The organism is Klebsiella sp. MISC125 (genome assembly GCF_051131775.1).
GTDB lineage: Bacteria > Pseudomonadota > Gammaproteobacteria > Enterobacterales > Enterobacteriaceae > Klebsiella.
In genome coordinates this window covers 1830266-1887936 of record NZ_CP180448.1, presented here as the reverse complement: position 1 = coordinate 1887936, position 57671 = coordinate 1830266, and the positions used below count along the sequence as shown (strand labels likewise).

Below are 57671 nucleotides of genomic sequence, written 5' to 3'. Positions count from 1 at the left end.
CGACAGCGTTCATCTTTCCGATGGCGTGCAGTTTATCGTGGTAGTGATTGGTCTCTTTTCGGTCTCAGAAATTTTGCTGATGCTGGAAAGCACCAGCGGCGGGCAGAAACTGGTACGGAAAACCGGGCGCATGCTGTTTAACGCCAAAGAAGCGGGCCAGTGCGTGGGCGCGACGCTGCGCTCATCGGTGGTCGGTTTCTTTGTTGGTATCCTGCCGGGCGCGGGAGCGACCATTGCCAGCGCCATCACCTATATGACTGAGAAAAAGCTCAGTGGTAACAGCGACTCCTTTGGTAAAGGCGATATTCGCGGGGTGGCGGCGCCGGAAGCGGCAAATAATGCCTCCGCCTGCGGGTCGTTTATTCCGATGCTCACTCTCGGCGTTCCTGGTTCCGGGACCACTGCGGTGATGATGGGCGCGCTGACCTTATACAACATCACCCCAGGACCGGCGATGTTTACCGAGCAACCGGACATTGTTTGGGGCCTGATCGCCGCGCTGTTGATCGCTAACGTGATGCTGCTGATTATGAACATTCCGCTAATCGGTCTCTTTACCCGCATGCTCACCATTCCACTGTGGTTTCTGGTTCCGGCGATTGCCGCCGTATCTGCGGTTGGCGTTTACGCAGTACACAGCACCACTTTCGACCTGCTGTTGATGGTTGGGCTGGGCGTACTTGGCTACATCTTGCGCAAAATGCACTTCCCGATGTCGCCGCTGATCTTAGGCTTCGTGCTGGGCGAGATGCTGGAGCAGAATCTGCGCCGCGCGCTGTCGATTAGCAACGGCAACATGGCGATTCTGTGGCAAAGCGGGGTGACTAAAACGCTCCTGCTGCTGGCGGTACTGGTCATCGTGGTTCCGCCGCTGGTGAAGTACTGGCGCAAGCGCCAGTTGATGACGAAAGGAGATCTTCCGGGAAGCTGACAGAATGCGCCTCCAGGTACGTCATTGCAGCATCCACTATCTTCCCGGTCATACACTGCGCTGACCGGGCTACGGGTCCGGTCTGGTAGCCCGGTCAGATGCGCAGCATCGCCTCCTGGAAACAGCGTGCATCGAGGCTTCCGCTGTTCTCTGTTGGCCGGGGCTACGGGTTCACCGCGCTCAGCACTCTGGCGCGCGCATCGTCCCACTCGCGCCGTTCCTGCTCGCTGAGCTGGGCGGTCGCGCTACAGCGCATCGCATTCCATCCGGGATACTCATCGATCTGCGGCGGGTTATTCTGGCGCTGATTATCGTAAAAAGACCAGTGGCTGCCGCGAGACAGGTCTGAACTGACAAGATGCCCCTCTTTTAGCTGCAGATAGATCTGGTTATTGACCACCATCATCGCCATATCCTCCTGCGGGCGTTCATCCGCTAATCGCGGCAGGCGAATTGGGGTAAACATCCAGGTTTTACCATGGTCGGCGGAAACGTTGAAACCATACAGGCGAAAATGGAACTGCCCGTCGGCCATTTTTTGCGGCAAGCCGGTTCTGGGCACCACGACATACTGTTGCGCCGCGTGGAAATAGCGAAACGATGCCGGTGCGACCTGTCCGTAAGGCACGCTGCCTGAACGCTCCGTCTCTGGGGTCGTCCATTCATTTAGCTTTAGATCGCCAATCCGCGAGACAATATCCCGTTGCGTATCCAGATACCACATCACCCCCGAACAATAGCGCGGTGCCCGCCCGTGTCGTCCCAGCTTACCTCTGTCGAGCACGATATAACGCCAGGCGTCAAAACGGTAAATCACCTGCGGCCAAATTTTCTGCCCGCGCCAGTGACGATCGTCCTCGCGAATATGGCTGGAAAAAGGGTCGTCAACGCTCCAGACGTTGAAAGGCTGCGCCAACAAAAAGCAGAAAAAGGCGAGAATACGGAACCTGTTTTTCATTACCGTGCATCCCTGTCGGTTAGTCAAAGCTCTCTTTATGCAGCGCCGGTTCTGGCTATAACCATGCTCCTTGTTCGGGGCTAAAAGCTGCGTCCCTTCCCGGAAGACAACTCAGGAGAACCGTGCCGCTAACGTTCAATATTGTATTTTCCCGGTATCCATCTGATAGTAACGTCTTTAAACTTCTGGCGATATATTATGACCACCACGGTTTCCGGCTCGTTAATCAAATTCGCGGCCCTGGCGCTTCTACTTATCCTTGTTTATACCGGCATCAGCGCGGGAGATAAGCTCACCTGGCTGATGGAAGTTACGCCAGTCATCATCCTCGTTCCTTTGCTGCTGGCGACGCACTCACGCTATCCGCTAACGCCGCTGCTCTACATACTGATCTTCTTCCATGCCATTATTTTAATGGTTGGCGGAATGTACACCTACGCCAAAGTGCCCATCGGCTTTGATGTTCAGGCCTGGCTTGATTTGAGCCGCAATCCCTACGACAAGCTGGGACACTTTTTCCAGGGACTGGTCCCGGCGCTGGCGGCGCGGGAAATTTTGCTGCGCGGCGGCTACGTTCACGGACGCAAAATGCTCGCGTTCGTGGTTTGCTGTATTGCGCTGGCGATCAGCGCCGTCTATGAGCTGATTGAATGGTGGGCAGCGCTGGGTCTGGGACAAGGCGCGGATGAGTTTCTTGGCACTCAGGGCGATCCCTGGGATACCCAGTCGGATATGTTCTGCGCCCTGCTCGGCGCGCTGACCACCGTTTTAGTTCTGGGCCGCTGGCACACGAAGCAGCTACTGAGCATCCAGCAGTCCTGAACTACGGCATTACCTGCTGGTTAACCCACTCACGTAGCGCCCGGCGGGAAATTTTAATGCCGCCAGTTTTTAGCGTTTCGGGCAGTGGCAACCAGCGTACCGGCTGCTGGAAACGCGCCAGCTTATCGGCGCACCAGCTTGCTAAGGTTGCCGGGGCGCAATGCTCGCTGCACTCCACCACCGCCACCGGCCGCTGGCCAAATTCGGCGTCATCCAGCGGTACAATAAAGACCTGCTGAATCTGCGGATGAGCGCCAATGACCCGTTCCACCTCTTCCGGCTGAATGCCCTCTCCGCCGCTGAAAAAGAGATTATCCATTCTTCCGAGAATGGTCAGATTACCGTTATCAAGCCTGCCGCGATCGCGGGTAGCAAACCAGCCATGTTCATTCACCAGTGGAACTATTTTCTCATCGCGCCAGTAGCCTTCAGCCATACTGTCGGCCCGCAGCCAGACTTCACCGTCGACAATCCGCAGTTCGCGTCCCGGCAGCGGCTGCCCGACGTCCGCCAGACCATCGGCCTCTTTGGCGCACACTGTGGAAGCAAACTCGGTCAGTCCGTAGCCACACCAGCAGCGGATACCGCGCGCCTTCGCCTGCTCGGTCAGCGCCACCGGGATCGCCGCGCCGCCCAGCAACACTGCTTTTAACGAAATGTCGCCATCATCGTTGAGCAGACGCCAGAGCTGAGTCGGCACCAGCGAGGCATGAGTACAGCCCTGCAATGCCTGCTCCAGCGGCTGTTTGTCACGCACCGTCAGGACAGCGCCCGCATGCAGCCAGCGCCAGAGAATGCCCTGGCCGGAAACGTGAAACAGTGGCAGCGACAGCAGCCAGTCATCTTCCGGCGCAAGCGGGATCATCGCCAGCACGCCTTCGGCGCTGGCGAGATGGGCGCGAAAAGTATGTACCGCCGCTTTCGGTAAACCTGTCGACCCCGAAGTCAGCGTCATTGAGGCCAGGCGATCTTCGCGCCAGATAACCGCGTGCTCGCCTGACGCAAATTGCAGGGCCAGTGGGTTGTACATCAGCGCAAGAGCGTCGCCGTTTAGCACCAGCGCATGGCGCAGGCTTAGCGACGGTAGCAGTTCCGCTAACAAAGCGGATGGCAATTGCGGGTTCAGCGGCAGGACGCGCGCACCGCACTGCAATAGTGCCAGCCACGCCAGTAAGGCCTCCGGCTGATTGTAAGCACGAAGCAGCACGCCATCGCCTTCGCTGACGCCCTGGGCGTGAAATCCCGCCGCCAGCGCATCAATTTGCGCGCACAGTTCTCGCCAACTCAGGCGCTGCTCGTTCAGACGCAGCGCCTGCGCCTCTCCCCGCAGCTGACGCCAGTGACGCCAGGGCCAGTCGCTAAATGTCACAGCAACGGCTCCAGCTCATCAACGGTCAGGCACGGCAGGTCGCTTTCCGGCCAGCGACGAACCAGCTGACCGCGCATCAGGCTCAGCGTATCCAGACCGGGAATAGTGTGCGGCGTCAGCCAGGCGGCAATCCGCGCCAACTGCGTCAGGCCCAGGCTCGACTCAATGGATGAGCTGATAACCGCCGTCAGCCCCAGAGCATGAGCGGTTGCCACCTGCTGCTGGACTTTTTGCAGGCTGCCGGTCAACGTCGGTTTAATCACCACGGCCCGCAACCCCGGCTCGGCGGCAAACTCAAAATCCGCCTCGCGCAGGCTCTCATCCCAGGCAATTGCGATACCCGTTTCCTGGGCAAAAGCACGCGAGTCGTCTCGAGTTTTGCAGGGTTCTTCAAGGAAAGCGATACGCTCACGATATTGCGGATCGACGTATTTGGCGAACTGCTGGGCTTTCAGCGGCGTCCAGGCACGGTTGGCGTCAAGACGCAACGTCAAATCAGGGATCGCTTCCAGCAGCAGGTTCACTACCATGCCGTCGCGCACCGCCTCATACAGGCCAACTTTGACCTTCGCCACCTTCTCGCCAGGCATCAGCGAAAGCTTCGCAAACAGCTCGTCCGGGTCGCCGGAACACAGCGGCGCGGCGCGATAATCCGCCGCCTGCGGCAACTCACCGCACAGTTCCGCCAGCGCGCAGCTCACGCCGAAAGCCGCTGAAGGCGGCACTGGCTGCGCAGCGTCTTCGCCATCACGCCAGGCTTGCGCCCAGGTAAGCAGCGCCGCCTGCGCTTCGTCCAGCGTTTCAAGGCTGAATCCCGGCAGGGGAGAAATCTCCCCCCAGCCTTCGCGCTCGCCGTCACGCAAGCGCAGAAGCAAGCCATCGCGGGTTTTTAACCGCCGTTCACGCAGCACCACCCCCGCGTCCATCGGTAGCTGCCAGCGGTAAACCTGCGCCTGTCGCATTATGGATTCCGTTTAAATTTGCTGAAGTCCGGCTGGCGCTTCTGGTTGAACGCGTTGCGCCCTTCCTGACCCTCTTCGGTCATATAGAACAGCATAGTGGCATTGCCCGCCAGCTCCTGCAGCCCCGCCTGACCGTCGCAGTCAGCGTTCAGCGCCGCCTTCAGGCAGCGCAGCGCCATCGGGCTGTTTTGCAGCATTTCACGACACCAGCGCACGGTCTCTTTTTCCAGGTCCGCCAGCGGAACCACGGTGTTGACCAGGCCCATATCCAGCGCGGCTTTCGCGTCGTATTGACGGCACAGAAACCAGATTTCGCGAGCTTTTTTCTGCCCAACGATGCGCGCCATATAGGCCGCGCCCCAGCCGCCGTCGAAGGAACCGACTTTCGGGCCGGTCTGGCCGAAGATGGCGTTTTCCGCAGCAATGGTCAGGTCACACATCATATGCAGTACGTGCCCCCCGCCGATGGAGTAACCCGCGACCATCGCTACGACGGGTTTCGGGCAGGTGCGAATTTGACGCTGGAAATCGAGCACGTTGAGGTGGTGAACGCCGGAGTCATCCTGGTATCCGCCGTAGTCGCCGCGAACTTTCTGATCGCCACCGGCACAGAACGCCTTGTCGCCTTCGCCGGTCAGGACGATAACGCCGATATTGTCGTCATAGCGGGCATCCGCCAGCGCCTGAATCATCTCTTTGACGGTCAGCGGGCGAAAGGCGTTGCGGACCTGCGGGCGGTTAATGGTGATTTTAGCAATCCCATCCGCCGACTTTTGATAACGAATGTCGGTGTAGCCTTCGGAACAGTCCTGCCATTCAACCGGGGCGTAAAGCATTGCTTCATCAAGAGAGATCATAGAGTGTCCTTCAGTTAACTCGCTAAAAACTGCGCCAGACAAGCAACTACCGCGGCAGGGTTTTCCCGATGCGCGTTGTGTCCGGCATGATTAATTACGTGTGTGGTTGCGGATAGCTCATCCGCGATGGCGCGAAACTTGTCATCGCGTTCGCCGCAAAGGTAATGAAATGGGAAATCACGAGTGCGTAATGCCCCACGGAGATCGGGCTGTTGACCCAGTGAGGTCGCCAGCAGCATCGCCGCTAAAATCGTACCGTTGTTACGGCTGCGCAGCGCAACCAGCGCCGCGCGCTGGGGCTCATCAAGGGAGGCAAAGACCGGCTGCTGATACCAGTCGGCGAAAACCTGCGCCAATGGCTCACAGCGAAAGCGTTCAGCCCATGCTGCATCGCTACGTAGGCGCAGCAGACGCTGGTTGTCATCCTGCAAGCCCGGATGCCCGCCTTCAACGACCAGCCCGCAGAGACCTTTACGCGGCTGGCTGGCATAGGCCATCGCTACCCGTCCGCCAAGGGAGTAACCCACCAGCCAGTACTTTAGTATGTTGTAACTATTCAGCGTATTCTTAAGGAGCTGGCAGACATCGGCAAAGTCGCTCACTTCGATATCTGCCGAACCTCCGTGGCCCGGAAGGTCAAGATACAAACGCGGATACGCGCTGAACGCGTGGCCCACGGTACGCCACTCGTGGCTATCGCCGGAAAATCCGTGCAAAAAAACCAGCCACGGATATCCCGGCAGGCCCTGTTCAGCCACCGCGTGCAGCGTCATAGCTGGCTCACCTGCGCCAGCAGATGTTGTAAGGTTTGCGCACCGTCGGTTTCATTCACCACCAGTTCAATCAGAGTGGCGCCGGGAGTACGCCAGGCGCCATCCAGCGCACTTTCGAGTTCACTCCACCCCGTGGGGCGATGATAAGGTAAGTTGAACATCGCCGCCGCATGGTCAAAATTGACGTTTTGCGGCATCAGATAGAACTGGCTTCGCTGGTCCTGCGGCGTTGGCAGCAGAGAAAAAATTTGCCCACCGTTGTTGTTGACGACAATCAGCACCAGCGGCGCAGATGCCTGACGTAGCAGCGCCAGCGAGTTAAGATCGTAGAGCGCCGACAGGTCACCGACGATAACTAGCGTTGGACGCGCGCTGGCACGCTGCACGCCAGCCGCCGTCGCCAGCAGGCCATCAATTCCGCTGGCCCCACGATTGCTATAAACCGGGTAGCCCGCCGGGAGCTGCGATAGCGCATCAATTAAGCGTACTACCAGGCTGTTGCCGACAAACAGCTGGCCCTGATCCGGCAGATAGCGACGGATTCTTTGCGCCAGTTGGGCCTCGCCGAAGGACTCGCTGTTGTCGACCGCCGCCTGCCATGCCTGGCGTGCCAGTTCAGGGATGGCGCTGGCCCACGGCTGGCGTTTTTCCGCCGGGTGTAGATCCAGCCAACGATCGATGGAACAGACGAGACGACGACCGCGATGCTGTGCCGGGTCAAGCCGCCCCGGCAGGTTATCCACCAGCCAGTACTCTTCTGGCTCACAGGTCGCCTGCCACTGCAAAACGCGTTTGCCGGTCAGGCTGCTGCCCAACTGGACAATGATTTGCGCCTGCGCCAGCTCGCTAACCGCCTTTGCGTTACCGAGCCACAGGTCAGCGCACGGTAGCGGCTGTCCGGTTTGCGAGAGCACGTCGCCAATCAGCGGCCAGCCGAGCATTTTCGCCCATTCGGCCACTTTCTTGCCCTCTTCGGCGCTCATGCGCCCGGCAACGATCACGCCGCGTTTTTGTCGCCAGAAAAACCAGTCGCGCTGCTTATCACTTTCAAGATGCAGGGACTGGCGCAGCCACGGTTTGTCGCTCTGCCACCAGTCACCTAGCTGCTGCTGCCACTGGATGCCGGTATCGTCCATGTCGCCGTACAGCGGTTCGGCAAACGGGCAGTTGATATGCACGCCGCCGGAGTGCAGCGCGCCAAGCGCCTGATCGAGGGTCGAGACCAGCCAGCGGGCAGGAATATCCTGCGACGGTCGCGGCAGCGATATCGTCTGCGATGGATGCGAGGCAAACATACCCGGCTGGCGAATGGCCTGATTGGCACCGCAATCGATCAACTCCGGTGGCCGGTCAGCGGTAAGCAAAATGAGTTTCTCGCCGGTCAATCCGGCCTCTATCAGCGCTGGATAGAGGTTAGCCGTGGCGGTACCAGACGTAACAATTACCGCCACCGGCTGGCCGCTGGCTTTCGCCAGGCCCAATGCCAGATGGCCGAGGCCGCGTTCGTCAAAATGAGTGTGATGAATAAAAGCGCGGTTTTCCGCCGCCGCCAGGGTTAAGGGCGTTGAGCGCGAGCCGGGCGCAATGCAGATATGCTGCACGCCGTGGCGCGTTAAAGCTTCAAGGATCACCGCCGCCCAGCGTCGGTTAAATGCGCTTACTGACATGAATTTGTCCGGTATCAAATATTGAGGCTAAGTATAGATAATACAAAGTGATCGAGCTTTGATATGCATCGTTTTATCCAGGTTTTGTCAGCAGTAACGAACGTAATCCTGCGGCTTTATTTTCAATTTCCAGCCACTCTTGTTCGGGGTCTGAACCGCTGACAATTCCTGCCCCGGCGTACAATCTAAGCGTATCGTGTTCTACTTTTGCCGAACGCAGAGAGACGCAGAATTCACTTTGCGCCAGCGACAGATAGCCAGCGGAACCGGCATACCAGTCGCGGGCAAAAGGTTCGTGGCGGGTGATAAAATCCAGCGCCGTCTGTCGTGGTAAACCGGCAACCGCCGCCGTGGGCTGGAGCCGGTGCAGGCAGCGGGCGTCATCAGGTTTATCCAGCTCGGCCCAAATACAGCGCCGTAGATGCTGCACTTTACGCAGACGCACGACCTGCGGCGGCAGCACGTCCAGCACGCGAGTCTCCCCCTGCATACGCTGACAGATATCTTCCACCACCAGCATATTTTCGCGCTGGTTTTTATCATCGTTCATCAGCCAGTCTGCCAGCTTTTGTGCCTGACGATCGTTCTCATGGCTGGCAGCGGTCCCCGCCAACGCCTCGGTCCGCAACAACGCGCCGCGCCGACGCCACAGCCGCTCCGGGGTTGCGCCGAAGAAGGACTGCTGTGAATTAAAAGCCATCAGGAAATGGAAGCAGTTGAGGTTAATACGGCGGCTGGCGGCGACGATCGCGCCCGCATTTAACGGGGCAGAAAAATGTAAATCGGTGGCACGGGCCAGTACCACTTTGTCCATTTGCCCGCCAGCTATCGTCTGTGTTGCTTGTTCAACCAGCGCCCGCCACTGCGGCCAGGCTGGAAAGTGCTGTTCACTTAACAGGGAGGGCATCGCCGCGTGTAGCGATTGCTCTGCTATTAAAAAATGGAGGAATTCACGCGCCGCATGGGCATCGTCATAAAGCGAAGTGTCGCTGCACAGCGTCAGCCGCAGGGTGGCTTTACCGCCCAGGCGACGCCACTCCAGCCTCGGCAGTATCAACATTCCCCGCTGCGGGTCAAACGCGTTAAGGCCGCAAATCCGCAGATCGTCGCGCCCCTGTTGCTGTAAAAAAGCATTCGCCTGAACTAAAGAAGGAAAGGTTTTTACCGCTCCCAGCGCGGCGAGTTCTTCATCACCGTTACGCTGCTGCCAATAGAATTGCGGCCACACCGGCTGATGACTGCACCACAATAATGGGTCAAAAGCGTCATTCAGCGCAAAGGGGATATCGAAAATTCGCGTGCCGGGCGATGGCGGGAAATCGTCAGCCAGGCAGCCGGACAGGCTTTCCAGCGCGGTGGAAACAGACAGCACGCAAACCTCCACGGAGTAAAAACCCCATATTATACGGGGTACCACGCTGAAATAGCAGTACCCCCGATGAGGGAGCGGCTTTTAGTCCGCATGTCCGACGTTAGTGGGTGGCAATTTCGCGCGCCATGCCGATGTGGTCGATACCGTCCTCATCGTAAACCTCGGTAACCGGCACAAAACCGAAGCTCTCGTAGAATTTTTGCAGGTGCGCCTGGGCCCCGAGATAAATGGCCTTTTGCGGCCAGTTCTGGCGACAGCTGGCCAGCGCCTGCTCCATCAGCTGATAGCCTAGCTTTTCGCCACGCACCGTCGGGCTGACAATCACCCGACCAATCACTACCGGCTCAAACTCATCTTCACTCTTAAGAATGCGCGCGTAGGCCACCAGCTCCTCACCGCGCCAGCCTAGAATATGGCGATTCTCTCCGACCAGGTCGTCGCCATCGACGTCCAGATAGGCGCAGGTTTGTTCGACAACGAACACCGCACAGCGTAATTTCAGCAGGGCATAAAGCTGTGGGACGGTCAGTTCGGCGTGGTGAAGATCCTGCCATGTCATCATCTGCGGTTCCTTAATTGGTATACTCTGTTTTTTGACTCACGCCCTAAGGACACAGGACGATGGAATTACTCTTTTTGGGGACATCCGCTGGCGTGCCCACCCGTACGCGTAATATGACGTCGATAGTGCTGAATTTGCAACAGCCAACAATGGCTGAGATGTGGCTGTTCGACTGCGGGGAGGGAACACAGCATCAGTTTCTACATACCCCTTATCATCCTGGCAAACTGAATAAAATTTTCATCACTCATCTCCATGGCGACCATCTGTTCGGCCTTCCCGGTCTGCTGTGCAGCCGTTCGATGCAGGGTAACTCACTACCACTGACGCTGTATGGACCAAAAGGGCTTAAGGAGTTCGTAGAAACCGCGCTGCGCCTTAGCGGTTCCTGGACCGATTATCCGCTAACCATCGTCGAGGTCGGGCCTGGTTTGGTGTTTGATGAACAGGGCTATCGGGTTAGTGCATATCCGTTAAATCATCCAGTCGAGTGTTATGGCTATCGAATCGAGCAGCACGATAAACCAGGTGCTCTTGATGCCGCCCGGCTTATCGCTGATGGCGTCCCCTCCGGCCCGTTGTTCCACCGTTTAAAGCAAGGATTAACGGTTGAGCTGGAAGATGGGCGGATAATTGACGGTAGCCACTATCTTGGTCCGGCGACACCGGGAAAAACGCTGGCGATTTTCGGCGACACGGCCCCCTGCGCTGAGGCACTGGAACTGGCACGCGGCGTGGATGTCATGGTCCATGAGGTCACTCTGGAGCAGGCAATGGCGGAAAAAGCCAATAGCCGCGGGCATTCAGTCAGTCAACAGACGGCCGCGCTGGCGCGCAATGCGGGCGTCGGTACGCTTATCGCCACTCATTTTAGCTCACGCTATGATGTTGAGGGCTGTCAGCGCCTTCTTGCGGAATGTCAGGAGGTTTTTCCGTCAACGGTGTTAGCGGAAGATTTTCTGGCCTATACCGTGGACTAAAAGCAGGCGTAGCGCGGTGAATAACGGCCGCCGCGTTTACGCCAGTAAATTACTCTTCAACATAACCGTTATAACGCAGGATAGATTTTAAATTCCGATAGCCAAGGTAATCCTGAATAGAATCGTCATCAATGCCTTTCTTACCCAGTTCATAGCCACAGGCATGACGCAGCATCCGTGGGTGAACATTCTGTTTTAGCTTCGCCAGTTCACAGCATTCACGAATAATTTGATAGAAACGCTGGCGCGTCATCTTATTTCCCCTTGAGGAGAGAAAAAGAAGATCGCTACGGGCCGGATAACATTCCCGAGCGAGCAACCAACGCTGCAAAGAAATAACCTCTTTCGGCTGCAAAGGGTGATAACCTGAAACACCGTGACGAGCCCGGTGAATATAGATTCGCTTCCCGGGCAAGTCGACATCACTCAATGTTAATGCTGTAATTTCATTAATTCTAAAACCATGCAAAAAACACATTTGAATCATGCAGCTATTTCTTTCCGGATGAGCGCAATATTGTGCGGCAAGAACCAGACGCTCAACATCTTTTACGCTCAGATATTCCATATCTTCTTGCATACTTCATTCCTTTCTTCCATTTAACGAATAAAGTTATTGGTAGGTAAATGTCAGTTGCACCACCGATTCAAATTGACCAATAGTTGCTCCCCCCAGGGTTGAATATAACCGGGCAGCTAAGGGAAACTCGCCTTTCCCGGTACTACTATTAATTGTAATAGTCATCTTGTCTTGATTCTTGTAGGTCGTAGTGTGACTGTCATTGGTTATTTGCAACGCAATATTCTGCGACGCATTGCTGGCCGCCATATTGGCAAAATGCGTGGCATCATCACCATCCACCACACCATCGAATCTTACCGTTGCTTTAGTGGTCCCTGCCGGGCAATTTTCTATGTTTAAGTTAAAAGTCTTCCATTCCGAAGTGTCTCCGGCCGATTGAAAGTCAATTCTCGAAAGCGTACCAAAATTCACTTCCTGATATTTTGTATCAGTACTTACATCGCAGGGAAAATAATAAATATTACCTGTTACATTTAAAGGTATTCCGCCCCAGGATGAAAAAACAGGCAGCAACAATGCCAGCCATAGCGCCTTTTTCATTATTAACTCCTGCTATTCAATTTCTGCCTGAATGGTGGCCGTAGCGGTAAACCCACCGCCATCGGGTAAATTACCAGTGGTATTAATCGGATAGATTTTCATAGTGGTATCCCCGGTCTGGGTTGAGTAATTCAGATTGACCGGCAGCAGTCCTGAAATCACCGGAATTTTGGTTCCGGTAATATTCTCGATCCGTACAGCAATGTCGCTGTTGGTGGTCGCCAACGCCGTTCCATCATTAGTATCTTTTGTCCCCTGAAATGAGAGAGCAATTTTTACCCCAGCAGAAATATTGGTACAGGCCACCGTCATATTCACTATATGCGGCGTAAATCCGGTTGGCATCTGGCTTGCTGTTTTAAAATTGTTAGCAGCAATATCACCAAAGTCAATATTAATCGGCTGGCCGGTATTTATTTCGCAAGATTGCGGTACCGTGACCGAGCCGCTCATTGAGATCTGCGTCATCGGGATAGAACTGTAGCTACCCGCTTTTCTCGTTCCGTAGACACTGAGAATTATCGTTGGCGGAATGGTCACCTGACCGACAAATGGCCGGGTAAAGTAGAGTGAAATATATCCTTTCGAACCAGTATCAAAAGCAGCCCCACCTGAATTGCAAGGTGCTGCTGTATTATACAGGTTACTTTTGTCCTGAAGGGGAGTCGGAACATACTGATTCAGAAAGCCCGCAATATATAACTCACTGGCAATTTCCAGGTATTTATTCAGACTGTAAAAATTTAATCCACTGCGGGTTTGCGTCGCGACCAATCCCGGAATTGTCGCTTTGTAAAGCGTAGCCCCGCTAGTACTATCACAATCACATTTTGCCTGGTAGGTTCCTCCGGTACTCCAATTATAAAGGCGGTTGAACTCCATCCCGGCCTGGTTTTGCGATGGGTTAGTAAAGGTTTCAATAAATGAAAAGCTGTCCTGAAAAGGAGCGCCGCTATTATTCTGGCACCACCCGGTTGCCGCCATCGCCTGCGGTGATATCGCCAGCGCCATCAGACCCGCTAATATACCCCATGAAAATCGTTTCATTGTCTCTGCATCCTTTCGATTAACGGCATAGCCCCTGGGCTACAATAATGCCGGTGAGGGTTTTACCTGACGGCAGCGCATACTGAATCCGACAGCGTTCTTGTGCACCCGATCCCCATTTCACATTAAGTGCCCCGTTAGACTCCAGCCCGGTCAGGTAGACCTGTCCGCCTTCGCCAACGATAAATGCCTGCTCTGACACCGCGGCTCCGGGTACGCTGACCATGGCGCCGAAAGGTACCGGCTGACCATTAGCCCGCCGCACCGTCATCAGCACCCGGCTACCGACGCTGGTGTCATAACTTGCGCGAACCACCGCCCCACGGGTTGGCACCACCGTCTGCGTGGTTAGCTCAAGATCGACATCGTCCGGCATGGTGCTGGTATCAAGGGTCAATATATTCTTACGATACGGCGAGGTATAAGGCACCACGGCATAGCCCCGCCAGTCGGTCCTGACGCCGGTCTGGTTATTCACGCCAACACCCGAGGCGCCTGGCGCTTTAACTAAAGCGAGGGTTTCACCAAAAGGCTGCCCCAGCGTCAGGCCATTTTCATGCGCCAGGACTCCGCCACGCAGGGCGTAGTTCAGACGATGGCTGTATTTATCATGGCTGTAGCCGCCGGTAAGCTCACCATAGGTCGCGCGCCAGTCCGCATTAACGCTGCCGCTCTCTCCTCTTCCCTGGCTGGTGTATCCTTCCTGTACGCTCCAGCTCAGGTTATTTCGCTCCAGCAAGGTGCCGGAAAGGCCCAGATTATTGCTGGTTGAACCATTTTTGCTGCTGTTCAGGGAGTAGTTGGCATAAACCGGTTTCGGTAGCCACTCCCCCAGAGGCACGCTGATGCTCAGCGCGAACAGGTGGTCTTCATCGTTGCGTTTTCCGGTATCCTGATCGGTGGTATTACGGTTGTAACTGTAGTTAATGCTATAGCTGACACCGTACCAGCTATTGTTGTATCCCACGCCCACCGACTCCATGGTACGCCCGGTATTCCAGTAATCTTCGCGGATATAGCTTAGCGACATCGAGCCCATTTCGTCGCCAAGGCTCTGGCTGAGCGTCACTTCTCCCCGGTTGCGCCGCCGTTCGATTGAAGGGGTATAATTATCGTCCCGATAGGTATCCAGCACCTCCTGCATATCCCAGTAACCGCTGGTCGCATAGCGATATCCTGCCAGGGAGACGTTGGTGCCTAAGCCCGGGAGATCTTTGCTGTAACGGATACGTACCGACTGACCGCTCTCTTTGTCTTGATCCTGGCGGTTCGACCAGGCCTGGGTAACGTCGGTCGATACAGCGCCAAGCTCGCCGAGGTTTTTCCCCACCCCCAACGCCAGCGACTGATATTTGCTGCTAAATTGGCCGCCGCCGTAAAGGGTTACCCCCGACGGCAGGCCGTAAATAGCCGTCGCCTGAGTGAGCGGCGTTTCATCAATACTATTGTCGTAGGCCCGGTATACGCCGGAAGTCACACTATATTTGAGGCGGCCTTCGCGCTGCAGGACAGGCAGTGAAGCATAAGGAACAATCAGATTTTGCTCGCTGCCATCGGATTCTTTAATGGTGACCGATAAATCGCCCGAGCCACCGGTCGGATACATATCGGTGATTTCGAACGCGCCGGGGGAGACGTAGGTCTGGTAAATCTCATAGCCGTTCTGACGAATAATGACCTGAGCATTGGTACGCGCAATCCCGCGCACTACCGGCGCATAGCCGCGCAGGCTTTCCGGCAGCATATCGTCATCAGAAGCCAGCATCGCCCCGCGGAAGGGAATGCCTTCAAAAACGTCGGCGTCGGTGCTGCTATCACCCAGCGTCATCACCCCTTGCAGGGCATTGATATTGCGCTGCGCATAGGTATAAACCGTATCCCAGCTGTTATTGGAGTCCCCTCCGCTGCTGTTGCGGTTCCAGGTCGTGTAGTTGCGCAAACGCCACGGTCCGATGTTGATACCGGGACGCAGGTTAACGTATTGATTATCGCTGTCCGGCATGTCGTTCTTGCGCGACCAGTTGTTTGCCCCGCTGAATGAGTAGTTCAGCAGAAGTGCGCTAATACCGTCATCCCACTGCTTCGGGTCAACCCAGCCCCGCGCCGCGCTGGAAACCGCCGCCTGAGGAAAACTTAATAACAAACGCTGCTGACTAAAGCGAAAGTCTGCCTTTGCCTGGGGTATAACTTCCAGATCCGCGCAGTCCGCCGATTTACGGCCTAATTCAGGGAATTGCTTAACGCGCACGCCCCATTCGGCAAGCTCTTCAACTTTCAGGCAGGGCTGCAGTGAAGTTTCCCCCGGGACCCGGCTTTGTTGAAAAGTGACATCCCGGGTCTCCATAAAGATATTGTTGAGGTAAATATCGACCCGATAGGTCCCCGGCTGCTGCCCTCCAGCGTGTTCGTAAGCTGATAAATCCCTGACGCCCGTCTGTGGGCCATCCATTTCCAATAATGCCGGGTTAAACACATCCCGCGCCAGCGCATCATCACACCACGGTATCAAGGCAACGGCCAGAGCTCCGGCTATCCGGTTAAGCCGCCATTTGTTATGATTATTTTTCATTCTCTCTGGAACTCCCTGGCCTGATAGCCTTTACAAATTAGCGCTATGCTGCGCGCCAATACCGCCGTAATCATTAATCAGTTTCCACTGCAAAGAGCCTGTGCTGCCGCGTGGCAGATCAAAACGCGCCGTCGCGCCAGGCGCGACCCAGTTGGCTTCTTTGACTTCTGCGCCACCGATTTTCACCTCGGCGAAATTCATATAAAACGCGGTGGGATTAGTGACCTGTAGCGTATTGCCGCTGCGCGTCCAGCGAAGCTGCTCCGTCACTGTTTCCGGCGTTCCCGCAACGGATTTCGGCCGGTAAATTAATTTGATACGGGTTTTAATGGCGATCTGTAATGTGTTGGTGCCAGCTTTAGCCTGTGAGGATGGAATCGCTTTGATATTCATCCAGAACATACTTTCTTTGTTTTCCGGCAATCCACCGCTATAAATCACCCGCAGTCGGGTTTGCTGTTCACCATCCAGGCGAAATAAAGGCGGCGTTAACAGAAAGGGGGCGGCCCCTTTATCGGTCTCCACCCAGCTTTGGATAAGATAGGGCGTAGCATCATTATTGGTTACGCTCAGCGAGGCCTCTTTTTTGCCGCCGGGATAAATCAGGCGAGTACCGCCGGTGACGACGCCCGCATGTGCCGCAGCGCCCACCAACAGCCATCCAGCCATCAGCACTTTCAGGTATCGTTTCATCTCCAGCTCCCTGGAAAAGCGAGCCGATTTCGGCTCGCTAGCACGGTCTAATAGACGGAGAATCAGTTGTAGCTGATAGTGAAGTTGGCGCTACCGTTAGCTTTACCAGCAACAACAGTCGTGTCGGTCTGGATATAACGCACGCGGAACGGCAGATCGATATTGCCGGTAGATGGGATGGTCAGGCTGGTAGAACGGGTGAACAGCGGCAGAGTACTGTTAGTGCTACCATCAACCAGCTGCAGAGCCACGCCTGTAGCGACGTTAGATTCTGCAGTCAGTTGCAGTTTGTTATTGTCGCCGCCAACGTTAGTGCCGGAGAACAGTACCGATGCTTTGGTAACAGTAGTCGGGCAGTTTTTCAGTTGGATATCGAAACCTTGCTCAGCCGCAGTAGAACCGGTACCGGTAAACGCCGTTTTAGCGATCTGTCCCATCTGGACTTCCAGTGGATTAGACAGGTCGTTGACCACGTCGCAGCCAGCGTCAATGATGCTGCCAAGAAACTTCACCTGACCGTCATCTGCCAGCGCAGCACCAGAGAACGTCGCGCAAGCAGCAACAACAGCAACAAGTAATGTTTTTTTCATGATTAATCCTTTTCAATGCAGTCAATGCATTAACTTAAAAGCGCAATACCGTGCGCATCCTTTTATTTACGCTTGATATTAATAACGCCACAAAACATTGACCCGTGAAATGGATATAATATTTTGAAGTGGTCATTTTGTATCAATTTGACCACTTCAATTAATTGGAATATAAATTGCCAGGGAAGGCATTTTTGATTTTATATTTACCAGGATAAACCATAATAAACATGATAAAAAACTAACAACTGGAGTGAGACACAATTCATACACATCACAAATTTATCTCAATTAACAAATAGACACATCATATAGATAATGTAATGACATGAAAAATATAATAAAAAAAATTGTTAGACACAAATTGACATTGTTAATAACCATGGATAGCATAGGAGTCAGTTTGATACAAAATGACTATTTCATTTACCAAACCTCCCTAAACCTCGCATCATTACTTGCTGTATAAATAACCGTATGCTGAATATTCCGATGCCCGAGAAAATCCTGGATTAACCGCGTATCCACACCGTTATTCGCCAGCGCAAAGCCGCACGCATGGCGCAACATATGCGGATGGGCGTTGATTTCAAGTTGAGCTTCAAGACTGAGATTCTTCATCATCTGATATATTCTCTGCCGCGATAAAGGCTGACCATTACGTGATAAGAAAAGCCAACCCGAATTATTTCCAGGGTAATTCTTACGCACACGCAACCATTCGTTGAGAACCTTCACCTCTTGCTTATAAATAGGATGCGTGGTCGAAAAGCCATTTTTCAGCCGCCGAATATAAATAACCCCACTTTGAATATCGATATCAGATAGCTTCCAGTGACGAATTTCACTCACCCGGCACCCATGATTAAAACACATCCACAATAAACAGACATCGCGCTCCGGGTTTGCCCCTCGCCTTGCCGCATCAACCAGACGCTCGACTTCCCCGATGGTTAAATGCTTACGCCTTGTTTTCATTCACTTTCTCCATCTACAAAACACAGTAGCGTGCGTAGTAATAATAGTACGGAAAATAAGAGTATGAGGGGAAACGTAAAGTGAGGTTAATATGACAAACCGCATGACAAATACGAATATTAAAGAAAATACCCATACATTTTTCACCGATAAAAAAAGGACCGCCGAAGCGATCCTTTTTCTCAGATAACGGCCAGATTACATCAACGGCATTGCCAGCTGCACGATGCTAATCAGCGGCTGCGGCCATACGCCAAGCACCAGCACCAGCAGCGCGGAGATCAGCACTACGATGCCCCCGGCGCTGTACTGCCAGTTAGACGGCGCATCGCGATTGAGTTTTTCCGGCGCGCTTAAATACAGGCTTACCGCAACGCGCAGGTAGTAGTAGAGACCGATTGCCGAACCGACAACCACCGCCCCTACCAGCCACCACAGGTGCGCATGCACACCGACCGCCAGCACGTAGAACTTACCGATAAAGCCCAGCGTCATCGGGATACCAGCGAGGGACAGCATCATCACCGTCATCACCGCCGACAGAATCGGACGATGCCAGAACAAGCCGCGATAGGAATAGAGCGAATCCGCATCCGGCCCACGATACGGGCTGGACATCAGGCTCACCACGCCAAACGCGCCGAGGCTGCTGAAGAGATAACCGGCCAGATAGACGCCTACCGCTTCCATCGACATCTCGCCGCTCTGCAGGGCAATCAGCGCCACCAGCAGATAGCCAAGATGGGAGATAGAAGAGTAGCCGAGCAGACGTTTGATATTGGTCTGGCTCAGCGCCATCAGGTTACCGAAGATAATCGACGCGAAGGCGATAAGGCCCAGCACCACGCGTACCGCCTCGCTGTTGCCGACTGGCACATACAGAAACAGACGCATCACCACGCCAAAGATAGCAATCTTGCTGGCGGTCGCCAGGAAGGTTGATACCGGCGCAGGCGCGCCCTGGTAGACGTCCGGCGTCCACAGGTGAAACGGCACCAGCGACAGCTTGAAGCCCAGACCCACAATCATCAAGCCCACGCCCGCCAGCAGCAACGGTTCATGCAGCGTGCTGTCAGCCAGGTTCTTACCAAGGGCGAGGAAGGACAGGTTACCGGAGTTCGCATACACCAGCGCGATACCGAACAGCAGGAAAGAAGAAGCGACGGCAGACAGAATGGTGTATTTGATACTGGCTTCCAGCGAGCGTTTCTGACGGAAGGCGTAGCCAACCAGACCGAACAGCGGCAGAGAGATAAGCTCAATACCGAGGAACAACGCCGCCAGATGGTTAGCGCCCGCCAGCAGAATACCCCCCAACGCGGCGATCAGCACCAGCAGGTAGAACTCTTCTTTATTGTCCTTGTAACCCTCAAGCCACGGATAAGCAAAGGTACAGGTCGCCAGACTCGCCAGCAGCACCAGCCCGGTATAGAGCATGGAATAGCCGTCAACGCGAATCAGCGGCGTCACGTCCATCGCCCCGTTTTGCCCCACGAACCAAAGTGAGACTAGCGCGACGTTGAGGCCGAGAACCGATAGCGTGGCATTGAGGAAATGATTGCGTCGCCACGCAATGGAGAGCATCACAACCACCACCGTCAAGCCGACGATCAGCAGCGGTAGCAGTGCGATCAGTTGTTGTGGAGTTATTGTCATGGCGAATTACGGCCTTGTAGTAGAAACAGAATTAACAAACCACTGCTGAATATTACTCATCGCAGAGTGCGAGGTGTCCAGAATCGGCTGTGGGAAGAAGCCCAGCAGCACCAGCAGAACAACCAACAGCAGAACGATAGACAATTCACGCAGGGACATTCCCGGCAATTCTTTTGCAGCAATTTCGCTTTTGGCTTTACCAAAGTACGCGCGATGCAGCATCGACAGCGAATAAACGGAAGCGAACACCAGACCGAAAGTGGAGATAATCGTAATCACCGGCACGGTATGGTAGCTACCGAACAGAATCATAAATTCGCCAACAAAGTTACCGGTGCCCGGCATGCCGAGCGTTGCTACGGCAAAGAACATCGACAGCGCCGGCAGCCACTTAATTTTGCTCCACAAGCCCCCCATCTGACGCATATCACGGGTATGCAGACGCTCGTACAGCTGGCCGCAAAGGATAAACAGACCGGCTGCGGACAGACCGTGCGCAATCATCTGAATCACCGCGCCCTGATAAGCCAGCTGGCTGCCGGTGTAGATAGCAATCAGCACAAAGCCCATATGGGAAACAGAAGTGTAAGCAATCAGACGTTTGATGTCGTACTGGCTGAAAGCCATCCACGCGCCGTAGAAAATGCCGATAACGCCCAGCCACATGGCAATAGGTGCAAATTCAGCAGAAGCGTTCGGGAACAGCGGCAGCGCAAAACGCAGCAGACCGTAGGCCGCGGTTTTCAACAAGATCCCGGCGAGGTCAACGGAACCCGCGGTCGGTGCCTGAGAGTGCGCGTCCGGTAACCAACCGTGCAGTGGAACCACCGGCATTTTCACCGCAAAAGCGATAAAGAAGCCCAGCATCAGCATGTATTCCACACCGTGCGACATCGGTGTCTTCAGCAGCTCTTCGTAATTGAAGGTCCATACGCCGGTGGCGTTGAAGTGAACAAACGCCAGCGCCAGAATGGCAATCAGCATCACCAGACCGCTCGCCTGGGTATAAATGAAGAACTTGGTTGCCGCCGTGATACGCGTTTTCCCGTCGGAAGCCTTATGGCCCCAGAGTGCTATCAGGAAATACATCGGCACCAGCATCATTTCCCAGAAGAAGAAGAACAGGAACAGGTCGATGGCGAGGAACACGCCGATAACGCCGCCCAGGATCCACATCAGGTTAAGATGGAAAAAGCCCTGATACTTCTCGATTTCGCGCCATGAACAGAGCACCGCCAGCACCCCGAGCAGCCCGGTCAGCACCACCATCAGCAGCGATAAACCGTCGATCGCCAGATGAATGCTAATGCCGAAGCGCGGGATCCACGGCATCACGAATTCTGACTGCCACTGCGGAATACCGGTAGATTGCGTGAGAGAATAGCCGCCCTGCATCCACAACTGCAGGCCAAGCAGAAACGTCAATCCCATGGTGATCAGCGCGATCCAGCGCGGCATCTTCACGCCAAAGCGTTCAGTCTGCCAGCACAGGAAGCCGCCGATGAAGGGAATTAATATTAGCCAGGGTAATAACATGGCGATTTTTATTCCTTGTTAAAGTCCCGTTCAGGACCGATTTTCAACGAATTCGACTACATTCACGTTTGAGTGCGGTTTGTTGTGTCGGGTGGCGCTTCGCTTACCCGACCTACGGTCTCGTAGGCCCGGTAAGCGAAGCGCCACCGGGCAAAACCGCGCGCTCAAATCAACGCAATACCATCAGCAGCGCCAGCACCACCACCGCACCAATGCCCATCGAAGCCACATACCAGCGCAGATACCCGTTCTCGCTCACCACCAGGCCTTTGCCTGCGAAGCGGGAAAGGATCGCCGGGATGTTCATCAGCGCATTCAGCGGATCGCTTTTCAGCAGCCACGCCACGCCGAGGAACGGCTTCACGAACACTTTGTCGTACAGCCAGTCAAAGCCCCAGGCGTTATACCACCAGGTACCGAGCAGACGGCCCGGCGCGCTGTTGGCAATCGAGGTCACAAGCGTGCGTTTACCCAGCCACAGCCATGCAGCAATCAGAATGCCGGCTATCGCCACAACGCCAGAGGTAATCTCCAGGGTCATGACGCGACCATGCTCAAGCTCAGTGGTTGACGGCAGTACACCATGCAGCGGTGGCACAATCAGCGCGCCAACGAAGGTGGACAGCACCATCAGCACAATCAGCGGCAGATGATGGGTAATCCCCTTCCCTGCGTGCGCGTGAATTTGCTCTTTGCCGTGGAACACGATGAAAATCATACGGAAGGTATACAGGGAGGTCATAAACGCCCCGACCAGACCGGCAACCATCAGATTGAGATGACCGTTAGCCATCGCGCCAGCCAGAATCTCATCCTTACTGAAGAAGCCTGCGGTAATCAGCGGCAGTGCGGACAGCGCCGCGCCCCCCACCAGGAAGCAGACATACACCAGCGGAATAGACTTACGCAGGCCGCCCATCTTGAAGATGTTCTGTTCGTGATGGCAGGCCAGAATCACCGAGCCGGACGACAGGAACAGCAGCGCTTTAAAGAAGGCATGCGTCATCAGGTGGAAAATCGCCGCATCCCACGCCTGCACGCCGAGCGCGAGGAACATGTAGCCAATCTGGCTCATGGTGGAATAAGCGAGTACGCGTTTGATGTCGGTCTGCACCAGCGCGGCGAAACCCGCCAGCACCAGCGTCACCGCACCAACGATCCCCACCAGATGCAGCACTTCCGGGGTCATCAGGAACAGGCCATGCGTGCGGGCAATCAGGTAGACACCTGCAGTCACCATGGTCGCGGCGTGGATCAGCGCGGAGACAGGCGTCGGGCCCGCCATCGCGTCGGCAAGCCAGGTCTGCAACGGCAGCTGCGCGGATTTACCCACCGCGCCGCCCAGCAGCATCAGGGTTGCCCACGTCAGCATATTGTTGCCGGCTTCAAAATGCGCAGGCGCCAGTTCAACCATTTCGCGGAAGTTCAGGGTGCCCAGTTCGTTGTAGAGAATGAACAGCGCAAACGCGAGGAACACATCGCCGACGCGGGTCACCACAAACGCTTTCATTGCCGCAGCGCCGTTCTTCGGATCGGTATAGTAGAAACCGATCAGCAGATAGGAGCACAGGCCCACGCCTTCCCAGCCGAGGTACATCAGCAGCAGGTTATCAGCAAGAACCAGAACCACCATGCTGGCGATAAACAGGTTGGTATAGGCGAAGAAACGGGAGTAGCCCTCTTCACCGCGCATATACCAGGAGGCGAACATGTGGATCAGGAAGCCAACGCCGGTGACCACCGAAAGCATGGTCAGCGACAGGCCGTCCAGTACCAGGTTGAAACCGATATTGAAGTCGCCCACCGACATCCAGGTCCACAGCGGAACGCTGACCGCCTGTTTGCCATTAGCAAAGAAGTCGACGCCAACAAACGCCGTCACCAGCGCTGCCAGGCCAACCGAGCCCATCCCGATGGTGGCGGACAGATTCTCAGACCAGCGACCACGAGAGAAGGCCAGCAGAACAAAGCCAATCAATGGCAAAAGAATGGTTAAGGCAAGCATGTTCATCCGCGCAACTCACTTACTGAATCGATGTTCAGGTTCTGGCGACGACGATGGAGCTGCAGCAGCAGCGCCAGGCCGATACTCGCTTCTGCGGCGGCGAGGGTAATGGCGAGGATATACATTATCTGGCCATCAGCCTGGCCCCAATAGCTCCCGGCAACCACGAAAGCCAGCGCGGAGGCGTTGATCATGATCTCCAGGCTAATCAGCATAAACAGCAGATTACGACGGATAATCAGCCCCGTCAGGCCAAGGACAAACAGGACGGCGGCGAGGATCAGTCCATGTGTTAAGGGGATCATGCGTGTTCCTCCGTTTTTCTTTTGTCGCTGTCGTTCTGACGGTTGCTCAGCACTTCACCGGCACGCTCTTCGCGACCGATATGGAAGGCAACAACCAGGCCCGCCAGCAGCAGCATGGAAGCCAGTTCCACCGCCAGTACGTACGGACCAAACAGCGCAATACCCACTTCTTTGGCGTTAATCGCCGTACCGTCGATCCCCTGGTCGTTAAGACCGAGCATGGCGTAGACGATAACCACCAGCAGCACCGCGGAAAGGATGGCCGGGCCAATCCAGATCCCCGGCTTCAGCCATTGACGTTCCTGCTCGATTTCGCTGCCGCCCAGGTTGAGCATCATCACCACGAAGACGAACAGCACCATAATGGCCCCGGCGTAAACGATAATTTCCAGCGCACCGGCGAAGTAAGCGCCCAGCGAGAAGAACACCCCGGCAATCGCCAACAGCGAAATAATCAGGTACAGCAGCGCATGCACCGGATTGGTGTGGGTGATCACCCGCAGGGTGGCGAGGATGGCTATCAGGCCACAGATATAAAAAGCGAATTCCATTGCCCTCTCCTTACGGTAACAGGCTCTTGACGTCGATAGGCTTGGCTTCGTTCTCTGCTTCGCCCTTATCTTTGCCGTCGATTGCCATACCCGCCATCCGGTAGAAGTTATATTCCGGGTATTTGCCCGGACCGGAAATCAGCAGATCCTCTTTTTCGTACACCAGATCCTGACGTTTGTATTCGCCCAGTTCAAAGTCCGGGGTCAACTGAATCGCCGTGGTCGGGCACGCTTCTTCGCACAGGCCGCAGAAAATGCAACGTGAGAAGTTGATGCGGAAAAACTCTGGGTACCAGCGACCGTCTTTGGTCTCCGCTTTTTGCAGAGAGATACAGCCCACCGGACACGCTACCGCACACAGGTTACAGGCAACGCAGCGCTCCTCGCCGTCCGGATCGCGGGTCAGCACGATACGCCCACGGTAGCGCGGCGGCAGATATACCGGCTCTTCCGGGTACATCTGAGTTTCACGTTTGGCAAAGGCGTGCATCCCGATCATGCAGATACTGCGGACCTGGGTGCCAAACCCTACCAATAATTCTTTTAAGGTCATGGTCTAAAGCCCCTTATGGCTGCTGCCAGAGAATGACAGCCGCCGTTACCAACAAGTTGACGAGCGTCAGCGGCAGGCACACTTTCCAGCCGAAGGACATTACCTGGTCATAACGCGGACGCGGTAAGGACGCACGAATCAAAATGAACATCATCATGAAGAACGCGGTTTTCAGCGCAAACCAGATGAATGGTGGTAAGAACGGACCTTGCCAGCCACCGAAGAACAGCGTCACGATCAGCGCTGATACGGTAACAATCCCGATATATTCGCCGACGAAGAACAGACCGAACTTCATGCCGGAATATTCAATGTGGTAACCATCTGCCAGTTCCTGTTCCGCTTCCGGTTGGTCAAACGGGTGACGGTGACACACCGCCACGCCCGCAATCGCAAAGGTCACAAAGCCAAAGAACTGCGGAATAACGTTCCACAGATGTTCCTGATTATTGACGATGTCGGTCATATTGAATGAACCGGCCTGCGCCACCACGCCCATCAGGGAAAGCCCGAGGAATACTTCGTAGCTCAGGGTTTGCGCAGAAGCACGCATCGCACCCAGCAGCGAGTATTTGTTGTTGCTCGACCAACCGGCGAACAGCACCGCGTACACCGCGAGGCCTGCCATCATCAGAAAGAACAGGATCCCGATATTAAGGTCGGCAACCACCCAGCTTGGGCTGACCGGCACAATGGCGAAGGCCAGCAGCAGCGAGGTGAAGGCGATAACCGGTGCCAGGGTAAAGATCATGCGGTCCGAGAATTTCGGTACCCAGTCCTCTTTAAAGAACATTTTGATCATGTCGGCAACGAGCTGTAGCGAGCCGCCCCAGCCCACGCGGTTAGGTCCATAGCGGTTCTGGAACAGGCCGAGCAGACGGCGTTCGCCAAAGCTCATGAACGCACCGCAGGTCACCACCACCAGCAGAATCACCACCGCCTTGAGGATGCCTAACAGAATGTCGATGAGATCGGGAGTTAACCAACTCATGCTTTCGCCTCCTGCAAAGTATCAATACGCGCGCCGGTCAGTACCGGTGCGATGCCCGGCATGCCCATCGGTAAACCAACCTGCCCTGCCGTCAGCCCCGCCGAAATCACCAGCGGCAGACTAAGGGTCTGACCTTCAACGCTGAAGGAGACCATCGCGCCGTTATTTACGCCCAGCTTCGCGGCATCCGCCGGGTTAAGCTTGATGTACGGCTGCGGCATACGGCTCTGGAACACAGGAGAACGCTGAGACATTTCGTCGCTGCCGAACAGATGGTAGTAAGGCGCGATACGCCATTTCCCTTCTTCAGCTTCGAAGCTTGCCGGTACCACGGTAAAGTACTCCAGACCGCTGGCGGAGGCTTCAATCAGACGCACGCCTGGATCGCCATGGCGCAGTTTCCCGCCCACTTCATCCTGGAACTTGTTCCACGCCTGCGGGGAGTTCCAGCCCGGCGCCCAGGCGAACGGAATCTGCGAACGCGGCGCGGATGGCTGGTTGTTCCCTTCCATGGAGAAGGCGAACATGGTGTCTTTATCCTGCGGCTGACGCGGTTCATGCACGCTAATGTTAGCGCGCATCGCCGTACGGCCGCTGTAGCGATGCGGTTCACGGGCCAGTTTCTGGCCGCGAATGCGGAAGGTCGCATCCGGTGCGGCGTCTTTGATACCGGCCAGCTGCGGCAGTGCGGCAATCGCAGCGTCAATAACGTGATCCAGCTGCGTCCAGTCGACCTGACGGTTGTTGACGGTGCTGTGCAACGAGTGCAGCCAACGCCAGCTTTCCAGCATCACGGTTTTCGCATCGTAGTAGGCCGGATCGTAAACCTGGAAGAAGCGCTGGGCGCGACCTTCGTTATTCACCACCGTGCCATCGCTTTCCGCAAAGCTTGCCGCGGAGAGCACCAGATGCGCTTTATCCATAATCGCCGTACGCTGATGGTCAACCACCATTACCAGCGGCGCTTTCGCCAGCGCTGCATCAACGCGGGCGGCGGAAGCATGACGGTGCAGGTCGTTTTCCAGCACAATAACCGCGTCGGCAGCACCGCTTTCCAGTTCGCTCAGCGCTTCTTCAAGCGAGCCGCCGCCGATCATCCCGAGGCCAACGCTGTTCACCGCGCGCGCAACCATGGTCACGCCGACGTCAGCACCGCGTCCTTTCAAGGCTTTCGCGACGTTTGCCGCCGCCTGAATAACCTCAATGCTCCCGGCGTTGGTTCCGGAGACAATCAACGGTTTTTTCGCTCCGGCCAATGCCTGAACGATCACATCGACTTTACCTTTCAGATCGCTGCTCAGCCCTTCCACCGCCGGGGCGCTGTCATCCAGCGCATGGGCAATAGCAAAGCCGAGGCGCGCTTGATCTTCTACCGGTGCGCGGTAGGTCCAGGCGGCGATATCATCAAGACGAGTGTCATCAATATTAGTGACGAACAGCGGATGCTTCGCGCGCTGGCCAATGTTAAGGATCGCGGCAATCTGCCAGTCGGCGACTTTCTGCGCCGCCGCCATTTCACGTGCTTTGCCTTTCACTGCCTGACGCACAGCCAGCGCAATACGCGCGCCGGTCTGGGTGATGTCCTCACCGAGGATCAGCACCGCATCGTAGGATTCGATTTCGCGCAGCGCCGGGGTATGAATACCGCCATCGCGCAGCACTTTCAGCATCATCTGCAGGCGTTCTTGTTCACCTTTAGCAATGCCGGTATAGAAGTTATCGGCGCCGACCAGATCGCGCAGCGCGAAGTTGCTTTCGATGCTGGCGCGCGGGGAGCCGATACCAATGACTTTCTTCGACTGGCGCAGAATATCCGCCGCGCCCTGCATCGCCTGTTCGGCGTTGAGGGTGATGAAGTCGTCGCCACGGCGCTGAACCGGCTGACGCGGACGGTCTTTCAGGTTCACATAGCCATAGCCGAAACGACCGCGGTCGCAGAGGAAGTAACGGTTAACGGTACCGTTGTAACGGTTTTCGATACGGCGCAGTTCACCGTAGCGCTCACCGGGGCTGATATTGCAGCCAATGGAACACTGCTGGCAGATGCTTGGCGCAAACTGCATGTCCCATTTACGGTTATAGCGCTCGGAGTGCGTTTTATCGGTAAACACGCCGGTCGGGCAGACTTCTACCAGGTTGCCGGAGAATTCGCTCTCGAGCACGCCATCTTCCGGACGACCGAAGTAGACGTTGTCGTGAGCGCCATAAACGCCCAGATCGGTGCCGTCAGCATAATCTTTGTAGTAGCGAACGCAGCGGTAGCAGGCGATGCAGCGGTTCATTTCATGCGAGATGAACGGCCCCAGATCCTGATTACGGTGGGTACGCTTGGTGAAACGATAGCGACGGAAGCTATGACCGGTCATTACGGTCATATCCTGTAAGTGACAGTTACCCCCCTCTTCGCAGACCGGACAGTCGTGCGGGTGGTTGGTCATCAGCCACTCAACTACGCTCTCGCGGAACTGCTTCGCTTCTGCGTCGTCGATAGAAATAAAAGTGCCGTCGGATGCCGGTGTCATACAGGACATCACCAGGCGGCCACGCGTGTCTTCCGCGTTTTGATATTGCTTCACCGCACACTGGCGGCAAGCACCAACGCTTCCCAGCGCCGGATGCCAGCAAAAATAGGGAATATCAAGACCCAGAGAGAGACAAGCCTCTAGCAGGTTGTCCGCTCCATCGACCTCGTATTCTTTGCCGTCTACATGAATCGTAGCCATAGTCAGCATGCTTCCAGTTGGCTCAGTCAGTGACCAAGCGTTAATCGAATTTCTTTTCCGCTTTATCCTTCAAGCTGCCTCGGCGTTGGCTTCCCTCGTTCACCCCAGTCACTTACTTTAGTAAGCTCATGGGTTCTCTCGGTTGCCGCCTTGACGCATCTTGAATGCTTTCGCGTAAAACGTTTACCAGCGCGCTTTTAGCAAGTTCGGCTGAATCCCATTGATTGCATGGGTATTGCTGAACTGCTGCTTAATGCCAGCTTCGAATTCTTCGCGGAAATATTTAATCGCGCTCTGCAGCGGTTCAACCGCACCTGGCGCGTGGGCGCAGAAGGTTTTACCCGGCCCGAGGAATCGACACAGTTGCTCAAGTGTCTCGATATCCCCCGGCTGGCCTTCGCCGCGCTCAAGGGCGCGCAGAATTTTCACACTCCACGGCAGGCCGTCGCGGCAAGGTGTACACCAGCCACAGGACTCACGGGCGAAAAACTCTTCCAGGTTGCGCACCAGCGATACCATGTTGATTTCGTGGTCAACGGCCATCGCCAGCGAAGTGCCGAGACGACTCCCCGCTTTACCAATGCTTTCGAACTCCATCGGCAGGTCAAGATGCGCTTCTGTCAGGAAATCAGTTCCCGCGCCGCCCGGCTGCCAGGCTTTGAACTTCAGGCCATCGCGCATACCGCCCGCGTAATCCTCAAGGATCTCGCGCGCAGTGGTGCCGAACGGCAGCTCCCAGACGCCCGGATTTTTCACCCGACCGGAGAAGCCCATCAGTTTGGTTCCCGCATCTTTACTGGTGGAGATGTTCTGATACCACTCGACGCCGTTGGCCAGAATCGCCGGGACGTTGCACAGGGTTTCGACGTTGTTAACGCAGGTTGGTTTACCCCACACGCCGGAGCTCGCCGGGAACGGCGGCTTGGAGCGTGGGTTCGCGCGGCGGCCTTCGAGAGAGTTAATCAACGCGGTTTCTTCGCCGCAGATGTAGCGCCCTGCCCCGGTGTGAACAATCAGTTCGAAGTCAAAACCGCTACCAAGAATGTTTTTTCCCAGCAGACCCGCTTCGTTCGCTTCGGCAATCGCCCGGCGCAGATGCTGAGCCGCTTCAATATATTCGCCACGCAGGAAGATGTAGCCGCGATACGCTTTCAGCGCAAACGCGGAGATCAGCATGCCTTCCACCAACAGGTGCGGCAGTTGTTCCATCAACAGGCGGTCTTTATAGGTGCCCGGCTCCATTTCATCGGCATTACACAGCAGGTAACGGATGTTCATGGATTCGTCTTTCGGCATCAGACTCCACTTCAGACCCGTGGAAAAGCCTGCACCGCCGCGCCCTTTCAGGCCAGCGTCTTTTACCTGATTAACGATTTCGTCCGGAGCCATCCCACAGAGCGCTTTACGCGCCCCGGCATAACCGTTTTTACTCTGGTATTCATCCAGCCAGACCGGCTGTTTGTCGTCACGCAGACGCCAGGTTAACGGATGGGTTTCGGCAGTACGAATAATGGTTTTCATTTATACCGCTCCAGGAGGTCAGGAATCGCTTCCGGCGTCAGATAACTGTGAGTGTCCTCATCAATCATCATCGTCGGCCCCTTGTCGCAGTTGCCCAGGCAACAGGTCGGCAGCAGAGTGAAACGACCATCAAAAGTGGTTTGACCCGGTTTGATGTCCAGCTTCTTCTCGATAGCCGACTGAATGCCCTGGAAACCAGTGATATGGCACACTACGCTGTCGCAGTAGCGAATCACGTGACGGCCTACTGGCTGGCGGAAAATCTGACTGTAGAACGTTGCCACGCCTTCTACGTCGCTGGCCGGGATCCCCAGCACATCGGCGATAGCGTAGATTGCGCCGTCCGGCACCCAGCCGCGCTGCTTCTGAACGATCTTCAGCGCTTCAATGGACGCCGCACGCGGGTCTTCGTAGTGGTGCTTTTCGTGCTCAATCGCCTCACGCTCTGCCGCACTCAGCTCAAAAGCCTCGGTTTGTGGTTGTTGATTCTCGTGCATAATTAGCGGTCCACGTCTGACATAACAAAATCGATACTACCCAGATAGACGATCAGGTCTGATACCAGGCTGCCGCGAATCGCCGCCGGGATCTGCTGCAGGTGCGCATAGCTCGGCGTGCGGATACGGGTGCGGTAGCTCATGGTGCTGCCGTCGCTGGTCAGGTAGTAACTGTTAATACCCTTCGTCGCTTCAACCATCTGGAAGGATTCATTGGCCGGCATGACCGGGCCCCAGGAAACCTGCAGGAAGTGCGTAATCAGGGTTTCGATATGCTGCAGCGTGCGCTCTTTCGGCGGCGGCGTGGTCAGCGGGTGATCCGCTTTGAACGGGCCTTCCGGCATGTTATCGAGGCACTGCTGAAGAATGCGCAGGCTCTGGCGCAGCTCTTCCACTTTTAGCATCACGCGGGTGTAGCAGTCGGAAACACCGCCGCCGGTCGGGATTTCAAAGTCGAAGTTTTCATAACCAGAATAGGGACGCCATTTACGAACGTCGAAACCAATACCGGTGGCACGCAGGCCAGCCCCGGTGGTACCCCACTCCAGTGCCTCTTTCGCGCCATAAGCAGCCACCCCTTTTGAACGGCCAATCAGGATGGTGTTACGCAGCGCGGCTTTCTCGTAGGAGTCCAGACGCTTTGGCATCCACTCAAGGAATTCACGCAGCAGACGATCCCAACCGCGCGGCAGGTCGTGGGCGACGCCGCCGATGCGGAACCAGGCCGGGTGCATACGGAAGCCGGTAATCGCTTCCACCAGATCGTAGATTTTCTGACGGTCGGTAAAGGCGAAGAACACCGGCGTCATCGCACCGACGTCCTGGATAAAGGTTGAGATATAGAGCAGGTGGCTGTTAATGCGGAACAGCTCGGAGAGCATCACGCGAATCACGTTGACGCGATCCGGCACGGTTATCCCCGCCAGTTTCTCTACTGCCAGCACGTACGGCATCTCGTTAACGCAGCCGCCGAGGTATTCGATACGGTCGGTGTACGGGATGTAGCTGTGCCAGGACTGGCGTTCGCCCATTTTCTCGGCACCACGATGGTGGTAACCGATATCCGGCACGCAGTCGACAATCTCTTCGCCATCCAACTGCAGAATAATACGGAATGCACCGTGGGCAGACGGGTGGTTCGGGCCGAGGTTGAGGAACATGAAGTCCTCGTTTTCGGTGCCGCGCTTCATGCCCCACTCTTCCGGTTTGAAGGTCAACGCTTCCATTTCCAGATCCTGCTTAGCTTTGGTCAGCTCAAACGGATCGAATTCGGTGGCGCGGGCCGGATAATCCTTACGCAGCGGATGGCCTTCCCAGGTCGGCGGCATCATGATGCGACGCAGATTCGGGTGACCATCGAAGGTGACGCCAAACATCTCCCAGGTTTCACGCTCATACCAGTTGGCATTGGGGTACAGTTTGGTAAAGGTCGGCAAGTGCAGATCGTTTTCCGACAGCGCAACCTTGAGCATGATGTCGCGATTGCGATCGACTGAAATCAGGTGATAGAAAACAGAAAAATCCGCGGCGGGTAAACCGTCGCGGTGCGTGCGCAGACGTTCGTCCATGCCGTGCAGGTCAAACAGCATTACGTAAGGCTTTGGTAATCTCTTCAGGAAATCACCCACCTCAAGCAGCTGTTCGCGCTTCACCCAAACCACCGGAACGCCGGTGCGGGTTGGCTGAACGGTAAAGGCATCCGGCCCAAAACGGTTGCGCAGTTCGCCGATCACCGGGTCATCAAGGTGATCGCGGGTTTGCCAGGCTGGTGCGGCATCATGCGCAGTTAAATCGGTCATATTGTTCACCATTGCAAAAGGTCCGTGGTGACTGCCGGGCGAGGCTTCGCTGCTTTAGTAGATTGATTTGCGAAGTCTTTTTCCCGCCCGCAGGCGCAAGTTAAATCTCGTCCGGAGTCCGCAGATTGGTCACTGCAATACGTTCGCCGCGTTTACGCTCGCGTTCCGACTGCATGTTGGCGCGATACACGCCCTGATCGCCAACCACCCACGAGAGAGGACGGCGCTCTTTACCAATGGATTCCTGCAGCAGCATCAGCGCCTGCATATAAGCTTCCGGACGCGGCGGGCATCCCGGGATGTAAACATCAACCGGAATGAACTTATCCACACCCTGTACGACAGAGTAAATATCGTACATACCGCCGGAGTTAGCGCATGCACCCATGGAGATAACCCACTTTGGCTCCAGCATCTGGTCATAAAGACGCTGAATAACCGGGGCCATTTTGGTGAAGCAGGTGCCCGCCACTACCATCAGGTCCGCCTGACGCGGGGAAGCACGCAGCACTTCGGCGCCAAAACGCGCAACATCGTGCACCGCGGTAAAGGACGTCACCATTTCCACATAGCAGCAAGAAAGGCCGAAGTTATAAGGCCAGATTGAGTTCTTACGGCCCCAGTTCACCATGTCATGCAACGCGTGTTCGAGTTTCCCCATATACACGCTTTTGTTGACTTCTTGCTCAAGGGGGTCAGTTACGATCTCCTGTTTTTGCAGGGGGTAACGGTCGTTCTCACCGTTAGGATCGATGCGGGTGAGCGTATAATCCATCTTATTGCCTCGCTTTTACTGCGTATGACGGTTAGTGGGACTGTCTGTTTCCGGGTTAACCAGCGTGCGACGGGAGCGCGCAGGCGTCCAGTCCAGTGCGCCGATACGAACGAGGTAAACCAGACCAGCCAGTAACACTAAAATGAAAATTGCGGCTTCCACAAAGCCGACCCAGCCGCTTTCGCGGATAGAAGTCGACCATGCGTAGAGATACAGGGCTTCCACGTCGAAGATAACGAAGAACATGGCAACCAGATAAAACTTCGCAGAAAGGCGTAAGCGAGCTGAACCAACGGAGTCGATCCCGGATTCAAATGGCGTGTTCTTGCTACGCGCGCGTGCGCGTCCGCCGAGGTACCAGCCGCCGACAAGCATCAGGCAGCACAGACCGATAGCGATGATGAGAAATATAGCGAATGCCCAATGATGAGCGATGACTTCAGTGGATGTTGACATACGCAAAGCTTTACCAAAAAAGTGTAGCGCTAAAACCCTCTGCTCTTACTGGCAGATGAACGCCACAGCGTTTCACGGGGAGGAATAAAAAAAATAGCCGTGCAAAAAAGCGTCCCTGGTTGATGCGGAAGGCCAGTTGCGGTGGCTTTTTACTCCTTTCATTAACCTTTTGTCAACTTCAACAAAAGTTTTAACAACATTAATTTACATTGGATTTTTTTCATTAACATTAAATGCCCTTTGATGCGGAATAACCTTGCATACCATTCGGATTTAATGCTGTTGAATCGTGTCCGTTTCCATCGTAAATCAAAATTACCCGGCTATTTTGACAGGATTTAGCCACGATTCCTCCCCCTAAGGAGGGGTATTTTCTTGATCTGTGACACGCTTTTGTTAATTGAACCCCAAAAACAGCAACAAACCATCCGGTTTTTTAACATTAGCAGGAAGTATTGAAAGTGCCGAGAAAAGTACAGAAGTGGGATGAAGCGCAAAACTAACTCACTGATTTTAATAAAAACAAATCAATAATATATTCAATTCTTCAATAAAATTTGAAAAAAAAGAACCACAGTGCCCATTTCAGCTTTCTGTGGTTCTTTTTTACACTTACATTTTGTTACCAGTTTTTGTGACGTTTGTTAGCTTTTTGCCCTTCAGGAAACCAGGGAATTATCTCCCCCTTCAGGGGTATAAACATGCTCTGTCGACAACAGTTCGCGATCCGCACTTAGAGACTGGAAAATGGTGCGAGCTAACTCACTGGCCTTCTGTGGATCGCAGAGCAACACATAGTGTGTATCCGGCAAAACAGGTAAGCCATCGCTCCTGCCTGGTACCCGGAGCGCCGGGTTCATCATTTCAACGGGTTGTGCGGTCACACCAAGCCCAGCCTTCACCGCAGCCTTAACGCCCGCCAGTGAGGATGCCGCATGGGCCAGATGCCAGGGCAACTGGGCCGTATTGAGTACCGAAATGATATCCTCCCGGAACGGACCCGGCGCATCCAGTAAGATAAGCGGTATAGATTCGCCTTGTGGAAGGTCATAATCTGCTGCGCAGTACCACAGCGTCGGCGAGCGACGTAACGTCAACGTCTCGAAGTTGTCCGTTTGACGGGTTGTCAGCGCGAGATCAATCACCCCATTCTTTAGCATCTCTACTACATCAACATGGCTGAGAACTTTAATTTCCAGCGTCAATTTAGGATAAAAGCTTCCGATTCGATTCAATAAGAACGGTAAAATTGTATCTGCCGTCTCATCGGATGCACCGATGGTTAGCGTTCCCTGTAGGCTGCCGAACATTAACGACATGCAGGCTTCGTCATTGAAGCGCAGAATTTTCCGCGCATACCCCAGTAGCTGAATACCCTGTTCCGTGAGTAATTTATTGCGCCCGTGGCGAGCAAAGAGTTCTTTTCCAACCAGCTGCTCCAGTCGTTGCATCTGCTGGCTTACCGCCGACTGTGTGCGACACACCGCCACGGCGGCAGCGGCAAACGTATTGAGATCGGCGACGGCAACAAAGGTTCTCAGTAAATCGAGGTCTAAATTTAGTATCGGGCGATTTTCATTTATCATAGTTGCTTCACTTACAGGCGACTGATTCTTGCCTTGTTGATGCTGTGTCCAGCTTCCGGCTATTCCTTAAGCCTCGTGTTATCCGCAATGGATGAACAACTGGAAGAACGTTATTGCATTTGAAAGCACTCGTCCGCAGCAAATGTGCGAAATTTTTGAGTAATATTTTGTTCGTAGACCTAAGCACTTTTAATTAGGACATTCCCGCTTTATGTGATGTAACGCAAAAAAATAGCTATCAACGACCATTAACCGCGCTCCACAAGCAAGTAAAGTTTGTTGCAGCAATCGGGAAGACAAACAAAAAAACCTGCAATAACAATGTATTAATAAAAAACGCTGCCTGACATAGCGGCATATCACTATTAACGGCGATATTCTAACCGAAAACCGCAATATTTATAAGTGTTATTCAGTATTATCTCAGATAATTTTAAACATTTTTCAGCACTTTAATTAAATGAACAAATCTAAGAATATTCCTTTCAAAAAATAAGATTCATTAATTTATTAAATGTTTTCCATTAAAAAATGACTGCCACGTTTGTTACAAATTTCAGCGTATTGTGAGTTAAAGTTTATCAAAAATGGATAACGTGTTTTATGCGCAAAAAACCAGCGCCCGTCGCCTTCCTTAAGTACAAACCAGATAAAGCTTCATAAAAAATCATACATGCACAACATAAAACCACGACATTAAGCATATTAGGTATATTGTATATACTGACCGACAATTCCACAGACAAATTGATTACACTAAAAAAAGATTAATGGCAAAATCTTCTCCTGTTAACCCTTCAAAACAGCGGGGATGCGGAGTACATTATTCCGTGCTGACTTCCACGGCAGGGAGTGGCGATAACAGCTAAAAGGTCAAAGGTTCATGTCCCCCATCGAAAAATCCAGCAAGTTAGATAACGTCTGTTACGATATCCGCGGCCCGGTTCTGAAAGAGGCTAAACGCCTTGAAGAAGAAGGCAATAAAGTCCTGAAGCTGAACATCGGCAACCCGGCGCCGTTTGGCTTTGACGCACCTGATGAAATTCTCGTCGACGTCATCCGCAATCTCCCGACAGCTCAGGGCTACTGCGACTCTAAGGGCCTTTATTCCGCCCGCAAAGCCATTATGCAGCACTACCAGGCCCGCGGCATGCGCGATGTCACGGTCGAAGATATCTATATCGGTAACGGGGTTTCTGAGCTTATCGTGCAGGCCATGCAGGCGCTGCTTAATAGCGGCGATGAGATGCTGGTACCCGCGCCCGATTATCCTTTATGGACCGCCGCAGTGTCTCTTTCCAGCGGAAAAGCGGTGCACTACCTTTGTGATGAGTCTTCCGACTGGTTCCCGGACCTCGATGATATCCGCGCTAAAATCACTCCACGTACCCGCGGCATTGTGATTATCAACCCGAATAACCCAACGGGTGCAGTGTATTCAAAAGAGCTGCTGATGGAGATCGTCGAGATCGCCCGTCAGCATAATCTGATTATTTTCGCCGATGAGATCTACGACAAGATCCTCTACGATCACGCTCAGCACCACTCTATCGCGCCGCTGGCGCCGGACCTGCTCACCATCACCTTTAACGGCCTGTCAAAAACATACCGCGTTGCAGGCTTCCGTCAGGGCTGGATGGTGCTTAACGGGCCGAAGAAGCACGCGAAGGGCTATATTGAAGGCCTGGAGATGCTGGCCTCTATGCGCCTGTGCGCCAACGTCCCGGCTCAGCACGCGATTCAAACGGCGCTTGGCGGATACCAGAGCATCAGCGAATTTATCGTTCCCGGTGGGCGTTTATACGAACAGCGTAATCGCGCGTGGGAGCTCATTAACGAAATTCCTGGCGTATCCTGCACCAAGCCGAAAGGCGCGCTGTATATGTTCCCGAAAATCGACGCCAAACGCTTTAATATCCACGATGACCAGAAGATGGTGCTGGATTTCCTGCTACAGGAAAAAGTGCTATTGGTTCAGGGTACGGCATTCAACTGGCCGTGGCCGGATCACGTGCGTATTGTCACCCTCCCACGTGAAGACGATCTGGAACTGGCAATCACCCGCTTCGGTCGTTTCCTTTCCGGTTACCATCAGCTCTGATTTTGTCAGACCCGCCGCCGGAATTTGCATCCGGCGGCAATCCCTGCGCACAATGACCCCCGACGTTGTTACTGATTAAGGGTTCCTATGAGTCAGAGTCATTTCTTTGCCCACCTCTCCCGCCTGAAACTGATCAATCGCTGGCCGCTGATGCGCAATGTGCGCACCGAAAACGTCTCCGAACACAGTTTGCAGGTGGCGATGGTTGCCCATGCGCTGGCAGCCATTAAAAATCGTAAATTTGGCGGCCAGGTTAATGCCGAACGGATTGCATTGTTAGCGATGTACCACGATGCTTCGGAAGTCCTGACCGGCGATCTTCCCACTCCAGTGAAGTATTTCAACTCGCAGATTGCGCAAGAATACAAAGCCATCGAGAAAATAGCTCAGCAGAAGCTGATCGAGATGGTTCCTGATGAATTACGCGATATTTTTGAGCCGCTGATTGACGAGCACCACTATAGCGATGAGGAGAAATCCCTCGTTAAACAGGCTGATGCGCTTTGCGCCTATCTTAAGTGCCTGGAAGAACTGTCGGCGGGCAACAATGAGTTTCTGCTGGCCAAAGGTCGTCTTGAGAAAACGCTGGAATCACGCCGCAGCGAGGAGATGGACTATTTTATGCAGGTATTTGTGCCGAGCTTCCACCTTTCGCTGGATGAAATTAGCCAGGACTCACCTTTATAAACAGGCTTATCCCCGGTCAGCAGATGCATGACCGGGGCGATTTCTCTGCGGAATCAGAACGGAAACAGCACCGGGATCAGCAGTACGCACACCACCATGACCATCACGGTAAACGGTACGCCAATCTTTACGAAATCGCTGAATGAATACTTACCCGGCCCAAGCACCAGCGTATTCACCGGCGACGATACAGGCGTCATAAACGCCGCTGAAGCCGCCATTGCCACCACCATCGCGAAGGGATAAGGCGATACCCCCATCGACTTCGCCGCCGCCAGCGCAATGGGCGCCATCAGCACCGCGGTGGCGGTGTTAGAAATAAACAGCCCGATTGTCGCGCACATTACAAACAAACAACCCAACATCAGATAGGGCCCTCTGCTTCCCGCCACATCCATTAACCCTTTAACCACCAGATCCACACCGCCGGTTTTTTGCAATGCCAGGGCAAAAGGCATCATCCCGACAATCAAAATAATACTCGGCCAGTGAATCGCTTTGTATGCGCTCTCGGCGTTAATACAACGGAATTTGCCCATCAGCAGGCAGGCGATAATCGCCGCTATCGGGTTGGGAATTTCGTCAGTCAGCATCAGCGCCACCATCAGCACCAGGCAGAAAATGGCGTGCGGTGCCTGACTGTGCGCAGGTGAGGCATCGTTGACTTCAATTGGCATATTCAGCACCACAAAGTCGCGGCCCCGCTTAGCCAACAGGGCAATTTGCCGCCAGTTACCAACCACCAGCATGATATCGCCAAGTTGCAAAGACTCATCGGTCACCGCGCCATCAAGGGCTTTACCATCACGCTTTAGCCCCACGATGTTTAGATCGAAACGAGTACGGAAAGCGATTTCGCGCACCGTTTTGCCTATCAGCTCGGAATCGGGGATCAGCGAGACCTCCGCCATCCCTACGTCCAGAGCCTGGTCGGAAAAATACTCGCCGCGCAGGATCATAGGTTCGAGCATTTGCTCGCCGCAGAACTGGCGTAAATCCACATCCGAGGCGGACATATCGATCAGCAGTACATCGCGAGCGCGAAATTCCGATACTCCATTTACGTTAACGATAACTCGCCGAAAACGTCTCCAGCGCTCAACCCCGATAACGTTCGCACCGTAGCGTTCGCGCAGTTTCAGATCATCCAGGCGCTGGCCAATCATTGGCGATCCGGGACGAATTGCCAGACGGCGCGCTCTCCCCGTCAAATGGTAATCTTTGATTAAATCGCGGAAAGTGCTTCTTTTACGGCCATCACGCGCTTGCTCGCTCTCTTCCCCTCTGAGCATGAAGCGCATCACCAGCATATAGAAAACACCCAGTACCAGTACCACCAGGCCTATTGGCGTGACGCTAAAAAAGCTAAATCCCTGTAACCCTTCACGTAAAAGCTCGCTGTTGACCACCAGGTTGGGAGGCGTGGCGACCAGGGTCATCATCCCACTGATCAGTCCGGCGAAACTGAGCGGCATCATCAGGCGCGAGGGCGACGTATTCATGCGCATTGAGACGCTAAGCACCACTGGAATAAAAATAGCCACCACGCCCGTTGAGCTCATAAAAGCGCCCAGTCCGGCAACGGTAAGCATGAGAAACACCAGCATTTTGGTTTCGCTGTTACCGGCAACCTTCACCAGCCACGACCCCATTTTGGTAGCGACCCCGGTACGCACCAGACCATCGCCAATAATAAATAGCGCGGCGATAAGAATGACGTTGGGATCGCTAAAACCTGAGAAAGCTTCGCTGAGGGTCAGCGTATCGCTAAGGACAAAAGCAACAATAACTAACAGTGCGATAGCGTCCATGCGCACTTTTCCGGTGGCAAAGAGCACTACGGCTACGGCAAGAAGAGATAACACCCAAATCAATTCACCGTTCACAACTTATCCTTGTCAGAAGATGGAGTTGGAAGTTTGGCATAAAAAAGCCCCGCCAGTGCGGGGCTAAATCATGAGATTAGTCTTTAAGGCTAACATTCACATTGCCGTCGGCCAGACGCTCAACCTTCAGGTTTTCAAGCGTCGTTAACACAAAATCTGCTTCATCAAGCCGCGGCGCATCCGCAGGCACATTTACTGCGATAGTCCGGCAGCCAGCAGTCAGTCCGGAGAGCAGCCCGGCAGGGGCATCCTCCACGACAGCGCAATCTTTCGGCTCCAGACCCAACAGTTCAGCCCCCAGCAGATAAGCGTCCGGAGCGGGCTTTCCGTGTTTCACGCGCTCGGCGGTGACGAAAACATTGGTGTCAGGCAACCCCGCCGCACGGTGACGTGCATGGGCGACAGGTATCGAACCCGACGTTACGATCGCCCAGGGAATACCGGCCTGGTCGAGAGTATTAAGTAACGCAATCGCCCCAGGCAGCGCCGTTATGCCATCCGTATCCGTCGCCTCTACCGTTTCCAGCCGGGTGAACTCGGCCTGAATCTCTTCTTCGCTGCGGCCGGGTAGAAAATGACGCAACGAGGTTATCGCCTGCTTGCCATGAATGAAGTTCAAGACTTCATCGTGCGGGATACCGAACCGATCCGCCCATTTGCACCACGAACGTTCCACTACCGGTAACGAATCGACCAATGTCCCGTCAAGATCAAACAGGAAACCTTTACACTGCACGGGAACCTCCATCAGGCATTGATAATTTGATTAATTTCGTTGCTGCTTAAATGATACTGACGCGGGCAAGAGTGCCAGGCGTTAAGCATACGCTGGTATTTTTCCCACATCGGGGTTTGCGAATTGAAGCCGTGAGTCCCGGCGTCGAAATGGCTGTAACGCCCTTCAATGTTAACGATAAAGCGAACATATCCGAGGTAGCGGGCTTCGGTCGCCACGTCAAAGCCAAGGAAAGTTACCCGACGCTCGTCGATTCCGCTGGAATCCTTCAGGTTAGTCCAGGAGACATGCAATGCGTGATACATCTCCATGATATCAATGACGGTACGGCAGGTTTCCTCTGTCAGCTGGCCAAATTCGCGGTCCAGCTCGCGCATCTGCAACCCATATCCACGCTCAATGATGGTCTGTAGACGACGGTAACGTTCAGCGTTGTCCGGGTCGAGCATCGTCATCATCTTGTACTGATTAGATAAAATCAGACGCTGCGCATTGGTCATTTCCATTTTTTGACTCCTGTAGCACTTTTTGGCGTGAAAAAAGAAGGCGCATGAATCATGCGCCTTCTTTTATATGCGTTTTCCTGATGCAATTACAAATCATCCAGGAAAGTTTTATCCAGTTGTTTGAAGGCGCGCTTAAGCGTGTCAGCTAAAGCCTGGTAATCGGGCTTGCCGTCAACCGGCGCCAGCGCCTGCCCCGCCTCCTGCAGTTTACCGCGAACTTCATAAAACCAATTCAGCACCGATGGCGGCAGCGGCGTGACTGAACGTTTCCCCAGCCACCATAAACCTTGCATCGGCAGGCTTAGCGCAAACAGCGCCGTGGCAACAGCTGGACCTAATTGCCCACCAAGGGCGATTTGCCAGCACAGTGTGAAGATAGCGACTGGCGGCATAATGCGAATCGCATAGCGGGTGGCGCGAATAATGCGGTTTTCGATAAATACCGGAGCGAGACGTTTATCCAGAGGCCAGGTCTTTGCGTAGTGCTGCCCATGGCGAAACAAGCCAAAAAAGCTAACGGGGCGATTCTCGGGACTGGACATGGCTTCACCTCAACTTTACATATAAAACTTAAAAAATTCGTGCAAAACACCAACTGTGCATGACAACGTTCAAAAGATTTTGGCAATGGTTACGCAATCAGGTATTCTGTGCCGACCTGAAGGGCAGTTAGACCCTTTTACCAGATTAGTCAAATTATCGCATATTCTGCCATTAGCTGAAAATTAGGCAAAATGGCATAAAATCAAATGTACTTCTCCCATCATGCCCAAAAACGTTCAAGGCATGATGTTAATCATAAATGTCGATGTCATCCTGCGCTACGCTTTGTGACACACTGACGTTTTTTTAGCCACGTATCATAAAAGGTACTTCCATGTCGAGTAAGTTAGTACTGGTTCTGAACTGCGGTAGCTCCTCTCTGAAATTCGCTATCCTTGATGCCCTAAACGGTGACGAATACCTGTCCGGTTTAGCTGAATGTTTCCATCTTCCGGAAGCCCGTATCAAATGGAAAATGGACGGCAGCAAGCAAGAAGCCGAATTAGGCGCGGGCGCTGCTCACAGTGAAGCACTTAACTTTATCGTTAACACTATTCTGGCACAAAAACCAGAACTGTCCGCTCAGATAACCTCTATTGGCCATCGTATCGTTCACGGCGGCGAGAAATACACCAGCTCCGTAGTGATTGATGACTCCGTCATCCAGGGTATCAAAGATTCCGCATCTTTCGCTCCACTGCACAACCCAGCGCACCTGATCGGTATCGCAGAAGCACTGAAATCCTTCCCGCATCTGAAAGACAAGAACGTTGCCGTGTTTGACACCGCGTTCCATCAGACCATGCCGGAAGAGTCTTACCTTTATGCCCTGCCGTACAGCCTGTACAAAGAGCACGGCGTACGTCGCTACGGCGCGCACGGCACCAGCCACTTCTATGTGACTCAGGAAGCCGCTAAGGTTCTGAACAAACCGGTTGAAGAACTGAACATCATCACCTGCCACCTGGGCAATGGTGGTTCCGTTTCTGCTATCCGCAACGGTAAATGCGTTGATACTTCTATGGGTCTGACCCCGCTGGAAGGTCTGGTCATGGGCACCCGTTCTGGTGACATCGATCCAGCAATCATTTTCCATCTGCACGATGCCCTTGGCATGAGCGTAGACGCTATCAACAAAATGCTGACCAAAGAGTCCGGTCTGCTCGGTCTGACCGAAGTGACCAGCGACTGCCGCTATGTTGAAGACAACTACAAAGAAAAAGCAGATGCTAAACGTGCAATGGACGTTTACTGCCATCGCCTGGCAAAATACATCGGTTCCTATACCGCGCTGATGGACGGTCGTCTGGACGCAGTTGTGTTTACCGGTGGTATCGGTGAGAACGCGGCTATGGTTCGCGAACTATCCCTGGGCAAACTGGGCGTTCTGGGCTTCGAAGTTGATCACGAACGCAACCTGGCTGCCCGCTTCGGCAAGTCTGGCTTCATCAACAAAGAAGGCACCCGCCCGGCTGTCGTCATTCCGACCAACGAAGAGCTGGTCATCGCGCAAGACGCCAACCGTCTGACCGCTTGATTCCACACCGCCAGCGATAACCCTAAATAATTCGAGTTACAGGAAGGCGGCGACGCAGCGAATCCCCAGGAGCGTACGAGTAGTACGTAACTGGGGTGAGCGAGGAAAGCCAACGCACATGCAACTTGAAGTATGACGGGAAGCTGGTGGTGCAGTTTTGTATCCCGCCCGATACTGGCGGTAACGAAAGAGGATATATCGTGTCCCGTACAATCATGTTGATCCCTACCGGAACCAGCGTAGGCCTGACCAGCGTCAGCCTCGGCGTTATCCGTGCTATGGAACGTAAAGGCGTTCGTCTGAGCGTCTTTAAACCTATCGCCCAGCCGCGTGCTGGTGGCGATGCACCAGACCAGACCACTACCATCATTCGCGCGAACTCCGACCTTCCGGCCGCAGAACCGTTAAAAATGAGCCACGTTGAGTCGCTGCTTTCCAGCAACCAGAAAGACGTGCTGATGGAAGAGATCATCGCCAACTACCATGCTAATGCTCAGGATGCTGAAGTCGTGCTGGTTGAAGGCCTGGTGCCGACCCGCAAGCATCAGTTTGCCCAGTCGCTGAACTACGAAATTGCTAAAACGCTGAACGCGGAAATCGTCTTCGTGATGTCTCAGGGCACCGATACTCCGGAACAGCTGAAAGAACGCATGGAACTGACTCGCAGCAGCTTCGGCGGCGCGAAAAACACCAGCATTACCGGCGTTATCGTCAACAAGCTGAACGCTCCGGTTGATGAGCAGGGTCGCACCCGCCCGGACCTGTCCGAAATTTTCGATGACTCTTCCAAAGCGAAAGTCGTGAAAATTGACCCGGCTCTGCTGCAAAACGGTAGCCCGCTACCGGTTCTTGGCGCAGTACCGTGGAGCTTCGATCTGATTGCCACTCGTGCGATTGATATGGCGCATCACCTGAACGCCACCATCATTAACGAAGGCGACATCAATACTCGCCGCGTGAAGTCTGTAACCTTCTGTGCACGTAGCATCCCGCATATGTTGGAACACTTCCGTGCCGGTTCTCTGCTGGTGACCTCTGCAGACCGTCCTGACGTGCTGGTTGCAGCCTGTCTGGCAGCGATGAACGGCGTAGAAATCGGCGCTATCCTGCTGACCGGGGCCTATGAAATGGACCCTCGTGTAAGCAAGCTGTGCGAACGTGCATTTGCGACCGGCCTGCCGGTATTCATGGTTAACACCAACACCTGGCAGACCTCTCTCAGCCTGCAGAGCTTTAACCTCGAAGTCCCGGCTGACGATCACGCGCGCATCGAGAAAGTTCAGGAATACGTTGCTAACTACATCAACGCTGACTGGATTGAATCCCTGACCGCAACTTCCGAGCGCAGCCGTCGCCTCTCTCCGCCAGCCTTCCGCTATCAGCTCACCGAGCTGGCGCGTAAAGCCGGCAAACGCGTTGTTCTGCCGGAAGGTGACGAACCGCGTACCGTTAAAGCTGCCGCGATCTGTGCTGAACGCGGTATCGCCACCTGCGTGCTGCTGGGTAACCCGGATGAGATCATCCGCGTTGCGGCATCGCAGGGCGTTGAGCTGGGCGCAGGTGTTGAAATCGTTGATCCAGAAGTGGTTCGCGAAAGCTACGTTGCTCGTCTGGTCGAACTGCGTAAAAACAAAGGTATGACCGAAACCGTCGCCCGCGAACAGCTGGAAGATAACGTGGTTCTCGGTACCCTGATGCTGGAACAAGACGATGTTGACGGTCTGGTTTCCGGTGCGGTTCATACCACTGCGAACACCATCCGTCCGCCGCTGCAGTTGATCAAAACTGCACCGGGCAGCTCGCTGGTTTCTTCCGTGTTCTTCATGCTGCTGCCGGAACAGGTTTACGTTTACGGCGACTGCGCGATTAACCCGGACCCAACGGCAGAACAGCTGGCTGAAATCGCCATTCAGTCTGCAGACTCTGCAACTGCTTTCGGTATCGAACCGCGCGTTGCGATGCTCTCCTACTCCACCGGCACCTCTGGCGCAGGCAGCGATGTAGAGAAAGTACGCGAAGCGACTCGTCTGGCGCAGGAAAAACGTCCTGACCTGATGATCGACGGCCCGCTGCAGTACGACGCCGCGGTAATGGCTGACGTTGCGAAATCCAAAGCGCCGAATTCTCCGGTTGCCGGTCGCGCTACCGTGTTCATCTTCCCGGACCTGAACACCGGTAACACCACTTATAAAGCCGTACAGCGTTCTGCCGACCTGATCTCCATCGGGCCAATGCTGCAAGGTATGCGTAAGCCGGTGAACGACCTGTCCCGTGGCGCGCTGGTAGACGATATCGTCTACACCATCGCTCTGACCGCGATTCAGTCGTCTCAGCAGCAAGCATAATCTGCCCCCGGCATGAAAAAAGGCGACCGTTTGGTCGCCTTTTTATTTACAGCAGCTCGCGCGCCGCCGAGACAATATCATGCGCCGTCAGGCCATACTCCTTCTGCAAAAAGTCCTGCGTTCCCACCTGACCATAGCGTTCTTTCACTCCCACGCGACGCATCGGTACCGGACAGGTTTCCACCAACACTTCCGCCACCGCCGATCCCAGGCCATTATGAATACTATGGTTTTCACAGGTGACGATACGCCCGGTTTTTTCAGCATAGTTTTTCACCAGCATGCGATCGATAGGCTTCAAGGTAAACATATCAATCACTGCCGCGCTGACCCCTTCCTGTTCGAGCTGACGCGCCGCTTCCAGCGCTTCTACCACCATAATGCCGTTGGCGATCAGTGTGATATCTTCACCTTCACGCAGCACGTTACCCTTGCCGATGGTAAACGTTGAGCCCGCCGCATACACGCTCGGCGCCTGTTTACGGATCGTGCGCACCCAGTAGAAACCGTCAAGATTGATAAGCTGGCGCAGGATATCGTCAAACATCACGGCATCAGTCACTTCCAACACCACCGAGTGCGCCAGGCCGCGCACAATGCCCATATCCTCAAACGACATATGGGTTCCGCCATTATGGCAGGCGGTAATACCCGCATCCGAGGCGATCACTTTGACGTTATTACGCTGATAATCCAGCGACATAAATAGCTGGTCAAAGCAGCGACGGCTGGCGAAGGCGGTAAAGGTATGAACAAATGGCTTGCGTCCGGTCAACGCCATCCCGGCGGCGGTGCCAATCACGTTGGCTTCCATAATGCCGCAGTTGATCACATGCTGCGGATACTCCCGCGCCACGCCATCCATCGCCATTGAGCTCATCAAGTCCGCTTCCAGGGCAATAATCGGGCCGCCCGCTTCAATCTCTTGCGTGATGAATCTGGCGTACACCTTGCGCATCTCTACGCTATCTTTTTGTCCTGCGGGTGCAACCTTAATCATGTGCGGCCTCCAGTTGGCGAATCGTCTCGTTCAGCGCCTCTTTCATCTCATCCGTCAGACGCAGGTGATGGTTATTACTGAGCTGCTCAAGATACGGCACGCCCTGCCCTTTAATGCTATCAAGGATCACCACGCGCGGACGTGCATCTGTAGACGGTATCGGCTGAACCGCCGCCAGCAGTCCGGAAATGTCATCACCTTTCACCGTGACAACATCAAAACCAAAGGCACGGAATTTATCTTCCAGATTGAAAGCGCAAATAATGTCATCCAGCGAGCCGTCAAGCTGGAGCTTATTCCAGTCAACAAACACCGTCAGGTTATTCAGCCGATGGTGGGCGATAAACTGGAACGCTTCCCAGCACTGGCCTTCATTCAGCTCGCCGTCGCCGACGATGCAGAATACGCGATTCGCGCGCCCCGCCAACTTATGCGACAACGCCATACCGCCAGCGATAGAAATCCCCTGCCCCAGCGATCCGGTTGTGGCATCGACGCCGCGCGTTTTCAGCCTGTCCGGATGGCTGGGCAGGCGCGTACCGTTATGGTTGAGCGTGCTTAGCTCTTCCAATGGGAAATAGCCCTTGATGGCTAACGTGCTGTATAACGCCGGGCCCGCATGACCTTTCGACAGTACAAAGTAATCGCGCTCCGACCAGTCCGGATCGGCGGGGTCGATTTTCATTACCGCGCCATATAACACCGCCAGCGTTTCCACCACCGACATACTGCCGCCATAGTGACCAAAACCCAGATTCGTCAGCGATTTTAAGGTGGCGACGCGAATGTCACGCGCCAGTTGGATCACTTCTTTCATATTCATGATTTGGCTCCGCTGTTCTCCTGCGCGCTACCGCCCGCAGATTTCTTTTTCGCAAAAATGTTGTAGACCACCAGCAGTGCGAACAACGCCACGACAAGACCCGTAATCGCCATCGGTGACAGGTAGCGCGCCAGATTACCGAGCACAATCCCTACCGCGCCGAAGTCCGCATCAGAGAAGGTGGTGTTGGCAAAACCAATCGCCCCCAGCACCGGTAGCAGCAGCACAGGCAGGAAGGTGATCAGCAGACCGTTGGCAAAAGCACCGATCATTGCCCCACGACGACCACCGGTAGCATTGCCGAACACCCCGGCAGTCGCACCGGTAAAGAAGTGCGGCACCACGCCCGGCAAAATCAATACCCACTTAAACTGCCCGCAGAGGAATAACCCGACCAGACCACCGAGGAAGCTAAACAGGAAACCAATCAGCACGGCATTGGGGGCGTAGGGGTAAACAACCGGACAGTCCAGCGCAGGGCGCGCATTTGGCACCAGCTTTTCCGAGAAGCCGGTAAAAGCCGGTACAATCTCCGCCAGAATCAGACGAACCCCTTGCAGGATGATGAACACCCCGGCGGCGAAGGTAATCGCCATAATAATGGCGTACACCAGATAGTTCTGGCCGCCGCTGTAGGTGCTTTCAACATACTCACGCCCTGCACTCACCGCCATAATCAAATAGATAATCATCATGGTCAGCGAAATGGAGATGGAGCTGTCACGCAGGAAGCTCAGGTTCTTCGGCAGATTCATCTCTTCGGTCGAGCGAGAGCCTTTGCCGCAGACGCTGCCAATCCAGCCTGAGAGCACATAGCCCAGCGTACCGAAGTGGCCGAAAGCGATATCATCGGTACCGGTAATCCGCTTCATATAGCGCTGCGCCAGCGCCGGGAAGAACGCCATCACCAGTCCGAGAATCAGCGAGCCGGTAAACACGAGTCCGACGCCTTCGAAGCCCGCCACGGTGAGGATCACGCCGATCATACAGGCCATATAGAAGGTGTGATGCCCGGTCAGGAAGATGTATTTCAGACGCGTAAAGCGCGCGACCAGAATATTTGCCACCATCCCAAATGCCATAATCAGCGCGGTTGAAGCACCATATTTTTCCAGAGCAATAGAAACAATCGCCTCGTTATTAGGAATAATCCCCTGAATATTAAAGGCATGCTCAAACATTCCCCCTAGCGGATTAAGAGAGCCGACTAATACCGTCGCGCCACCACCCAGAACGATAAAACCCAGAATAGTTTTTATCGTTCCTTTCACGACATCGGAAAAAGATTTTTTTTGCGCAACCAGACCAATTAGCGCAATTAACCCGACCAGAACGGAGGGTACCTTGAGAATATCAACAACAAAATTCAGCGTTTCAAGGATAAACATATCCGCCTCGCTATAAAGAGTTATTGTTTGGCGAACCACGCGCGCAGCTGCGCTTCGAGTTCATTAATGTCGATGATGTTGGTGATCACCACCAGCTGGCTTTCCGGCACGCTGGCGCTGGCGGCAATATCTTTTGCCATCACAAATAAATCTGCCGCGCCCGGCGTTGCCGATGAGAGATCGGAGTGCTCCACTTCAGCTTCTATTTCAAGTTTTTTAAGCACTTTTTTAATATTCATCTCAACCATAAAACTACTGCCCAGGCCTGAACCACAAATTGCCATGATTTTCATTATTATCACCTTTTTTGGGTAGAGTTCGTCCGCATCACGCTAGCGCGTAATGGGTTATAAATCGGATTATCGAATTAACTCAGAATCGTGCAATTATTGTTTTTATCTCCTCCAGGGTTTTCGCCTGATGTAATTTTTCCATATCTTCATCACTGGAAAATAATTCCGCTAGCGCGGAGATCATTTCGATGTGGCTGTGCTTATCTGGTGCCGCAAGCATAATAATAATATCAACCGGGTCGAACTCTTCAGAACCAAATGACACGCCCTGTTCCAGCTTCAGTAGCGATAAACCTAAGCCTTTCGCCCCCTCTTCCGGCCGCGCATGCGGCATTGCCAACCCCGGAGCCAGCACATAATACGGCCCCAGTTTATGGTGTTGCTCAACGATCGCCGTCACATACTCAGGCGCGATGACGCCGGATTCAAGCAACGGCCTGGCGCAGATATCCAGCGCCTGCGGCCAGGTTTCTACTTCCTGCTGGAGCGTAATGGTTGCATCAGAGATCCATGTTTTAAGCATCTTGTCCCTCGTTATCAGCAAAAGATGAGCAAACTTTATTCAAGCTACCAACAGTTAACTGCGAGAACGATCACAAAGATAGCGCTACCAACAGATAACATTCAGATTTGTGATAGCGCTATCAATTCATCATCATCATGTGAAAACGCAAAAAAAGTAGGCATTTAAGGCGTATACTGCCAAACACGTGAAGTGATGGATGATGATAAAAAGCGTCTGTTCAACAGGAATGTGTATGTCTCTAACCCGAAAACGGCGTAGTACCGGCAAAGTGACGATCGCCGATGTTGCTCAGCTTGCTGGTGTGGGCACGATGACCGTTTCCCGTGCTCTGCGCACGCCGGAGCAGGTTTCCGATAAACTGCGTGAAAAAATTGAAGCGGCAGTGCAGGAACTGGGATATATGCCCAACCTTGCCGCCAGCGCGCTGGCTTCAGCCTCTTCAAGAACAATAGCGATGGTGGTGCCAAATCTTGCTGAGTCGGGATGTTCAGCAATGTTTGCCGGACTTCAGCAAGTCTTACAGCCTGCGGGCTATCAAATCATGCTGGCGGAGTCACAGCACCGGTTGGAGCAGGAAGAGAAACTGCTGGAAACTCTGTTGGCCTCCAATATCGCCGCCGCCATCCTGCTTAGCGTTGAGCATAGCGATACTGTACGCCATTGGCTGAAGAACGCCTCAATTCCGGTGATGGAAATGGGTGCGATGCGCGCCGACCCCCTCGACATGAATATCGGTATTGATAACGTCGCAGCTATGTTCGAACTCACGGAGATGCTCATCCACCGCGGCTACCAGAATATTGGTCTACTGTGTGCCAATCAGGAGCAGTGGATTTTTCAGCAGCATTTGCAAGGCTGGTATAAAGCGATGCTGCGCCACCATATGTCGCCCAATCGGGTGATTAACGCCGCCCTGCCACCCAATTTTTCCACCGGCGCTTCACAACTGCCTGAGTTTTTACTGGCCTGGCCGGAGCTGGATGCGCTGGTTTGCGTTTCCGATGAACTGGCATGTGGCGCACTGTATGAATGCCAGCGTCGGCGTATTAAAGTTCCTGACGATTTAGCCGTCGTTGGCTTTGGAGATAGCGATGTCAGTCGGGTTTGCCAACCGCCGTTAACAACAATGGCGGTGCCGCACCACAAGATTGGCATTGAGGCCGGGCGTGCGCTGCTGGAGCGCCTGAATGAGGGGAGCTGGAGCGACAGAAAACCCATCACCTCCAGCTTATGCCTGCGGGATAGCTGTTAGGCGGCTACTCCGCCTCTTCCTGTTTTTCAGCTTTTGATGACTCATTATTAGCATTACGGGTCATCCATAGAGCCAGCGCTTTCAATGAATCCGGCGTGAACTCGTCGCAGCGTGCGGTGATCTCCACTGGCGTCAGCCAGCACACTTCACTCACTTCCTCTTCTTGCAGGGCGAAAGGTCCGTGCGATACGCAGCTAAACAGGCCACCCCAGACGCGGCAGTGTTTATCTTCGTAGTAGAACTGTCCGTGGTCGGCAAAGGGGACACCGGCGATGCCGAGCTCTTCTTCCGCTTCGCGGCGCGCGGACTCCAACATTTGCTCATCCGCCTGCACCACGCCACCCGCGGTGGCATCCAGCATTCCCGGATGGAAATCCTTAGTTTCGGTACGGCGCTGCACGAGGATTTTGCCCATCCCATCATGAACAACAATGTAGGTCGCCCGATGACGCAGACACTCCGCACGCATTTGTTCGCGGCTGGATTGTGCTATCACCTCATTGTTTTCATTAACAATATCGACCCATTCTGTGCTTGCCAAATCGTTCTGTTCCGCCATCAGGAAACCTTACTTTTTAAAGCGCTCTCGCGGCGCGTCTATACGGTTGTGGGGTAAATTACGGGTAAATTGCGACCTCTGCAATAACCTGATGATCATCGAGTGCTAAAACCTGCAATCGCCCCTCATCCAGAAGGCCGTAGCTGGGGGAAAATCCCCCTTTGGGAATGCTGACCGAGCCGGGGTTGAAGAGAAAAATCTCACCGCGTTTCTCAGCAACCGGAATATGAGTATGACCATAAGCCAGCACATCGCCAGCGGCGAGCGGCGGTAAATTATCGGGGCTATACAGATGTCCGTGGGTCAGAAACAGGCGCAAGCGATCGCTTAAAACCTGCTGCCAGGGAGCGGTAATGGGGAAATGAAGCAGCATCTGGTCGACTTCGCTGTCGCAATTGCCGCGCACGGCAATCACCCGTTCCGCCACGCTATTCAGCTTATCCGCAACCTGAGCAGGGGCATAACCTTCGGGTAGCGCGTTACGCGGCCCGTGATTGAGCACATCACCAAGGATCACCAGCCACTGTGCCCCACTTTGCGCGAACAGTTCAAGTACGCGATCAGTTGCGGGCAGAGAGCCGTGGATATCCGATGCAAACATCAGCTTCATACTATTCCATCTCCACGCATTACGATGCGCCTATGATAACGGAACCGCTGAGGCTTATCAGCCCGCGCGTTTAGCCGACAGTGCGACGTAGCGCTGAACCGACGCCCGCTGCCACTGGAAGGTGGCGTACTCCACCAGCGCCGCTGGCACCTCATCGCCATTGAGTACCAGTCGATTGAGCATCAACGCGAGATCGGTATCGGCAATGGACCACTCACCAAACAGATTCTGGCCGCCCTGCGCCAGTAGCGCCCCGGCGGTTTCAAACAGTTTCGCGGCGCTTTGCTGCCCGGCTTCGCTGAGCGGCGGTTTCTTTGCTCCGGCAAACACTACGATCGTCGAACGCTCTTCGCGAATCGGCATCAAATCGCTGCGCAGCCAGGCCTGCACCTGACGCGCCCGCGCGCGCTTTTGCAGATCATGGGGATAGAGACGCTCCCACTCCGGCGGCGCAAAGCGTTCGTCCAGATATTCGGTAATCGCCGATGATTCGCTCAGGGAGAAATCATCGACCTCCAGAAGCGGCACGCGGCGGGTAGCAGAATAGCCTTTCCAGCTGCTTTGCAGATGCTCGCCGCTGTCGAGATTGACGGTTTTAAGGGTAAAAGGCAGGCTCTTTTCCTGCAGAGCAACATACACGGACATCACATACGGCGAGAAAAAATCAGAATCGGACCACAGGGTAATAGCAGGCTGGCTCATGGCATCCTCAATGGCTAATGTAATGGGGCGATAAGCCAACATATCTTGTCTTTCAAGGGATGTCACTGAGCGCCGCCATGAGGATTTTGCATACTTATACCGAATCGCGTCAGTTCACCTATACTCGAAAAAAGTGCGCGACCTGTGACGGCGGGAGACTTCATGATCGATCTTTACTATGCACCCACCCCCAATGGCCACAAAATTACGATCTTCCTCGAAGAAGCAGGGCTGGCCTGGCGCATGATGCGGGTCGATATTGGCAAAGGTGAACAGTTTCATCCACAATTTCTCACCATCTCCCCGAATAACAAGATCCCGGCGATCGTCGACCACAATCCCGTAGACGGCGGCTCGCCGTTGAGCCTGTTTGAATCCGGCGAGATCCTGCTTTATCTGGCGGAAAAAACAGGCAAATTGCTTAGTGGGGAACTGCGCGAACGCCACGTTACGCTACAGTGGCTGTTCTGGCAGGTCGGCGGTTTAGGCCCGATGCTCGGGCAAAATCATCATTTTAACCATTTCGCCCCACAGGCTGTTCCCTACGCTATTGAGCGCTATCAGGTAGAAACGCAACGTTTGTATGGCGTATTGAACCGACGTCTTGAGCAGAGTCCCTGGCTGGGTGGAAACCACTACAGCATCGCCGACATCGCCTGCTGGCCATGGGTTAATGCCCATCAGCGTCAGCGCGTGGATCTTGCCAATTTCCCCGCGGTATGTAACTGGTTTGAGCGTATTCACCAGCGCCCTGCCACCGTTGAGGCATTACGAAAAATACAAGCGAATTAACCCCCTGCTCGCCCGGGATGCTTTGATGTATGATTGCGGAAATTACTATACGGAGGAAACCTGCAATGTCTCAACCAGACGCCATTATTCGAATTAAGAACCTGCGCCTGCGTACTTTTATTGGCATTAAAGAGGAAGAGATCGCCAACCGCCAGGATGTGGTGGTTAACGTCGCTATCCACTACCCGGCGGATCAATCACGTAACAGTGAAGATATTAACGATGCGCTGAACTACCGCACTATCACCAAGCGCATCATTAGTCATATCGAGAATAACCGTTTCTCTCTGCTGGAAAAATTAACTCAGGATGTGCTCGACATCGCACGCGAACATCACTGGGTCACATATGCTGAAGTAGAGATCGATAAACTGCATGCGCTGCGCTACGCCGATTCGGTATCCATGACCATGAGCTGGCGGCGGTAAACGCAGATAAGGGGGCTGTATGAAGATTCTGCTTACTGGTGGCACCGGTCTGATTGGCCGACATCTGATACCCCGGCTGCTGGAGCTTGGGCATAGCGTAACGGTTTCAACACGCAGCCCGGAAAAGGCCAAATCCCGACTCGATTCTCGCGTCACCCTGTGGCGCGATTTCGAGGGTCAGACCAACCTTAACGGCTTTGATGCCGTGATTAATCTGGCCGGCGAGCCCATCGCCGATAAACGCTGGACGGCAGAGCAGAAACAGCGCCTCTGCCACAGCCGATGGGATATCACCCAAAAGCTGGTCACGCTGATCAACGCCAGCGACGCTCCACCGTCAGCGCTGATTAGCGGTTCCGCAGCCGGTTACTACGGTGACCTTGGCGAAGTAGTAGTCACCGAAGAAGAGCCGCCGCATAACGAATTCACCCACAAACTTTGCGCCCGCTGGGAGCAGATCGCTTGCGAGGCGCAAAGCGAACATACCCGCGTCTGCCTGCTACGCACCGGCGTGGTGCTGGCACCACGAGGCGGTATTCTGGCCAAAATGACCCCCGCATTTAAGCTCGGCCTCGGCGGCCCTATTGGCAGCGGTAGACAGTACCTGGCGTGGATTCATATCGACGATATGGTCAACGGTATTCTGTGGCTACTGGATAACGACCTGCGCGGCCCGTTTAATATGGTTTCCCCTTACCCGGTGCGTAACGAACAGTTTGCCCACGCGCTGGGTCACGCCCTGAACCGCCCGGCGATTTTCCGCGTTCCGGCGGCGGCTATTCGCCTGCTGATGGGCGAATCATCGGTGCTGGTACTCGGCGGCCAGCGCGCGCTGCCGAAGCGCCTGGAAGCCGCCGGATTTGGTTTTCGTTGGTACGACCTGGAAGAAGCCCTGGCCGATGTACTGGGATAGCTCAGGGCTATTATGCCGCCGGGAGACCTTGCCGGTCTCCCTGACTTAAATAAATCCCCAGCGCGCCATGGAACCCTCCTCGCAACAATCAAAACCCGCTCGCTCAATACCCGCTTAATTGTGAATCTGCTTCCAGTGATTATCTTTCCACTCTGTCATAACCCCCTGGTGTGCAATTTTGCATCATTACACGTTGACATCCGTCAACATCTTATTCAAAATAACCAGGACATAGTGATGAAGGAACATCCAGATAAACATATCAGAGCAGCCATCGACTATGCGCTCACAAGGGGTTGGATTTTTATCGCTGGCGGTAAAAGTGCCCACTGTTTTGGACGGCTAATGTGCGGGACGGCCCGGCATCGGGAACATATGGTGAGTATCTGGTCAACGCCGGCAGTCCCCATTAACCACGCCCGGCAGATTATTAGAATGGTCGACCGCTGTCAGGTGCCTTTATCAGCTCAGATTAACCACAAGAAGGACTAAATTATGGCGCTGTATAATTTTACCCTCACGCTTTCTGGCGTTACCGCGCATACCGTGGGTCTGGAAGATGCGCTGCATGCGGCGGGCTGCGCTGATGCCCTGGTCTGCTTTTACGGTACCGCAGTCTATCTGGATTTCGATCGCGAAAGCGACTCTCTTGAACAGGCTATCCTGTCAGCCATTGCAGATATCGAATCCGCGCCCTCCCTTAACGCCCGGGTTGAATCCGTTGATTCCGCACTGGTAGGTTTAAGCGATATTGCCGAACTCACCGGCCTGACGCGGCAGGCCATCGCCTTGCTGAAAGATGGCGCGAGAGGTTCAGGTCAGTTTCCTGGACCGGTGCAGCGCGTTAAGGGCAATTCCCCTTTGTGGCGCTGGAAAACCATTGTTGGTTGGCTGGTAACGGAAAACAGAATCCCCGAAGACTCTCCGCTGGTTGCCCACGCCGAGGTTCTGGATAACCTGAATCTGGCGCTGCAATTGCGAGCTACGCGGGAGAGCGAAACCGTCCTTCACTACCTTCGAGGGCTTGAAAAACACCGGGTTGATTCGTTAAGCATCGGATAACACCGCCATATAATTCAGTACGTTGTGGTGTTAAGGTGAATAGACTCTCCACCGCTATGGCCTGTTTTATGATAACGCTCACCACTCCGCGCTTACTTCTTTCTCCATTTAACTCATCCGACTGGCCCTTTTTCCTGCGTCTGCGGCAAGACCCGGAAGTGATGCGTTTTATGGGTGAGATCCTTGAAGAACCGGCGCTACGTACGCTGTTTGAGGCTCGCTGCGCAGATACTGGCGTCTTCGTGCTGCGCGATGCCAGCGGCACGGCGATGGGTGATATCGGCCTGCGTATCAGCAGTAAAAATCCGCACGAAGCAGACGTGGGTTATGCCCTCCTCCCCGAAGCACAGGGACAGGGGTACGCCCGCGAAGCGCTACAAGCAATTTGCGATTACGGATTTAACCAACTCGGCGTTCAGGCGATTAATGCGTGGGTGTTGGGCACTAACGCGGGATCTTCCCGCCTGCTGGAAAATCAGGGGTTTATCCGCATTCAGGTTCTCGAAAAAGTCTACCACCTGAACGGAGTGGATTACGATGACTGGATATATCGGCTGGAGCGTTAGTCATCCCGGCGGAAAATATCCCGCCGGAACAAAACGGAAAACTACTTCAAGGAACCTTTAAGGAACTGCTGCAGGCGCTGGCTTTTCGGATTACCGAAGACTTCGTCAGGGTGCCCTTCTTCTTCAATTTTACCCTGATGGAGGAAGATCACGTGCGAGGAAACATGGCGGGCAAAGCCCATCTCATGCGTCACCACAACCATGGTTTTCCCCTCTTCCGCCAGTTGCTGCATGATACGCAGCACTTCGCCCACCAGTTCCGGGTCAAGCGCCGACGTTGGTTCATCAAACAGCAACACATCAGGCTCCATTGCCAGCGCGCGGGCGATGGATACACGCTGCTGCTGACCGCCGGATAGGTGGACCGGGTATTTAATCTGCTGGCGCTCATCAATACCCACTTTCGCCAGGTATTTCACTGCCCGATCGCGCGCTTCCTGTTTGCTCAGCCCCAGAACCTGAATCGGCGCTTCCATGACGTTTTCCAGTACCGTCATATGACTCCACAGGTTGAAGTGCTGAAACACCATGGTCAGGCGAGTACGCAGCAGGCGGAGTTGATTTTTATCAGAGACCTTGAGCTGGCCGTCTTTATCACGAACCAGGCCAATATTCTGCCCGTTAACAACAATCGTGCCTTCACTGGGCTTTTCAAGGAAGTTAATGCAGCGCAAAAAGGTACTTTTGCCGGAACCTGATGAACCGATGATGCTGATAACGTCTCCGGCTTTCGCCCGCAGCGAGACGCCTTTCAGCACCTCGTGTTCGCCGTAACGTTTATGGAGATCGATAACGTTTAATTTATTGTCGGACATGGCGTTCTCAGTGCGTTGAAGAAGGTTTGATATGCTGCAGCCAGCGCTTTTCCGCCCTGCGGAACAAGCTAATCAGCACATACGAGATAATGAGATACAGTACTGCGGCAATGCCAAAAGCAGTAAACGGCTGGTAGGTCGCCGAGTTAATATCACGGGCGATTTTCAGCAGGTCCGGCACCGTCGCGGTAAAAGCCAGCGCGGTGGAGTGCAACATCAAAATCACTTCGTTGCTGTAAGCAGGCAGAGCAATACGCAGCGCGGAAGGCAAAATAATGCAGCGATACATTTTGACCGATGAAAAACCGTACGCTCGCGCCGCTTCAATCTCCCCGGCAGGAACCGAACGAATCGCGCCAGCGAAAATCTCCGTGGTATAGGCACAGGTATTTAG

Annotated in this window: 57 protein-coding genes (2 of these 57 running past the window's edge); 14 read left to right on the top strand and 43 right to left on the bottom strand. The window is 54.3% G+C overall.

Translation table 11 applies throughout. From position 1 onward, the window contains the following. Positions 1-931, top strand: partial view of a tripartite tricarboxylate transporter permease gene (locus ACMYSL_RS09025; RefSeq protein WP_434662272.1) — the 3' portion only. It extends 590 nt beyond the left edge of the window; 931 of the gene's 1521 nt are visible here — the last part of the coding sequence; its start codon lies off the left edge, out of view; the stop codon is at positions 929-931. 163 nt (positions 932-1094) lie between these two features. Here ACMYSL_RS09025 and ACMYSL_RS09020 read toward each other — a convergent pair whose 3' ends face one another. Continuing rightward, positions 1095-1889 (bottom strand): T6SS immunity protein Tli3 family protein, encoded by a 795-nt coding sequence (locus ACMYSL_RS09020; protein ID WP_434662270.1) that lies wholly within the window; start codon positions 1887-1889, stop codon positions 1095-1097. 198 nt (positions 1890-2087) lie between these two features. Here ACMYSL_RS09020 and ACMYSL_RS09015 point away from each other — a divergent pair, with 198 nt between their 5' ends. Further along, positions 2088-2711 (top strand): DUF2238 domain-containing protein, encoded by a 624-nt coding sequence (locus ACMYSL_RS09015; RefSeq protein WP_434662268.1) that lies wholly within the window; start codon positions 2088-2090, stop codon positions 2709-2711. Position 2712: 1 nt separating this feature from the next. Here the strand turns inward: ACMYSL_RS09015 and menE are convergent, their stop codons facing one another. From menE to ACMYSL_RS08980, 7 genes are all read right to left on the bottom strand, one after another. Then, positions 2713-4080, bottom strand: a complete 1368-nt coding sequence (gene menE / locus ACMYSL_RS09010) for an o-succinylbenzoate--CoA ligase (RefSeq protein ID WP_434662265.1) — start codon at positions 4078-4080, stop codon at positions 2713-2715. Beyond that, on the bottom strand, positions 4077-5042 hold the full coding sequence (menC, locus tag ACMYSL_RS09005; RefSeq protein ID WP_434662264.1) for an o-succinylbenzoate synthase: 966 nt from the start codon (positions 5040-5042) through the stop codon (positions 4077-4079). Before menC ends, menE begins: the two co-directional genes overlap by 4 nt. After that, positions 5042-5899 (bottom strand): 1,4-dihydroxy-2-naphthoyl-CoA synthase, encoded by an 858-nt coding sequence (menB, locus tag ACMYSL_RS09000; RefSeq protein ID WP_181485494.1) that lies wholly within the window; start codon positions 5897-5899, stop codon positions 5042-5044. The genes menC and menB overlap by 1 nt, the downstream gene beginning before the upstream one ends. Positions 5900-5913: 14 nt before the next feature. Then, positions 5914-6672, bottom strand: coding sequence for a 2-succinyl-6-hydroxy-2,4-cyclohexadiene-1-carboxylate synthase (gene menH, locus ACMYSL_RS08995; RefSeq protein WP_434662262.1), 759 nt, complete (start codon positions 6670-6672; stop codon positions 5914-5916). After that, positions 6669-8339 (bottom strand): 2-succinyl-5-enolpyruvyl-6-hydroxy-3-cyclohexene-1-carboxylic-acid synthase, encoded by a 1671-nt coding sequence (gene menD, locus ACMYSL_RS08990; protein WP_434662260.1) that lies wholly within the window; start codon positions 8337-8339, stop codon positions 6669-6671. Before menD ends, menH begins: the two co-directional genes overlap by 4 nt. A 73-nt stretch (positions 8340-8412) precedes the next feature. Next, the gene (gene menF, locus ACMYSL_RS08985) at positions 8413-9711 is read right to left on the bottom strand and encodes an isochorismate synthase MenF (protein WP_434662259.1); all 1299 of its coding nucleotides are present in this window, start codon (positions 9709-9711) and stop codon (positions 8413-8415) included. Between the two features lie 100 nt (positions 9712-9811). Then, positions 9812-10273 (bottom strand): GNAT family N-acetyltransferase, encoded by a 462-nt coding sequence (locus ACMYSL_RS08980; protein WP_181485491.1) that lies wholly within the window; start codon positions 10271-10273, stop codon positions 9812-9814. 59 nt (positions 10274-10332) lie between these two features. On the opposite strand from ACMYSL_RS08980, the gene rnz reads away from it, so the two are divergent. After that, on the top strand, positions 10333-11253 hold the full coding sequence (gene rnz / locus ACMYSL_RS08975) for a ribonuclease Z (protein ID WP_434662258.1): 921 nt from the start codon (positions 10333-10335) through the stop codon (positions 11251-11253). 49 nt (positions 11254-11302) lie between these two features. On the opposite strand, the gene ACMYSL_RS08970 is transcribed toward rnz, so the two are convergent. The 21 genes from ACMYSL_RS08970 to ACMYSL_RS08870 form a co-directional block, all read right to left on the bottom strand. Beyond that, positions 11303-11833, bottom strand: coding sequence for a tyrosine-type recombinase/integrase (locus ACMYSL_RS08970; protein WP_434662256.1), 531 nt, complete (start codon positions 11831-11833; stop codon positions 11303-11305). A 33-nt stretch (positions 11834-11866) separates the two neighbouring features. Further along, positions 11867-12376: a fimbrial protein gene (locus tag ACMYSL_RS08965; protein ID WP_434662254.1), complete on the bottom strand. Its 510-nt coding sequence runs from the start codon at positions 12374-12376 to the stop codon at positions 11867-11869. A gap of 12 nt (positions 12377-12388) precedes the next feature. Continuing rightward, positions 12389-13423: a fimbrial protein gene (locus tag ACMYSL_RS08960; protein WP_434662253.1), complete on the bottom strand. Its 1035-nt coding sequence runs from the start codon at positions 13421-13423 to the stop codon at positions 12389-12391. Positions 13424-13442: 19 nt separating this feature from the next. Continuing rightward, entirely contained in the window at positions 13443-15992 is a 2550-nt protein-coding gene (locus ACMYSL_RS08955; protein ID WP_434662251.1) for a fimbria/pilus outer membrane usher protein, read from the bottom strand. Positions 15993-16022: 30 nt separating this feature from the next. Continuing rightward, positions 16023-16685, bottom strand: a complete 663-nt coding sequence (locus ACMYSL_RS08950) for a fimbrial biogenesis chaperone (protein ID WP_434662250.1) — start codon at positions 16683-16685, stop codon at positions 16023-16025. A 62-nt stretch (positions 16686-16747) separates the two neighbouring features. Beyond that, a complete protein-coding gene (locus tag ACMYSL_RS08945; RefSeq protein WP_434662249.1) occupies positions 16748-17275 on the bottom strand; it encodes a fimbrial protein in 528 nt (175 codons plus the stop codon). A 426-nt stretch (positions 17276-17701) separates the two neighbouring features. Further along, on the bottom strand, positions 17702-18253 hold the full coding sequence (locus ACMYSL_RS08940) for a tyrosine-type DNA invertase (protein WP_434662247.1): 552 nt from the start codon (positions 18251-18253) through the stop codon (positions 17702-17704). A 198-nt stretch (positions 18254-18451) separates the two neighbouring features. Further along, on the bottom strand, positions 18452-19909 hold the full coding sequence (nuoN, locus tag ACMYSL_RS08935; protein WP_112212994.1) for an NADH-quinone oxidoreductase subunit NuoN: 1458 nt from the start codon (positions 19907-19909) through the stop codon (positions 18452-18454). Between the two features lie 6 nt (positions 19910-19915). Next, positions 19916-21445, bottom strand: coding sequence for an NADH-quinone oxidoreductase subunit M (gene nuoM, locus ACMYSL_RS08930; protein WP_434662245.1), 1530 nt, complete (start codon positions 21443-21445; stop codon positions 19916-19918). Positions 21446-21614: 169 nt separating this feature from the next. Then, complete coding sequence (gene nuoL / locus ACMYSL_RS08925) at positions 21615-23456, bottom strand: NADH-quinone oxidoreductase subunit L (RefSeq protein ID WP_434662243.1); 1842 nt, start codon at positions 23454-23456, stop codon at positions 21615-21617. Then, a complete protein-coding gene (gene nuoK / locus ACMYSL_RS08920) occupies positions 23453-23755 on the bottom strand; it encodes an NADH-quinone oxidoreductase subunit NuoK (protein WP_110272284.1) in 303 nt (100 codons plus the stop codon). Before nuoK ends, nuoL begins: the two co-directional genes overlap by 4 nt. Next, on the bottom strand, positions 23752-24306 hold the full coding sequence (nuoJ, locus tag ACMYSL_RS08915) for an NADH-quinone oxidoreductase subunit J (RefSeq protein WP_110272283.1): 555 nt from the start codon (positions 24304-24306) through the stop codon (positions 23752-23754). The genes nuoK and nuoJ overlap by 4 nt, the downstream gene beginning before the upstream one ends. A 10-nt stretch (positions 24307-24316) precedes the next feature. After that, entirely contained in the window at positions 24317-24859 is a 543-nt protein-coding gene (gene nuoI / locus ACMYSL_RS08910; protein ID WP_015365590.1) for an NADH-quinone oxidoreductase subunit NuoI, read from the bottom strand. A 13-nt stretch (positions 24860-24872) separates the two neighbouring features. After that, positions 24873-25850 (bottom strand): NADH-quinone oxidoreductase subunit NuoH, encoded by a 978-nt coding sequence (nuoH, locus tag ACMYSL_RS08905; RefSeq protein WP_110272281.1) that lies wholly within the window; start codon positions 25848-25850, stop codon positions 24873-24875. Then, positions 25847-28573, bottom strand: coding sequence for an NADH-quinone oxidoreductase subunit NuoG (gene nuoG, locus ACMYSL_RS08900; RefSeq protein WP_434662242.1), 2727 nt, complete (start codon positions 28571-28573; stop codon positions 25847-25849). The genes nuoH and nuoG overlap by 4 nt, the downstream gene beginning before the upstream one ends. A gap of 183 nt (positions 28574-28756) precedes the next feature. Beyond that, entirely contained in the window at positions 28757-30094 is a 1338-nt protein-coding gene (gene nuoF, locus ACMYSL_RS08895) for an NADH-quinone oxidoreductase subunit NuoF (protein WP_182240105.1), read from the bottom strand. Then, entirely contained in the window at positions 30091-30591 is a 501-nt protein-coding gene (gene nuoE / locus ACMYSL_RS08890; RefSeq protein WP_004104075.1) for an NADH-quinone oxidoreductase subunit NuoE, read from the bottom strand. Before nuoE ends, nuoF begins: the two co-directional genes overlap by 4 nt. 2 nt (positions 30592-30593) lie before the next feature. Beyond that, a complete protein-coding gene (gene nuoC, locus ACMYSL_RS08885; RefSeq protein ID WP_182240107.1) occupies positions 30594-32402 on the bottom strand; it encodes an NADH-quinone oxidoreductase subunit C/D in 1809 nt (602 codons plus the stop codon). A gap of 88 nt (positions 32403-32490) precedes the next feature. Further along, complete coding sequence (gene nuoB / locus ACMYSL_RS08880; RefSeq protein ID WP_002913178.1) at positions 32491-33165, bottom strand: NADH-quinone oxidoreductase subunit NuoB; 675 nt, start codon at positions 33163-33165, stop codon at positions 32491-32493. A 15-nt stretch (positions 33166-33180) separates the two neighbouring features. Next, entirely contained in the window at positions 33181-33627 is a 447-nt protein-coding gene (gene nuoA / locus ACMYSL_RS08875) for an NADH-quinone oxidoreductase subunit NuoA (protein WP_004123140.1), read from the bottom strand. Between the two features lie 653 nt (positions 33628-34280). After that, positions 34281-35207 carry a LysR family transcriptional regulator gene (locus ACMYSL_RS08870; RefSeq protein ID WP_434662241.1) on the bottom strand — a complete coding sequence of 309 codons (927 nt, stop codon included), beginning with the start codon at positions 35205-35207 and terminating at the stop codon, positions 34281-34283. An 883-nt stretch (positions 35208-36090) separates the two neighbouring features. Here ACMYSL_RS08870 and alaA point away from each other — a divergent pair. Continuing rightward, complete coding sequence (gene alaA / locus ACMYSL_RS08865; protein WP_110272277.1) at positions 36091-37308, top strand: alanine transaminase AlaA; 1218 nt, start codon at positions 36091-36093, stop codon at positions 37306-37308. Positions 37309-37395: 87 nt separating this feature from the next. Next, positions 37396-37995, top strand: coding sequence for a 5'-deoxynucleotidase (gene yfbR, locus ACMYSL_RS08860; RefSeq protein WP_434662239.1), 600 nt, complete (start codon positions 37396-37398; stop codon positions 37993-37995). 53 nt (positions 37996-38048) lie between these two features. Here yfbR and ACMYSL_RS08855 read toward each other — a convergent pair whose 3' ends face one another. The 4 genes from ACMYSL_RS08855 to yfbV form a co-directional block, all read right to left on the bottom strand. Beyond that, positions 38049-39881, bottom strand: a complete 1833-nt coding sequence (locus ACMYSL_RS08855) for an SLC13 family permease (RefSeq protein ID WP_304252460.1) — start codon at positions 39879-39881, stop codon at positions 38049-38051. 76 nt (positions 39882-39957) lie between these two features. Then, positions 39958-40617: a sugar phosphatase gene (locus tag ACMYSL_RS08850; RefSeq protein ID WP_434662237.1), complete on the bottom strand. Its 660-nt coding sequence runs from the start codon at positions 40615-40617 to the stop codon at positions 39958-39960. Between the two features lie 11 nt (positions 40618-40628). Then, the gene (locus ACMYSL_RS08845) at positions 40629-41123 is read right to left on the bottom strand and encodes a YfbU family protein (protein WP_112212982.1); all 495 of its coding nucleotides are present in this window, start codon (positions 41121-41123) and stop codon (positions 40629-40631) included. 86 nt (positions 41124-41209) lie between these two features. After that, complete coding sequence (gene yfbV, locus ACMYSL_RS08840) at positions 41210-41665, bottom strand: terminus macrodomain insulation protein YfbV (protein ID WP_110272272.1); 456 nt, start codon at positions 41663-41665, stop codon at positions 41210-41212. Between the two features lie 335 nt (positions 41666-42000). Here yfbV and ackA point away from each other — a divergent pair, with 335 nt between their 5' ends. Next, the gene (gene ackA, locus ACMYSL_RS08835; RefSeq protein ID WP_110272271.1) at positions 42001-43203 is read left to right on the top strand and encodes an acetate kinase; all 1203 of its coding nucleotides are present in this window, start codon (positions 42001-42003) and stop codon (positions 43201-43203) included. Between the two features lie 200 nt (positions 43204-43403). Then, the gene (gene pta, locus ACMYSL_RS08830) at positions 43404-45548 is read left to right on the top strand and encodes a phosphate acetyltransferase (protein ID WP_182240119.1); all 2145 of its coding nucleotides are present in this window, start codon (positions 43404-43406) and stop codon (positions 45546-45548) included. 46 nt (positions 45549-45594) lie between these two features. Here the strand turns inward: pta and ACMYSL_RS08825 are convergent, their stop codons facing one another. The 5 genes from ACMYSL_RS08825 to ACMYSL_RS08805 all read right to left on the bottom strand — a co-directional run bounded on the left by ACMYSL_RS08825 (position 45595) and on the right by ACMYSL_RS08805 (position 49575). After that, a complete protein-coding gene (locus ACMYSL_RS08825; protein WP_434662234.1) occupies positions 45595-46548 on the bottom strand; it encodes a transketolase family protein in 954 nt (317 codons plus the stop codon). Beyond that, positions 46541-47371 carry a transketolase gene (locus tag ACMYSL_RS08820; protein WP_434662232.1) on the bottom strand — a complete coding sequence of 277 codons (831 nt, stop codon included), beginning with the start codon at positions 47369-47371 and terminating at the stop codon, positions 46541-46543. Before ACMYSL_RS08820 ends, ACMYSL_RS08825 begins: the two co-directional genes overlap by 8 nt. Further along, positions 47368-48759, bottom strand: coding sequence for a PTS ascorbate transporter subunit IIC (locus ACMYSL_RS08815; RefSeq protein WP_304252471.1), 1392 nt, complete (start codon positions 48757-48759; stop codon positions 47368-47370). Before ACMYSL_RS08815 ends, ACMYSL_RS08820 begins: the two co-directional genes overlap by 4 nt. Positions 48760-48779: 20 nt before the next feature. Further along, complete coding sequence (locus ACMYSL_RS08810) at positions 48780-49052, bottom strand: PTS sugar transporter subunit IIB (protein WP_041146575.1); 273 nt, start codon at positions 49050-49052, stop codon at positions 48780-48782. A gap of 79 nt (positions 49053-49131) precedes the next feature. After that, a complete protein-coding gene (locus tag ACMYSL_RS08805; RefSeq protein ID WP_434662231.1) occupies positions 49132-49575 on the bottom strand; it encodes a PTS sugar transporter subunit IIA in 444 nt (147 codons plus the stop codon). A 235-nt stretch (positions 49576-49810) separates the two neighbouring features. Between ACMYSL_RS08805 and ACMYSL_RS08800 the strand changes: the two genes are divergently transcribed. Continuing rightward, positions 49811-50830: a LacI family DNA-binding transcriptional regulator gene (locus ACMYSL_RS08800; protein ID WP_112212975.1), complete on the top strand. Its 1020-nt coding sequence runs from the start codon at positions 49811-49813 to the stop codon at positions 50828-50830. A gap of 4 nt (positions 50831-50834) precedes the next feature. Here ACMYSL_RS08800 and yfcD read toward each other — a convergent pair whose 3' ends face one another. From yfcD to yfcF, 3 genes are read right to left on the bottom strand one after another with little or no spacing between them, the layout of a single operon-like run. Beyond that, positions 50835-51389 (bottom strand): NUDIX hydrolase YfcD, encoded by a 555-nt coding sequence (gene yfcD, locus ACMYSL_RS08795; protein ID WP_110272263.1) that lies wholly within the window; start codon positions 51387-51389, stop codon positions 50835-50837. 58 nt (positions 51390-51447) lie between these two features. Further along, complete coding sequence (yfcE, locus tag ACMYSL_RS08790; RefSeq protein ID WP_181485466.1) at positions 51448-51999, bottom strand: phosphodiesterase; 552 nt, start codon at positions 51997-51999, stop codon at positions 51448-51450. A gap of 57 nt (positions 52000-52056) precedes the next feature. After that, positions 52057-52701, bottom strand: a complete 645-nt coding sequence (gene yfcF, locus ACMYSL_RS08785; protein WP_304252479.1) for a glutathione transferase — start codon at positions 52699-52701, stop codon at positions 52057-52059. 162 nt (positions 52702-52863) lie between these two features. Here yfcF and yfcG point away from each other — a divergent pair, with 162 nt between their 5' ends. From yfcG to ACMYSL_RS08755, 6 genes are all read left to right on the top strand, one after another. After that, positions 52864-53493, top strand: a complete 630-nt coding sequence (yfcG, locus tag ACMYSL_RS08780; RefSeq protein WP_434662228.1) for a GSH-dependent disulfide bond oxidoreductase — start codon at positions 52864-52866, stop codon at positions 53491-53493. A 65-nt stretch (positions 53494-53558) separates the two neighbouring features. Beyond that, a complete protein-coding gene (gene folX, locus ACMYSL_RS08775) occupies positions 53559-53921 on the top strand; it encodes a dihydroneopterin triphosphate 2'-epimerase (protein ID WP_181485463.1) in 363 nt (120 codons plus the stop codon). Positions 53922-53940: 19 nt separating this feature from the next. Continuing rightward, positions 53941-54834 (top strand): TIGR01777 family oxidoreductase, encoded by an 894-nt coding sequence (locus tag ACMYSL_RS08770; protein ID WP_434662227.1) that lies wholly within the window; start codon positions 53941-53943, stop codon positions 54832-54834. Positions 54835-54846: 12 nt separating this feature from the next. Beyond that, a complete protein-coding gene (locus ACMYSL_RS08765; RefSeq protein WP_434662226.1) occupies positions 54847-55326 on the top strand; it encodes a hypothetical protein in 480 nt (159 codons plus the stop codon). A 3-nt stretch (positions 55327-55329) separates the two neighbouring features. Further along, entirely contained in the window at positions 55330-55896 is a 567-nt protein-coding gene (locus tag ACMYSL_RS08760) for a DNA-binding protein (protein ID WP_434662224.1), read from the top strand. 68 nt (positions 55897-55964) lie between these two features. Then, the gene (locus ACMYSL_RS08755; protein WP_304261068.1) at positions 55965-56462 is read left to right on the top strand and encodes a GNAT family N-acetyltransferase; all 498 of its coding nucleotides are present in this window, start codon (positions 55965-55967) and stop codon (positions 56460-56462) included. Positions 56463-56503: 41 nt separating this feature from the next. Here the strand turns inward: ACMYSL_RS08755 and hisP are convergent, their stop codons facing one another. Both hisP and hisM read right to left on the bottom strand, forming a co-directional pair. Continuing rightward, on the bottom strand, positions 56504-57277 hold the full coding sequence (gene hisP, locus ACMYSL_RS08750; RefSeq protein ID WP_004852881.1) for a histidine ABC transporter ATP-binding protein HisP: 774 nt from the start codon (positions 57275-57277) through the stop codon (positions 56504-56506). 7 nt (positions 57278-57284) lie between these two features. Continuing rightward, positions 57285-57671, bottom strand: partial view of a histidine ABC transporter permease HisM gene (hisM, locus tag ACMYSL_RS08745; RefSeq protein ID WP_112212967.1) — the 3' portion only. It continues 330 nt past the right edge of the window; only the last 387 of its 717 coding nucleotides appear in the window; its start codon lies off the right edge, out of view; it ends in the stop codon at positions 57285-57287.

Coding starts and splice junctions, on each gene's coding strand:
- nuoJ (WP_110272283.1), bottom strand. CDS start 24,306: ATGGAATTCGCTTTTTATATCTGTGGCCTGATAGCCATCCTCGCCACC.
- ACMYSL_RS08805 (WP_434662231.1), bottom strand. CDS start 49,575: ATGCTTAAAACATGGATCTCTGATGCAACCATTACGCTCCAGCAGGAA.
- yfbR (WP_434662239.1), top strand. CDS start 37,396: ATGAGTCAGAGTCATTTCTTTGCCCACCTCTCCCGCCTGAAACTGATC.
- menH (WP_434662262.1), bottom strand. CDS start 6,672: ATGACGCTGCACGCGGTGGCTGAACAGGGCCTGCCGGGATATCCGTGG.
- nuoH (WP_110272281.1), bottom strand. CDS start 25,850: ATGAGTTGGTTAACTCCCGATCTCATCGACATTCTGTTAGGCATCCTC.
- yfcG (WP_434662228.1), top strand. CDS start 52,864: ATGATCGATCTTTACTATGCACCCACCCCCAATGGCCACAAAATTACG.
- rnz (WP_434662258.1), top strand. CDS start 10,333: ATGGAATTACTCTTTTTGGGGACATCCGCTGGCGTGCCCACCCGTACG.
- ACMYSL_RS08945 (WP_434662249.1), bottom strand. CDS start 17,275: ATGAAAAAAACATTACTTGTTGCTGTTGTTGCTGCTTGCGCGACGTTC.
- ACMYSL_RS08820 (WP_434662232.1), bottom strand. CDS start 47,371: ATGAATATGAAAGAAGTGATCCAACTGGCGCGTGACATTCGCGTCGCC.
- nuoF (WP_182240105.1), bottom strand. CDS start 30,094: ATGAAAACCATTATTCGTACTGCCGAAACCCATCCGTTAACCTGGCGT.
- ACMYSL_RS08980 (WP_181485491.1), bottom strand. CDS start 10,273: ATGATGACATGGCAGGATCTTCACCACGCCGAACTGACCGTCCCACAG.
- ACMYSL_RS08965 (WP_434662254.1), bottom strand. CDS start 12,376: ATGAAAAAGGCGCTATGGCTGGCATTGTTGCTGCCTGTTTTTTCATCC.
- ACMYSL_RS08765 (WP_434662226.1), top strand. CDS start 54,847: ATGCCGCCGGGAGACCTTGCCGGTCTCCCTGACTTAAATAAATCCCCA.
- ACMYSL_RS08770 (WP_434662227.1), top strand. CDS start 53,941: ATGAAGATTCTGCTTACTGGTGGCACCGGTCTGATTGGCCGACATCTG.
- alaA (WP_110272277.1), top strand. CDS start 36,091: ATGTCCCCCATCGAAAAATCCAGCAAGTTAGATAACGTCTGTTACGAT.
- nuoE (WP_004104075.1), bottom strand. CDS start 30,591: ATGCACGAGAATCAACAACCACAAACCGAGGCTTTTGAGCTGAGTGCG.
- yfcE (WP_181485466.1), bottom strand. CDS start 51,999: ATGAAGCTGATGTTTGCATCGGATATCCACGGCTCTCTGCCCGCAACT.
- hisP (WP_004852881.1), bottom strand. CDS start 57,277: ATGTCCGACAATAAATTAAACGTTATCGATCTCCATAAACGTTACGGC.
- ACMYSL_RS08970 (WP_434662256.1), bottom strand. CDS start 11,833: ATGCAAGAAGATATGGAATATCTGAGCGTAAAAGATGTTGAGCGTCTG.
- nuoM (WP_434662245.1), bottom strand. CDS start 21,445: ATGTTATTACCCTGGCTAATATTAATTCCCTTCATCGGCGGCTTCCTG.
- ACMYSL_RS08760 (WP_434662224.1), top strand. CDS start 55,330: ATGGCGCTGTATAATTTTACCCTCACGCTTTCTGGCGTTACCGCGCAT.
- ACMYSL_RS09020 (WP_434662270.1), bottom strand. CDS start 1,889: ATGAAAAACAGGTTCCGTATTCTCGCCTTTTTCTGCTTTTTGTTGGCG.
- ACMYSL_RS08960 (WP_434662253.1), bottom strand. CDS start 13,423: ATGAAACGATTTTCATGGGGTATATTAGCGGGTCTGATGGCGCTGGCG.
- nuoL (WP_434662243.1), bottom strand. CDS start 23,456: ATGAACATGCTTGCCTTAACCATTCTTTTGCCATTGATTGGCTTTGTT.
- nuoG (WP_434662242.1), bottom strand. CDS start 28,573: ATGGCTACGATTCATGTAGACGGCAAAGAATACGAGGTCGATGGAGCG.
- ACMYSL_RS08870 (WP_434662241.1), bottom strand. CDS start 35,207: ATGATAAATGAAAATCGCCCGATACTAAATTTAGACCTCGATTTACTG.
- nuoK (WP_110272284.1), bottom strand. CDS start 23,755: ATGATCCCCTTAACACATGGACTGATCCTCGCCGCCGTCCTGTTTGTC.
- ACMYSL_RS08950 (WP_434662250.1), bottom strand. CDS start 16,685: ATGAAACGATACCTGAAAGTGCTGATGGCTGGATGGCTGTTGGTGGGC.
- ACMYSL_RS09015 (WP_434662268.1), top strand. CDS start 2,088: ATGACCACCACGGTTTCCGGCTCGTTAATCAAATTCGCGGCCCTGGCG.
- yfcD (WP_110272263.1), bottom strand. CDS start 51,389: ATGGCGGAACAGAACGATTTGGCAAGCACAGAATGGGTCGATATTGTT.
- nuoB (WP_002913178.1), bottom strand. CDS start 33,165: ATGGATTATACGCTCACCCGCATCGATCCTAACGGTGAGAACGACCGT.
- nuoI (WP_015365590.1), bottom strand. CDS start 24,859: ATGACCTTAAAAGAATTATTGGTAGGGTTTGGCACCCAGGTCCGCAGT.
- ackA (WP_110272271.1), top strand. CDS start 42,001: ATGTCGAGTAAGTTAGTACTGGTTCTGAACTGCGGTAGCTCCTCTCTG.
- yfcF (WP_304252479.1), bottom strand. CDS start 52,701: ATGAGCCAGCCTGCTATTACCCTGTGGTCCGATTCTGATTTTTTCTCG.
- menD (WP_434662260.1), bottom strand. CDS start 8,339: ATGTCAGTAAGCGCATTTAACCGACGCTGGGCGGCGGTGATCCTTGAA.
- ACMYSL_RS08940 (WP_434662247.1), bottom strand. CDS start 18,253: ATGAAAACAAGGCGTAAGCATTTAACCATCGGGGAAGTCGAGCGTCTG.
- nuoC (WP_182240107.1), bottom strand. CDS start 32,402: ATGGTGAACAATATGACCGATTTAACTGCGCATGATGCCGCACCAGCC.
- folX (WP_181485463.1), top strand. CDS start 53,559: ATGTCTCAACCAGACGCCATTATTCGAATTAAGAACCTGCGCCTGCGT.
- ACMYSL_RS08810 (WP_041146575.1), bottom strand. CDS start 49,052: ATGAAAATCATGGCAATTTGTGGTTCAGGCCTGGGCAGTAGTTTTATG.
- menB (WP_181485494.1), bottom strand. CDS start 5,899: ATGATCTCTCTTGATGAAGCAATGCTTTACGCCCCGGTTGAATGGCAG.
- yfbV (WP_110272272.1), bottom strand. CDS start 41,665: ATGTCCAGTCCCGAGAATCGCCCCGTTAGCTTTTTTGGCTTGTTTCGC.
- menC (WP_434662264.1), bottom strand. CDS start 5,042: ATGCGACAGGCGCAGGTTTACCGCTGGCAGCTACCGATGGACGCGGGG.
- ACMYSL_RS08800 (WP_112212975.1), top strand. CDS start 49,811: ATGTCTCTAACCCGAAAACGGCGTAGTACCGGCAAAGTGACGATCGCC.
- ACMYSL_RS08815 (WP_304252471.1), bottom strand. CDS start 48,759: ATGTTTATCCTTGAAACGCTGAATTTTGTTGTTGATATTCTCAAGGTA.
- ACMYSL_RS08955 (WP_434662251.1), bottom strand. CDS start 15,992: ATGAAAAATAATCATAACAAATGGCGGCTTAACCGGATAGCCGGAGCT.
- nuoN (WP_112212994.1), bottom strand. CDS start 19,909: ATGACAATAACTCCACAACAACTGATCGCACTGCTACCGCTGCTGATC.
- ACMYSL_RS08825 (WP_434662234.1), bottom strand. CDS start 46,548: ATGATTAAGGTTGCACCCGCAGGACAAAAAGATAGCGTAGAGATGCGC.
- ACMYSL_RS08845 (WP_112212982.1), bottom strand. CDS start 41,123: ATGGAAATGACCAATGCGCAGCGTCTGATTTTATCTAATCAGTACAAG.
- ACMYSL_RS08755 (WP_304261068.1), top strand. CDS start 55,965: ATGATAACGCTCACCACTCCGCGCTTACTTCTTTCTCCATTTAACTCA.